Below are 56,679 nucleotides of genomic sequence, written 5' to 3' on the forward strand. Positions count from 1 at the left end.
CGCGTGGTCGACCCGGAAGGCGGTGAGACGAGCTTCGACCACGACCGGTTCGGCAACCGGACGTCCACGGTGGACGCCAACGGCAACCGCTACGACTACGCCTACACGGCCCGGAACAACGTCGCCGAGATCCGCCTCCGCGACTGGCGGGGCGACCCTCCGGGCAGCCCCGTGACCGGCGAGTACGTCGTGCTGCAGGCCTACACCTACGACCTGGCCGGGCGGATGGTGAGCGACACCAACGCGATGGGCCGCCGCCTGGAGTACGAGTACTACGACGACGACCTGCGCAAGTCCATCACCCTCAAGGGTTTCCGCGACCAGGACAGCACCGTCCGCGACTACGTGGTGGAGCGCAACACCTACGACAAGGCGGGCAACCTCACCGAGCAGGTGACCGGCAACGGCTCGACCGTTGTGCGGAACGTGATCGACGTGGCGGGCCGGGTCGAGCGCAGCACCAGCGACCCGGCGGGGGTGGCCCGCAGCACGGCCTACACCTACGACCCGGCCGGGAACGTGCTCAAGGTCGTGCGGTCGGGCCGACCGTCGAACGTGCCGTGGCTGCCGGCGACCACCGAGGAGACGGTCACCACCACCCACGACCCGCTCGGCAACCCGTTGACGGAGACCGTGTCCGGTGGCGGCACGAGCCTGACCACGTCGCACACCTACGACCGGCGCGGCGTGCGGACCTCCACCACCGACCCGCGCGGCACCGTGGCCGGGGCCGACAAGGCGGCGTTCACCACCACGTTCCTGGCCGACGAGTTGGGCCGCACCACCACGTCCACCGCGCCGGGCGTCGCCGTGGAGGGCGGCGGCACGGTGCGCCCGACGCGGTCGCAGGGCTACAACGCGTTCGACGAGCCGACCGAGGTCAAGGACGAGCGCGGGCACGTGTCCCGCGTCGGCTACGACAAGCTCGGGCGGGTGGTGCGCACCGAGGAGCCCGGTTACACGCCGCCGGGCGGCACGTCCCCGGTCACGCCGGTCACCACGACGGGCTACGACCGGTTGGGCAACGTGCTGGAGGTGGTGGACGAGCTGGGCAACGCCACCCGCCTCACGTACGACCGCCTCAACCGCGTGGTCACCCACGACGCCCCGGCCGCGACGAACGACCAGCGTGCCGTGTCGCGGTACACCTACACGCGGACCGGCCGGGTGCTGTCGGTGACCGACCCGGAGGGTGGCCGCACCGAGTTCACCTACGACGACCTGGAGCGTCGCGTCACCGCGTCGGCGGTCGAGCGCAGGCCCGTGCTGCGCAACCTCACCACCCGTTTCAGCTACGACGACGCGAACAACATCACCTCCGTCACCACGCCGAGCGGTGCGCAGACCGTGACCGTCCACAACGGACTCGGCGAGCCGACCCGGTCGACCGACCCGACGGGCGTGGTCGCCGAGCAGGGCTACGACTTCGCCGGACGCCTGGTGCGCGCGTCCGACGGCCTCGGCCGCACCACCCGCACGGACTTCGACGCGTTCGGCCGGGTCGCGACCGAGACGGACCTCGCGCCGAACGGCCAACCCCTCCGGGGCCTGCGGTACGGCTACGACGCGGCGGGCAACCTCACGTCGAGCACCGACGCACTCGACCGCGTCACCACCTACACCTACGACGCCCTCAACCGGCTGACCGGCCAGGTCGAGCCGGTGGCGGACGGCAAGACCATCACCACGGGCTTCGGCTACGACCTCGCGGGCAACCGCACCCGGTACACCGACGGCCGCGGCAACACCACCCTCTACGCGGTCAACAGCCTCGGCCTGCCGGAGTCCGTGGTCGAGCCGGCCACCACCGCGCACCCGGCGGCGGCCGACCGGACGTGGACCGTCGCCTACAACGCGCGCGGTGACGCGGAACGGATCACCGCGCCCGGTGGCGTGACCAGGCAGCGCGCGTACGACGCGGCCGGGCGGCTGGAGCGCGAGACCGGCGCGGGCGCGGAGTCGCCGACGGCCGAGCGGACGCTGGGCTACGACCTGCTCGGCCGAACCGTGCGGGTCGGCACGTCGAGCGGCGACAACACCTACACCTACAACGACCGCGGCTTCCTGCTGTCGACGTCCGGCCCGTCCGGGAACGCCGCGTTCGCGTACAACGACGACGGCCAACTGGTGGAACGCACCGACGCCGCAGGCACCTCGCGCTTCGGCTACGACCGGGGCCGGCTCGGGTCCGCGGTCGACGGCGTCACGGGGACGACCCAGATGTTCGGCTACGACGCGGCCGGGCAGGTCAAGACCATCGACCACGGCGCGGGGCGCGTGCGCTCCTTCGGCTTCGACGACCTCGGCCGCACCACCTCCGACGTGCTGCGCAACGCGGCCGGCCAGGTGGCCGCGTCCATCACCTACGGCTACGACCTCAACGACCACCTGACCGGCAAGACCACCGCCGGTCTCGCGGGCACGGCCGCGAACACCTACGGCTACGACCACAGCGGCCGCCTCACGTCCTGGACGTCCGGCTCGACCGTCACCGAGTACGGGTGGGACGACTCTGGCAACCGGGTCAGGGCGGGCGCGAAGACCGCCGCCTACGACCAGCGCAACCGGCTGCTGTCGGACGGCGACCACACCTACGCGTACTCCGCGCGCGGCGCGTTGGCGAGCCGGACGTCCTCCGGGCTGACCGAGCGGTACTCGTCCGACGCGTTCGACCGGCTCGTCACGTCCGGCTCGGTCGACTACACCTACGACGGTCTGGACCGCCTGATCTCCCGCGAGGGCACCGCGTTCGCCTATGCGGGCCTGGACGACGAGGTCGTGTCCGACGGCGGCGAGAAGTACGCGCGCGGACCGGCCGACGAACTGCTGGCCGTCGCCGAAGGGCAGCGCAAGCGGCTCACCGTGTCCGACGAGCACGACGACGTGGTGGCCGCCCTGGACCCGACGGACACGACGTTCGCCCGGCCCGCCGAATCGGTGGCGTTCGACCCGTTCGGCCAGGTGGCCGCGTCGACCGGGGACCGCGCGAACGTGGGCTACCAGGGCGACTGGACCGACCCGACGACCGGCGACGTCGACATGGGCGGGCGCTGGTACCGGCCCGGCACCGGCACGTTCACCTCCCGCGACACCGCCGAGTACGGTCGCGGCGACTCCGTGCTGGCCAACCGCTACACCTACGCCGCCGCCGCGCCGCTGGACAACACCGACCCGGACGGCGAGTGGCCCAAGTTCCGCTGCGGCTGGTGCAAGCGGGCGGTGAGCGCGGTGGTGTCGGTGACGGCACCGCTGTGGCGGCCCGTGGTCACGTTCGCGACGTGGACGTGGCGCGGCATCCAGACCGTGGCCAGTGCCGCGTGGACCGGGATCAAGCGGGTCGCGCGGGCGGCGGGCAACGTGGTGAAGGCCGTCGTGCGCGGTGTCACGAAGTTCGCGTCCTCGATGCGGGACCGGGCCGCGGAGATCCGGCAGGCGGCGATCCAGCGCGCCGAGCAGGTCACCCGGGACGCGCGGCGGGCGATCCAGGAGTCCGTCCGGCGGATACCGCTGAAGAGCCTCACCGCGGCGTTCAAACCGCTCATGGCCGGGGTGAAGCTCACCGTGTCCATGGGCGCGCACCTGGCGGCCGGTGACGTGTCCGCGCTGCGGGACGTGGTGGCGGACATGTCGAAGTCCGCGCGGGACCTGTACCACAAGGCGCTGGAAGTCCACGGCGCGGTCGTCGAGGGCGTGTCCGCGGCGGCCGGTGCCGTGGGCGATTGGGTCGTGGCGCACAAGGCCGACATCCTCGGCTACGCCGCCGGGATCGCGGTCGGTGTCGGCTGCGGCGCGTTGATCGGCTGGACGGGTGTCGGCGCGGTCGCGTGCGGCGCGCTGGCGGGCGCGGTCGGCTCGGTCGTGCACGACCTCGTGGAGGGCGGGCACGGCTGGAAGGAGATGACCGCGAACGCGCTCTTGGGCGCCACGCTCGGGGCCGTGACCGGTGGTGCGGGCGCGGTCGCCGGTCAGGCGTTGAAGGCGGGCGTCGGCGCGGCGCGCAGCGGTGCGACGTCCATCGGCCGTGCCGCCGTCAGCGCCGCCCGGTCCGAAGTGGACGACATCGCGTCCGGCCGGGTGACCGGCGGCCTGCTCCAGGGGTGCAACAGCTTCGGCGGCGCGACCTCGGTGACGTTGGCGGACGGCACGCGCCGCGAGATCGAGTCCGTGCGGGTCGGTGACGAGGTGCTCGCGACCGACCCGACCACCGGCGAGACGCGTTCCCGGCCCGTCACCGACGTGATCACCGGTTCGGGGGACAAGCGGATGGTCGAGGTGTCGGTGGACGGGGGCTCGGTGCTGGCCACCGACGGCCACCCGTTCTGGGTGGAGGGCGCCGGGTGGGTGGAGGCGCAGGAACTCAAGTCAGGGCAACGGCTGCGCACCGCCCAGGGCGGTGAGGTGGCCGTGACGGGGCTGCGGATGTGGACCGAGACCAGGACGGTCTACAACCTCACGGTCGACGGCACGCACACGTACTACGTCGATGCCGCGCCCGGTGTGGACGTACTGGTGCACAACTGCGCGGTCAAGATCCCCGGAGGCGGCTCCTCCGGCCGACCCAAGCACTACGAGGGCAAGCACCGGTACACGCCCAGGCACGACAAGGGCGCGTTCCCGACCGGGAGGCCGCGCGGTGCGGACGACGTCGCGGGCCACCGCAGGATGGGCGTGCTGCAGCGGTGGTCCTTGGAGATCCACGGCGCGGCCGACGGCCCGTGGGGCGAGGGTGCGGCAGCGCTCGCACGCGGTGCGGAGGTGCTGGGCCTCGGCGGTGGCGGCGGCTTCAGCGTCGAGGACTCCGTCGCCAAGGGAGTGGCGGGCAACGTGGTCGGAACACTCAACTTCCTCCGCAAGGAGATCCCAGGACGATTCAAGGGGAGAAGATGACGTACAGATCCAGGACGGCCGTGGTGGGGGCGGTGTTCGCGCTGGTCGGCTCGCTGCTCAGCGCACCCGCTCCGGCACTGGCGGACGCGACCGGGAAGGGCGGGGACTTCGTCCCCCTCTCCTCGCCGACGCGGGCCGTCGACACCCGCAACGGCACGGGCGGCGTGACCGGGGTGCGTGGTACCGGCACGACGACCGTCTTCACGCTTGCCGGGATCGCGGGCGTGCCCGCGACGGGCGCCACGGCCGTGCTGGTCGACGTCACGCCGATCGCACCGACCGCCGCGACCCAGCTCGCGCTGTGGGCGGACGGCGTGCCGCGGCCCAGCGCGTTCACCACGATCAGCGTCCGCGCCTCCTCGCCGCCGATCTCCACGACCGCGCTGGTCCCGCTCAGCGCCAACGGCAAGTTCCAGCTCTACAACAGCGCCGGCAGCGTGCACGTGGTCATCGACGTGCACGGCTACTTCACCTCCACCGCGGGCTCCGGCCGCGGCGGGTTCGTGCCCGTGCCGCAGTCCGTGCTGTTCGACACCACCACCGGGATCGGTGTGCCCGACGCGGCGATCCCGGCCCGGTCGAGCCTGACCGTGCAGGTCACCGGCGGGTCGGTGCCCGCGAACGCGAACGCCGTGTACCTGAACGTGGTGGTCAGCGGTGTGTCGTCGTCCAGTTGGCTGCGCGCCACGCCCGAAGGCGGGTCCGCGGCCCAAGGCACCAGCATCGACTTCGAGCGCGGCGTCGCCACGTCGTCCGGGCTGGTCGTCAAGCCGAGCACCGGCGGCCGGGTCACCTTCCACAACGCCAGTTCCGGCACCATCGAGCTGCGCGCCCACACCTACGGGTACTTCAACGCGACCTCCACCGAGGGCGCGGGCTACCGGCCGGCCACCGCCCGGGTGATCAACGGCTCCGAGCTGGCGCCGAACGCGTGGCTCGACGTCCAGGTCGCCGGTCTGCTCGGCACGCCCGCCAAGGGGGTCGCCGCGGTGGCGCTCAACCTCACCGCGGGCACGCCCACCGGCTGGGGCTACTTCCGCGCGTGGCCCCTCGGCGCGCCGGAGCCGTCGACCTCCTCGTTCGACCACTTCTCGCCCAACGTCACCCGTTCGGACATGGCGCTGGTGGAGCCGGGAGTCGAGGGGCGCATCCGGATCAAGAACGTGAGCACCGGCACGGTCCGCCTCTTCGTGGACGTGCAGGGCTGGTTCGCCAAGCCGGTGCCGCCGGTGGCGGTGCGGCCGTTCACCAGGGTCGTGGCCTTCCAGGGACCGCCCGCGGGCGCGGCGCTCGGCGCGATCCAGTACGCCTACGTGGACAACATCGGTCGGCTGGTGCACGGCCACCAGTCGTCGCCGGACAGCTTCTCCGCCGTGCGGTGGGAGACGATCTCGGGCGACGAGGCGTTCTCCGGGCCGCCCGCGCTGGTCGGGTCGGCCGACGGCCGTGCGCAGGTGATCGGCCAGAGCACGACCGCGGACCTGCTGTCGCGCACCCGGACCTCGGCCGGCTCGCCCGCCTGGGACCCGTGGGCCAACCTGGGCGGCGGCCTGCCGTTCCCGCCCGCCGTCGCGAAGCTGCCGGACGGCACGCCGGTCGCGTTCGCCGCGGACGCCGACGGCGTGGTGTGGCGGCGTTTCGTGACCGGCACCAACACCGAGTGGCGCGTGATGGGCGACCTGAACGTCGCCGGCGAACTGGCCGCGGTGACCGTGCGGGACGGCATCCAGGTGTTCGCCGTGGACACCGGGGGAGCGTTGCGCACCGGCCTCTACACCAGCGCGGGCGCGTTCACCGGCGTGAGGAGCCTGGGCGGCAGCGGGCTCGGCGGCGTGCCGGCGGTCGTGGTGTACCCGGGTTACCGCATACGGCTCGTGGTGCGCGGCGCGGGCGGCACGGTCGTCACCAAGGTGCAGGACACGGCGGGCACGTTCCCGGCGGCGTGGGACCCGGTGGGATCGTTGGCGATCAAGGGCTCCCCGGCGGCGTTGCTCAGCCCCGTCACGGGCACCGCCGAGCTCGTCGTGCGCGGCACCGACGACGAGCTGCACTCGACCGGTGAGACCGGGCAGGGCACCGGCACGTGGCGGTCGTGGACGCGGGCGCTGGTCGACCCGATCGGCGAGCCGATCAGCGACCCGGCGGCCACCGATCCCACGGTGTTCCCGATGACCAACGCGAACGGCGCGTCGTGGGCCGTGGTGTTCCGCAACGCCGCGAACGCGCCGCGGCTGTACTGGGTGCAACCGAACCCGGCGTTCACCGCGGCGAAGGCCGTTCCGGTCGCGTAGCGCGGCGACCGGGAACCCGCGGGCGGTTCGCGCCCGCGAAGCGCGGGTGCGAACCGCCTTGTCGGATGCCGGAGTCCGTGGGAGATTCCTCGTTCTGAGGCCCGGGTGGGGAGACCGGGCAGCGGAGGGGGAGCGCCGTGTACTTCGGCATCCTGGGACCGCTCCAGGTCGTCGGCGACGCGGGACCGGTGCGGCTGGACGCGCACCTCCAGCGGGTGCTGCTGGCCGTGCTGCTGTGCCGGTCCAACCGGCCCGTGCCCACGGCCGTCCTCCAGGACGCGCTGTGGGGCGACCGTCCACCGAAATCGGCGGGCAAGGTGCTCCAGGTGTACGTCCACCGGCTCCGGCGGGCGTTGGGCGACCCGGAACGCATCCGGCACGACCGGTCGGCGTACGCGCTGGTCGTGCACCCGGGCGAGCTGGACGCGGACCGGTTCGCCGCGCTGGTGGACCAGGCGCGGCAGGCGGACGACCCGGCGGTCGCGGCGGACCTGCTGCGGTCGGCGCTCGCGTTGTGGCGCGGCCGGCCGCTGGCCGACCTGGGCGATGTGCCCGTGCTGGGTGCCGACGTCGACCGGTTGGACGAGCAGCGCCTGGCCGTCTGGGAGGACCGGGCCGAGGCGGAGCTGGCGCTGGGTCGGCACGCGTCGATCGCCGCCGAACTGGCCGCGTTGGTCGAGGAGCACCCGCTGCGGGAACGGCTGCGGGCACGGCTGATGCTGGCCCTCTACCGGTCCGGCAGGCAGGCCGAGGCGCTGGCGGTCTACCGCGCCGGACGGCGCGTGCTGGCCGACGAGGTGGGCGTCGACCCCGGCCCCGAACTGCGGGAACTGCACGCGGCGGTGCTGCGGGCCGGTCCCGAGCTGGATGCGCGCCCGGCCGCGCCGAGCCTGCCCGTACCGCGTCAGCTGCCCTTGCCACCCGGGCCGTTCAGCGGCCGCACCGCCGAACTGGCCCGCTTGGACCAAGCTCTGACCGCCACGCGGAACAACACCGGGCCCGCCGCCGAAACGATCCCGATCTCGGTGATCGGCGGGGCAGGAGGGATCGGCAAGACCTGGTTGGCGCTGCACTGGGCGCACCGCCACGCCGAGCGGTTCCCCGACGGGCAGCTGTTCGTCGACCTGCACGGCTTCAGCCCCACCGAACACCCCGGCAAACCGGAGGCCGCGGTGTTCGGGTTCCTCACCGCACTCGGTGTCGCCCCCGATCGCGTCCCGAGCGACCTGGACGCCAAGGCGTCGCTGTTCCGCAGTCTGGTGTCGGGCAGGCGGATGCTGGTCGTGCTGGACAACGCCGCCACCGCCGACCAGGTCGTCCCGCTGCTGCCCGGCTCACCGACGTGCACGGTCCTGGTCACCGGTCGTGCCAAGCTCGCCTCGCTGATCGAGCGGTACGGGGCGCGCCACGTGCAACTGGACGTGCTGTCGCGGCCGGAAGCCGCGGCACTGCTGACCGAGCGCCTCGGTGCCGGGCGGGTGGCCGCCGAACCGGGTGCGACCGACGAACTGGTCGAGCTGTGCGGTCGTTACCCGCTGGCGTTGTCGGTCATGGCCCGCCACGCCTGCACCCGGCCGCAGGTGCCGCTGGCCGAGTTCGCCGCCGAACTGCGTGACCTCGGCCTGGACCTGCTAGACGACGACGATCCCGATGCCGGCCTGCCCGTGGTGCTGTCCTGGTCGTTGCGCCACCTCACCGCCGAGCAGCGCACGGTGTTCGCGCTGCTGGGCATCGCACCCGGTCCCGACATCGGCCTCCCGGCCGCGGTCGCCCTCACCGGGCTGACGACGGCTCGCACGCACAAGGTGTTGCGCGCCTTGGAGGACGCGTCCCTGCTCGACCGGCACCCGCAGGGCCGTTACGCCATGCACGACCTCGTCCGCGCCTACGCGGCCACCCTCGCCCAGGACCTGCCCGAAGAACCGCGGGACGCCGCGCTCGGGCGGGTGGTCGACTTCTACCTGCACACCGTGCACGCCGCCGACCGCCTCCTCAACGTCCACCGACGGCCGATCCGGCTCGACCCACCCGCTCCCGGTGTCGAGCCCCACCCGTTGCCCGACATGCCGGCCGCGTTGGCCTGGTTGGACGCCGAGCACGCCCACCTGCTGGCCGCCCAGCGCACCGCCGCCGCCCATCGGCGCCACCAGGCCGTGTGGCAACTGGCGTGGACCCTGACCAGCTTCCACTTCCGGCGCGCGCACCGCCGCGACAACCTGACCGTGTGGCGGGCAGCGCTCGATGCGGTGACCCACCTGGCCGACCCCATCACCCACATGCGCGTCCACCGGCGCCTCGGTGCCGCCTATGCCAACACCGGCCGCCACGAGGAGGCGGTCGGACACCTCGAACAGGCCCTCGCCCTGGCCGAACGCCACCACGACCGCACCGAGCAGGCCCACACCCGCAACGCGCTCGCGGCGGCGTGGGAGCGGCGCGGCGACCACCGCCAGGCGCTCGAACACGGCCTGCTCTCCCTGCGCCTCTACCGCGACCTCGGCCTGACGGTGCGGGAAGCCCGCGCGTTGAACTACGTGGGCTGGTACTTCGCCCACGTCGGCGAGCACGACACCGGCCGCCGCTACTGCCAGGCCGCCCTCGTCGTGTACCGGCGCCTCGACGACCCGGAGGGGGAAGGCGGCACGCTGGACAGCCTGGGCTACATCGACCACCACACCGGCCACCACGAGCGGGCCATCCAGCACTACCACGAAGCCCTGACCATCTTCCGCGCCCTCGGCCACACCTACGCCGTCGCCAACGCCCTCGACAACATGGGCCACCCCCACCTCGCCCTCGGCCGGCACCACCAAGCCCGCGCCGCGTGGCAGGAGGCGCTCCAGTGGTACCGCGCCCAGGGCCGCGACACCGACACCGAACGCGTCCAACGCCAACTCCACGACCTCGACCACGTCGTGACGACGGAACCGATGGGCCGCCGTGGGTCGACGGGGTCATCGACGTGAACGCCTTGATCGCGAACCGCTGAGGCGCGGGTGCCCTGCGGAGATCACTCCCATCGCGCTCGACCGTTGGGGTTCAGGAGCACGGTGAGGTCGTGTCCGCTCCTTCGGGCAGCACGTCCGACTCCTCGGGGCTGAAGTCGCGCGCGGCCACTCGGCACAGATGGGAGAACCAGGCAGCGGCGTCGAGGGGCACGGTGGTGGCGCCTACATCGTCGAGGATGATGAGGGATGAGTCGTCGAACAGGTGGACCTCCGGGCGGAACCCGTCCAAGTCCGCGATCTCGCGGCCTTCTCGCTGGTGCCAGACGTGAACGCGGCTGGTCGACCCCAGTTGGTTGCCGTCGCTGCCCACCAGCAGTCCTGTATTGGTGAAGCCGAGGACACCGTACACCTCGTTGGCCGGGATCTCGGCGGTGCGTTGGCCGGTCTCGGCGTCCCAGACGTCGATGCGCCCGGCTCTCGTCACGGCGGCCAAGTAGTTGCCGTCTCGTGAGAACACCGGTCGGAACGAGATGGCGCCGACGTCGTCGTGGCGGAGGTTGGTGGTGATCTCGATGCGGGGCTTCCGCGTGTCGCCGGCGATCAGCCAGCGGCCGTCCGGGCTCAGCGCGTGACGGGCCTTCGCCGGAGCGTCGGACGGCGCCCAGACCCTGGGTTCGCCGTGCGCCAGGTCCGTGACGACCGCCATGTGGTCTCCGTCGGTGATCAGCGCGGTGTCACCGTCCGCGCTGACCTCCACCCCTTGCAAGTTCTCGGCGGCCAGGTTGGCGAACACCCGGTCCGCCTGGGCCAGCCCGGGGTACTGCTTGAGCAGCGCGGCTCGGGCTTCTTCGCTCTCCGGGTCCGCGCGGTAGGCGGCCAGTGCGAGTTGGAGTGCGGCGGTGGGTGCGCTGTGCTGCCTGCTCACCGACTCGGCCGCGAGTACCCGCGCGGTGGCCTGCGCGGCTTGCCTGGCCAACTCGTCGCCGCGGCGCTGGGCCAGCACCGTCGACATGGCCGCGAGCAGCAGCAGCACGGCGACCGTGGACTGGAGCCGGCGCACCGAGCGTCGGCGGTGAGTGCGGCTCGCGGCCAGGTAGTCGCGCTGCCGCGGGGTCAGTTCGGCCGGGTCCCACTTCTCGGCCTGGGCGAGTTCGACGCCGCCGAGCAGGGAACCGCGGTCGTGTCCAGCCGCCTGCCACCGCTCGATCCGGATGTCCAGGTGGTCCTGCCACGTCCGCAGGTCACGCGCGTCGGCCAGCCACTCCCGCAGCCGGTCCCAGTGGTCGATCAGCGCCTGGTGGGCGAGGTCGACGACGGGTTCGCCGCCGAGCGTGTGGCCGGTCACGACCAAGCGCGTCCGCGCCAGGCGGTCGGCGACCGCGGCCGACGCGGGGTCGAGGTCGCGGACGCGCACCGGACGACGGACGAACCTGCCGTCCGCGTCGGGCCTGGCCAGCTGGACCAGCAGCCGCCGCACCGCGTCGTCGTCGGTGAACTCGTCGGACCTCACCCAGGTCCTCCTCCGGCCGCAGGATCGCCACGGGGCCGTTCATCCGCGCCAGTAGACCGGCGCGCACCAGCGACGACTTGCCGACACCCGACGGGCCGGTCACCGCCACCAGGGATGTGCGCGCCACCGCCTCGACCAGTCGTTCCGTCTCCTCTCCCCGCCCGTGGAACACCGCCGCGTCGCCCACGTCGAAGGGGCGCAGCCCCCGGTACGGCGACGGCACCAGCTCGGGCAGGCCGTCCAGGAATGCCGACGGCGGCAGGCAGTAGGCGGTGGTGGCGCGGGGCTGGGCCGCGACGGCCGCGCCGCGGCTTCAGGGTCTCCCAGCACGTGCGCGCAGGTGACCGCGAGGTCGGACGCCACCAGGAACCCGGCACCGACCACGTCGCCGTCCGCTCTCCGCACCCGGACGACGGCCTGGTTGAGCAGAACGGACATGGCACCGACGGTACTCAATCGATCACTCCGCGTGTGCCGCTTTCGAGTGATCCCTGCACCCCGGTGATCTCAGCCTGCCGTCGATGATGTGCTGGGCTCCTCGGCGTCGGCGTTCCGCCCTTGCGATTCAACGCCGTGAACTCGCGGTCGATGTGCTCGGTGCGGCGGGCACCGTCGTGCTGCGGGAGTTGTCGGTGGCGCTGGGCGCACCCACGCACCGCGGCGAGGCGGACGTCTACCGAGAGGTCGTGAACCGGGTGGCCGGCGCGCGGTGCGGCGGTCGAGCCCGGGCAGCGCGATGCCCGCGCTGGTGCTGGACGCCACTTGGGCCGCGGCGGGCGGCTCGGCGCTGTTGACGCTGGGTCGCGGACGATCCTAGCCTCGGTGTGAGAGCGTTCTCACGCTCTCTTCTCGACCACCCAATCCCTGCTGGGAGGTCTCATGCTGAACATCGTCGTCCAAGCATCCCTGGTGCTGTCGTTGATGGTCGTTCCCGGCACATCGGCCGCCGCACCACCACAACCGACCTCGCCGCCACAGGCTGTCACGTCCTGCGACAGCTACTGCGACGACCGGGATCCCTTCCTGCCGTCCAGCGCGCACCGGTCCCGCACCCGACCGACAGCGGCACCGCCCACCGTCCTCGCCGCGATCTGCAACACCCACTGCGACGGGCGCGATCCCGCGCTCTCGGCGGGGGAGCGGGTTGCCCAGGCCGTGCCCGCCGGGACCCGCCGGGTCGCGCTGCACTTCGACAGCACCGAGACCATGGGCTGGGCGGTGATCAGCGGCGGCGGTCAGGGTGACTCGGTCTGGTTGGACCGCTCCTACGACGCCGGCGTGACGTGGGAGCCGAAGCTCGGCTCGACCACGACACCGGCGGGCTACGGTGGTTGGCGAACGCTCATGCACAACGTGGACGACTGGGCCGGTCTGCGCGTCGGGCTGCTGCGGGCGTGCGGCCAGCCCGCCGGGTCGACGACCATCGCCTGCACGAGCTGGTACCGCACCACCTGGAACGCCTGGGACCGCCGCACCGCCGCGGCCACCGCCCTGATGCAGCGGTACAACCTGAGCACCGGCCTGTTCGACACCACCGGCTGGTGGAACGCCGCCAACGCGCTCAACGCGATCATCGACAACGCGCGGGTGAGCGGCATGGGGTCCTACCGCTACGCCATCGCCCGCACCTTCGACCTCAACCGCACCGCCTGGGACGGCAACTTCATCAACGAGTACAACGACGACGTCGCCTGGTGGGGCCTGACCTGGATCGCCGCCTACGACCTGACCGGCGACCGCCGCTACCTCGACACGGCCCGCATCGGCGCCGACCACGTCCACCGCTACTGGGACACCACCTGCGGCGGCGGGATCTGGTGGACTTCGAGCCGGACCTACAAGAACGCCATCGCCAACTCGCTGTACGTCCAGCTCAACGCCGCCCTGCACAACCGGCTGCCCGGTGACACGACCTACGTGCGACGCGCCCGGGACGGCTGGCGGTGGTTCGAGAACAGCGGGATGGTCAACAGCTCGAACCTGGTCAACGACGGCCTGGTCACGTCGACGTGCCGCAACAACGGTCAGACGCCGTGGAGCTACAACCAGGGCGTGCCGCTGGCCGCGCTGACCGAGCTGCACCGCGCCACCGGCGACCAGGCGTACCTCACGCGGGCGCGGACGCTGGCCGACGCCTCGACCACCAGTCCCGCGCTCAACCCGGGCGGGATCGTGTTCGACAACGGCGGCGGCGGTGACGTCCCGTCGTTCAAGGGCGCCTTCGTGCGGGGTCTCGGAAAGTTGAACCAGGTGCTGCCGGACCGCCCGTACTCCGCGTACCTCAAGCGGCAGGCGGACACGGCCCACGCGCGCGACCGCTCCAGCAGCGACTCCTACGACCAGCCGTGGGCGGGGCCGTTCCAGCGCAGCGACGCGGCCCGCCAGCACAGCGCGGTGGACCTGATGAACGCCGCGAGCTGACCGGTCCGCCCGATCACCGGCAGGCGCGGCTTCCCCCGCGCCTGCCGGTTCCGCGCCGGGGCAACTCCCGTGCGGCCAAGACGACGCGCGTCCTGCGGCCGAATGCCGCCGCTTTCGAAAGCAATCGACGTACTTTTGTCTATCTTAAACCGTCTTTCGTTGACCACGTACAAAAGTCGCCTTACCGTCGCCTGACCGGCGTGATCCCTGCCAACCGCGCCGGCGCGCCGGGACCTGCACCCCGGCGAACCCCTTGCCGAGTCGAGTTCCCCTGCTCACCGGCTTAGCCCAAGGGAGCGCCACCGATGTCCTTCCCTGCCCGCCACACCCGATGGCCGCGCGCCGCCGGATCACTGCTCTCGATCGCGCTGGTCACCGCCGCCTCCCTGGCCACCGCCTCGTCCGCGCAAGCGGCGCCGCCACCCCAGGAACCGGGGGTCACGCTGCGGGTCTTCGACCTGCAAACCGAGATCGCCAGGCTCTGCACGCTCAAGCCCGCCCAGACGCCCAACATCGACAAGCTCATGCCGTCGATCAACTGGACGACCACCGCGGACTTCGGCCTCGGCGACCGGTTCATCTCCGAGGTCACCGGCAACATCGACATCGCTACCGCCGGGGTGCACGACTTCCGCCTCACCAGCGACGACGGCGCACGGCTGCGGATCGACAACACGCTGGTCGTCGACCACGACGGCCTGCACGGGGCCACGCCGAAGGACGGCTCGATCCAACTCGGGACCGGCTACCACGCACTGCGCATCGACCACTTCGACAACGTGGGCGGGCAGCAGATCACCCTGGAGTGGCGGCCACCCGGCGCGTCCGGGTTCAGCGTCGTGCCGAACTCCGTGCTGAGCACCGACGCGGGCGTGGTCAGGGTGACCGCCCCGGGCCGCAAGGAGTGCGAGGGTGGCGCCGACTCGCCGGGCGACGGGCTGCCGCTGACCGGCGTGCACCCGGCCTACGCGCTGACCAACCTGCGCCCGTCCGGGTTCGAGCCGCAGGTCAGCGGCATGGACTGGTTACCGGACGGTCGTCTGGCGATCACCACCTGGGGTGGCTCGAACACCAAGGTGGGCGAGGTGCACCTGATCAGCGGCGTCACCGGCGCCACCGATCCCACGAAGGTCCGCGCGCAGCGGATCGCGTCCGGTCTCCAGGAGCCGATGGGGATCAAGTACGTCGACGGCAAGCTGTACGTGTCGGAGAAGACCGGGCTGACCGAGCTGAACGACACCAACGGCGACTGGGTCACCGACACCTACCGCCGCGTCGCGACCTGGCCGTACGGCGGGAACTTCCACGAGTTCGCGTTCGGGATGCTGTACCGGGACGGCGCGTTCTACCTGAACCTGTCGGTGTCGATCAACCTCGGTGGCGCCACGACCGATCCCCAGCCCGCGCCCGACCGCGGCACGACGATCAAGGTGGACAAGGCGACCGGGGCCGTCACCTACATCGCCGGTGGGCTGCGCACGCCCCACGGCATCGGCTGGGGACCCGAAGGCGGCATCTTCGCCACTGACAACCAGGGTGGCTGGCTGCCGTCGTCGAAGCTGGTGCACATCAAGCAGGACCGCTTCTTCAACCACTACACCAACCCCACCGGTCCGTTCGACAACCGCGCGATCACCGCGCCGGTGCTGTGGTTGCCGCAGAACGAGATCGCGAACTCGCCGAGCAACCCGGCGCAGCTGACCACCGGTCCGTTCGCCGGACAGATGATCTTCGGTGACGTCACGTACGGCGGCCTGCAACGCGGTTTCCTGGAGAAGGTCGACGGCGAGTACCAGGGCGCGGTGTTCCGCATGACCCAGGGCCTCGAATCGGGCGTGAGCCGCATCAGCCTCGGCCCGGACGGCGCGATCTACACCGGCGGCATCGGCGCGGGCGGCAACTGGGGGCAGAACGGCAAGCTGAACTTCGGCCTGCAGAAGCTGACGCCCAACGGTGCGGAGGCGTTCGACATCGTCGCCATGCGCGCGATCTCGGGCGGGTTCGAGCTGGAGTACACCCAGCCGCTGTCCGCCCAGACGCTGCAGGACTTGGCGTCCAAGTACCGGGCGACGCAGTGGCGCTACCAGGCGACCTCGGCCTACGGCGGCCCGAAGCTGGACCAGCGGACGCTGACCGTCCAGTCGGCGACGCCGTCCGCCGACCGCAAGAAGGTCACCGTCATGCTCTCCGGCCTGCGCATCGGCCACGTGGTGCACCTGCGCTCGCCCCGGCCGTTCACGTCCGAGTCCGGCAAGTCGCTGTGGAGCACCGAGGCCTGGTACACGCTCAACGTCGCGCCGGGCACCGTCGCCCGAACCGGGCGGATCACCGGTCTCGCCGGGAAGTGCGTCGACGTCGACAACGCGGGCACCGCGGACGGGACGAAGGTCCAGCTGTGGACGTGCAACGGCACGGCCGCGCAGCAGTGGACGGTGGCCACCGACGGGACGGTCCGTGCGTTCGGCAAGTGCCTGGACGTGAGCGGCGGCGCCACGGCCAACGGCACGGTGACCCAGCTGTGGACGTGCAACGGCACCGGTGCCCAGCAGTGGGTGGCGCAACCCGACAACTCGCTGAGGAACACGAAGTCGGGTCGCTGCCTGGACGTGGCAGGCAACAACTCCGCCGACGGCACCGTGCTGCACATCTGGGACTGCCTCAACGTCGGCAACCAGAAGTGGGTCCTGCCCTGATCGCGGTGATCCGCGGGTTCGCCGGTCGCCCCTGCCGGCCGGCGAACCACCCCCTCGATCCCGTTCGGACAACGACGTCTGGAAGGACGACACCAGGATGGCCAGATCCCCGCGAAACCGGACCAGCCTCGGCGCCGCCGCCTTGCTCCTGGTGGCCGCCGCGGTCCAGACCGCCGTTCCCACGACCGCCACCGCCCAGCCGCCCGCGTCGCCGATCCAGGCCGCGGCGCCTTCGTTCCAGCAGGTCACCCTCGCCAAGGGTGCGGCCGAGATGGGCGAGCCGATCTCGATGACCGTGCTGCCCGACCGGTCGGTCCTGCACACCTCCCGGGACGGCACGGTCCGGCTCACCGACGCCGCCGGAAACACCAAGGTCGCCGGCAAGCTCGCCGTCTACGCGCACGACGAGGAGGGCCTGCAGGGCATCGGCGCCGACCCGAACTTCGCCACCAACCGCCACGTCTACCTCTACTACGCGCCACCGCTGTCCACCCCGACCGGTGACGCGCCGTCCGACGGCACGGACTTCTCCGCGTGGAACGGCGTCAACCGGCTGTCCCGCTTCGTGCTCAAGGCCGATGGCACCCTCGACACCGCCAGTGAGAAGGTGGTCCTGGACGTGCCGGCCAGCCGCGGCACGTGCTGCCACGTCGGCGGCGACATCGACTTCGACGCGGCGGGCAACCTCTACCTGAGCACCGGCGACGACACCAACCCGTTCGCCTCCGACGGCTACAGCCCGCTCGACGAGCGCGCCAACCGCAACCCGGCCTTCGACGCCCAGCGCTCCTCGGCCAACACCAACGACCTGCGCGGCAAGCTGCTGCGGATCAAGGTCAACGCCGACGGCGGCTACTCCGTCCCGGCGGGGAACATGTTCACACCGGGCACGGCGGGCACGCGGCCGGAGATCTACGCCATGGGCTTCCGCAACCCGTTCCGCTTCAACGTGGACAAGGCGACCGGTGTCGTCTACCTCGGCGACTACGGCCCGGACGCGGGCTCCACGAACCCCGCCCGCGGTCCGGCGGGACAGGTGGAGTTCAACCGCATCACGGGCCCCGGCTTCTACGGCTGGCCGTACTGCACCGGGTCGAACACCACCAACGAGACCTACAACGACTACAACTTCGCCACCGGCACCTCCGGGGCGAAGTTCAACTGCGCCGGCGGGCCGACGAACGACTCACCGCGCAACACGGGCCTGCGGTCGCTGCCGGCGGCGAAGGCGGCGTGGATCAAGTACGACGGCTGCTCCGTGCCCGACCTCGGCTGCGGCAGCGAGTCGCCCATGGGCGGCCCGGTCTACCGCTACAACCCGAACCTCAACTCCCCGGTGAAGTTCCCGCAGTCCTACGACGGGCACTTCTTCGCCGCGGAGTTCGGTCGGCGGTGGATCAAGGACATCACGGTCAACGCCGACGGCACGCCGGGCGCGATCACCTCGTTCCCGTGGACCGGCACGCAGGTGATGGACTCCGCGTTCGGCCCGGACGGCGCCCTGTACGTGCTGGACTACGGCACGGGCTGGTTCGCCGGTGACGCCAACTCGGCGCTGTACCGGATCGAGCACGTGACCGGCGGCCTCGCCCCGATCGCGAAGGCCGCCGCGGACAAGACCTCCGGGCAAGCGCCGCTGGCGGTGGCCTTCTCGTCCGCGGGCTCGTCCGATCCCGACGGCGACGCCATCACCTACCGGTGGAGCTTCGGCGACGGCGGCACGTCGACGGCGGCCAACCCCCGGCACACCTACTCGGCCAACGGCGTCTACACCGCCACCCTCACCGTCACCGACAGCACCGGCCGGACCGCCACCGCGAGCGTGCAGATCACCGTCGGCAACACCGCGCCGACCGTCACCCTCCACCTGCCGCAGCACGGGCAGCTGTTCGACTTCGGTGGCGCGGTGCCGTTCCGGATCACCGTCATCGACCCCGAGGACGGCCCGGTCGACTGCGCCAAGGTCAAGATCAGCTACATCCTCGGCCACGACTCGCACGGCCACAAGCTGACCGAGGCGACCGGGTGCTCGGGCACCGTCCAGACACCCCAGGACGGCGAGCACGACCCCAACGCAAACATCTTCGGCGTCTGGGACGCGGAGTACACCGACAGCAGCGGCGCCACCACGCACACCCAGCACGTCACCCAGCCGAAGACCCGCCAAGCCGAGCACTACGGTTCGTCCAACGGCGTCACGGTCTACAACAAGACCGCGGCGCACGGCGGCAAGACGGTCGGCGACATCCACCACGGCGACTGGATCGCGTTCCAGCCCTACGTGCTGTCCGACGCGACGTCGATCAGCGCGAGGGTGTCCTCGGGCGGGGTGGGCGGCACCATCGAGGTGCGAGCGGGATCACCCACCGGCACGCTGCTCGGCACCGCGACCGTGCCGGTGACCGGGGGCTGGGAGACGTTCACCGACGTCACCGCGAGCCTGGCCAACCGTCCCGCCGGCACCACCACGCTGCACCTGGTGTTCAAGGGCGGCGCGGGCGCGTTGTTCGACGTGGACGACTTCACCTTCACCACCGGCCCCCGCACCGGTCCGATCACCGGCCTGGGCGGCAAGTGCGTGGACGTCAGCGGCGCGAACACCGCCGACGGCACGAAGGTCCAGCTGTGGACGTGCAACAACACCAGCGCGCAGCGGTGGACCGCGTCCGCCGACGGAACGCTGCGCGCGTTGGGCAAGTGCCTGGACGTGAAGTCCGGCGGCACGGTGAACGGCACGGTGACGCAGCTGTGGACGTGCAACGGCTCCGGCGCGCAGCAGTGGGTCGCCCACGCGGACGGCACCCTGCGCAACCCCCAGTCGGGCCGCTGCCTGGACGCGTCGAACAACAGCAGCGCCGACGGCACGGTCCTGCACATCTGGGACTGCCTCGGCGCCGCCAACCAGAAGTGGACCGGGCCCTGATCGCCGCCCACGACCCAACGAGGAGCTACTGATGTCTCGACTGCGAACAGCGCTGTCGGCGATCGCCGCCTCGGCAGTGATGATCTTCGCCGTGGCCCCGGTCCCGGCACCCGCGGCCGACCCCGCCTACAAGGTGCTGGTCTTCTCCAAGACCGCGGGGTTCCGGCACTCGTCCATCCCGAACGGCATCCAGGCCATCCGCGACCTGGGTGCGGCCAACAACTTCACGGTCGACGCCACCGAGAACAGCGCGGCCTTCACCAGCGCCAACCTGGCCCAGTACCGGGCGGTGGTCTTCCTGTCGACCACCGGTGACGTCCTCGACGCCACCCAGCAGGCGGCCTTCGAGTCCTACGTGCGGGCCGGCGGTGGTTACGTCGGCGTGCACGCCGCGTCCGACACCGAGTACCAGTGGCCGTTCTACGGCGGCCTGGTGGGCGGGTACTTCCACTCCCACCCGTCGATCCAGCAGGCGACGGTGCGGGTGGAGGACCGGGCGCACGCCTCGTCGGCCCACCTCGGCGGTGACTGGGTCCGCACCGACGAGTGGTACAACTTCCAGGCCAACCCCAGGTCGAACGTGCACGTGCTGGCCCGCCTGGACGAGGGCACGTACTCCGGCGGCAACATGGGCGACCACCCGATCGCCTGGTGCCAGACCTACCAGGGCGGCCGGTCCTGGTACACCGGTGGCGGGCACACCGAGCAGAGCTTCGCCGAACCCGCGTTCCGCGCGCACCTGCTGGGCGGCATCCGCTACGCGGCCGGAACGACCCGCGCCGACTGCCGACCCGAGAACGGCTACACGTCGCTGTTCAACGGCTCGAACACCAACGGCTGGAGCCAGGCGGGCCCCGGCGGCTTCACCCTCGCCGACGGCACCCTGACCTCGCACGGCGGCCTGGGGATGCTCTGGTACTCGGCCAAGGAGTTCCGGTCGTACTCGCTGAAGCTCGACTGGAAGCTGGCCGGTGACGACAACACCGGCGTGTTCATCGGGTTCCCGGCGAGCGGCGACCCGTGGTCGGCGGTCAACAACGGCTACGAGATCCAGATCGACGCCACCGACGCGGCCGACCGGACCACCGGCGCCGTGTACGGGTTCAAGTCGGCCGACCTCGCCGCCCGGGACGCGGCGCTCAACCCGGTCGGTGAGTGGAACACGTTCGAGCTGCTGGTCGAGGGCGAGCGGCTCCAGGTGTTCCTCAACGGCGTGAAGATCAACGACTTCACCAACACCGACCCGGTCCGCAGCCTCCAGCAGGGCCACATCGGTATCCAGAACCACGGTGACGGTGATGACGCGTCGTTCCGCAACATCCGGGTGAAGGAGCTCTCCGGCACCCGGACCGGGCGGATCACCGGCCTCGCCGGCAAGTGCGTGGACGTCAGCGGCGCGAACACCGCCGACGGCACGAAGGTCCAGCTGTGGACGTGCAACGGGACGGCCGCGCAGCAGTGGACCCTGCCGGGTGACGGCACGATCCGGGCGCTCGGCAAGTGCCTCGACGTGCGGTCCGGCGGCACGGCCAACGGCACGGTGACGCAGCTGTGGACGTGCAACGGCACCGGCGCGCAGCAGTGGGCCGCGCAGTCCGGCGGCGCACTGCGCAACCCCCAGTCCGGCCGGTGCCTCGACGCGTCGGGCAACAGCTCCGCCGACGGCACCGTGCTGCACATCTGGGACTGCCTCGACGTCGCCAACCAGAAGTGGACCCTGCCGTGATTGGGTGACACCCGGTAGTCCGCCGTGGGTCCCGCCGCGTGTTCGCGCGCGGCGGGACCCCGACACCCGAGAACGAGGGATGCCGCAGTGGGAACGAACCTGCTCGTCCAGCGCCTGCACGCGGCCGGCTTCACCCCTGATTCTGTGGTGGTGGCCGCCGGTGGTGTCGTGGCGATCGCCGCCCTGGTGACCCTGGACGACGGCCGCCGGATCTTCGCCAAGACCCTGGCCGAGCCGGGCTCCGACCTGTTCCCGGTCGAGGCGGAGGGGTTGCGCGCGCTCACCGAACTGGGTGGTGCCACCACGCCCGAGATCCTGGTGAGCACACCGGAACTGCTGGTGCTCGACGTGGTGTGCCCCCGCCGCGACGAAGAGCACTTCTGGGAGCAGGCGGGGCGCATGCTCGCCCGGGTGCACACCGCGTCGCGGCGGTCAGGGAGGTCATCGCGCCGTTCGCGCGCAGATAGCGCGCGAGGTTGTCCTCCTCGGATCGCCACGCTATGGTCGACCGTGTCAGGCACTGCCTGACACGGTCCGGGAGTGGGTTGCGAGTTGGCAGATGAGGTCTTTTCACCGCGTTGTTCGTTCTGCGGCAAGGCCACCGCCGAGGTTCGCAAGATCATCTCGGGTCCCGGCGTCTACATCTGCGACGCGTGCGTGGGCAAGTGCGGCGAGATCCTCGCCGCGGACGAGGGCGGTGGTGAGGCGACCGTGCCCGAGTGGTCGGTCATGTCCGACGAGGAGTTGCTGGCGCACCTGCCGCGCATCGCCGCGACGGCCGGCCAGGTGGAGGCGGGGCTGCGGGAGCGCGTGCTCGAACTGCGGTCCCGCGGCATCACGTGGGCACGGGTCGGTGAGGCGCTGGGCATGACCCGCCAGTCCGCGTGGGAGCGCTTCAAGTGACGACGTTCCGGGGCGGGTGATCGCGTGACGACTGCCGAGGCGACCTCGGTCTGGCGCAACCGGGACTTCCGGCTGGTCTGGACCGGCCAGGCGCTGTCCGAGTTCGGCAACGGCGTGTCACAGCTCGCGTATCCCCTCCTGGTGCTGGCCATCACAGGATCGCCGGCGGCGGCGGGCGCCCTGGCCGCGGTGCGCGCGCTGCCGTACCTGCTGCTGGGGCTGGTCGCCGGCGCGCTGGTGGACCGCTGGGACCGCAAGCGCACGATGATCACCTGCGACCTGCTCAGGGCGCTGAACGTGGTGACCATCCCGATCGCGCTGCTGCTCGGCGCGCTCACTCCCGCGCACGTGTTCGTGGTCGGCTTCCTCGGCGGTGTGCTGTACGTGTTCTTCAGTGCCGCCGAAGGGGCTGTCCTGCCCAACGTGGTGCGCGAGGAGCAGTTGACCACGGCGGTGTCGGCGCAGGAGACGGCGCAGTCGGCGTGCGGGGTGGTCGCCGGTCCGATCGGCGGTGCCCTGCTCCAGTTCTCGCGCGGGCTGCCGTTCCTGGTGGACGCGCTGTCCTTCCTCGCCTCGGCGCTGTGCCTGTCGTTCGTGCGCGGTCGGTTCCGCGACGAGGCCGTAGCCGAGCCGAAGCCCCGCCGCTCGTTGCGCGCGGACGTCGCCGAGGGTGTCCGGTGGCTGTGGGAGCACTCGGCGCTGCGGCTGATCGCGATCACCGCCGCCGGTCTTCAGGTGGCCATCTCCGGTGTCGCGCTCGTGGCGATCGTCGTGGCGCGGGACTCGGACGCGTCACCGGCGGTGATCGGCGTGCTGTTCTCCGCGCTCGGGATCGGCGGTGTCATCGGCGCGCTGCTGGCGCCGAGGCTCAAGCGGGCGCTCGGTCTGGGCGGGCTGCTGCTGTCGGTGCTGTGGTTGCAGGGCGCGTTGTGGGTGCTCCTGGCGTTCTCCACGTCGCTGGTCATGATCGGTGTCGTGCTGGGCTTGTTCACCGTCTCCATGCCGTGCTTCGGCATCGCCGCCCTGACGTTCCAGTTGGAGGTCACCCCGGACGCGTTGCGCGGGCGGGTCGGCACCGCGTTCAGCCTGCTGATCTGGACCGCCACCCCGGTGGGCGGCGCCGCGGTGGGCCTGCTGCTGGACGCGGTGTCGCCGCGCACCACGTCGCTGGTGTTCGCCGCCTGGGTCCTGTTGCTCTGCGTGGCGGCGACCTGGAGCGGTGCGCTGCGCGGTCTCGACAAGTCTTCTGAGGACGGTGAGCGGTCCGCGTGACCGCCCGACGGTCGGCTATGTCGTGGCACCAGGGCTCTCGGCGACGGCCAGCCGACGGGCCGAGGCCACGTCCGGGCAGCCCGCCAGGCGCAGCGCCGTTTCGAACTCGAGCCGGAGCACGTCCAGCACCGCGGTCACACCCCGCTCACCGCCCGCCGCGAGTCCCCACAGCACGGGCCTGCCGACCAGGACCGCATCGGCGCCGAGCGCCAACGCCCGCAGGACGTCCACCCCGCTGCGGACACCGCTGTCCAGCAGCACCGGGCACCGCCCGCCCACCGCGGCGACGACCTCCGGCAGCGCGACCGCACTCGGCACCGCGCCGTCCAACTGCCGTCCACCGTGGTTGGACACCACCACACCCCGCACCCCGAGGTCGACGGCCCGGGCCGCGTCCCTCGCGTCGAGCACACCCTTGACCACCAGCGGCAGGGTCGTGTGCGCCCGGATCCACTCCAGATCACGCCAGCTCAGCGACGGGTCGAACACCGCACTGGTGTGCCGGGCGATCACCGAGTCACCGGGCACCCGATCGCCGACCTCGCCGTCGGTGTTCACCGGCTTGACCCACGACGGCAGCGCGAACCCGTTGCGCAGGTCCCGCAGCCGCCTGCCGAGCACCGGCACGTCGACCGTCAGCACCACCGCACGGCACCCCGCTTCCTCGGCGCGGCGCAGCAGCTTCACCACCACCTCGCGGTCGCGCAGCCAGTACAGCTGGAACCACGTCGTGCCGCCCGCCGCGACCACGTCCTCGATCGGGTCGGAGCTGAGCGTGCTCACCACGTACGGCACACCGGCCGCCGCTGCGGCGGCAGCCGCCGCGCGCTCGCCACCGTCGTGGATCAGCCGCTGGTAGGCCATCGGAGCCACGGCCAGCGGCAGCGACGACGTGACACCGAACAGGTCGCAGCCCGTGTCACAGGCCGAGACGTCCACCAGCGCCCGCGGCACGACCGCGACCCGGTCCAGCGCGGCCCGGTTGGCGGCGAGCGTGACCTCCTCACCGCTGCCGCCCGCGATGTAGTCCCACACGTCCGGCGCCGACCGCTCGGCGGCCAACCGCTCGACGTCGGCCGTCGACCACACGTCCGGCAACGACCCGGCGCCGCTCACGAGTAGGCCGCCGCTTGCATCGTGTACAGCTCGGCGTACAGGCCGTTCGCGGCCATGAGCTCGTCGTGTGCACCCCGTTCCTTCACGCGTCCGTCCGCCACCACCACGATGAGGTCGGCCATGCGCACGGTGGAGAACCGGTGCGAGACGAGCAACGTGATGGCGCCGGTCCGCCGGCCGACCTCGCGCGCGCCGGCCGCGTACCGCTCGAACAACCGGTGCTCGGCCTGCGCGTCGAGCGCCGAGGTCGGTTCGTCGAGGACGAGCAGCAACGGCTCGCGGCGCATCATGGCCCGGCCGAGCGCGAGCTTCTGCCACTGCCCGCCGGACAGCTCCACGCCGTCGGCGTAGGTCTTGCCGAGCTGGGTTTCGACACCGTCTTGGAGGCGGTCCAGGACGTCTTCGGCGCGTGCGCGGCGCAGGGCGTCGTGCACGGCGTCGGCCGACCCGATCTCGGCCAGCTCGCCGACACCGACGTTCTCGCGGGCGAGCAGCTCGAACCGGGCGAAGTCCTGGAACCCGGTGGCGATGCGGGCGCGCCACCCGTCCACGGGAAAGCGGGTGAAGTCCGTGCCGTCCAACGAGACCGTGCCGGTGGTGACCGGGTAGAACCGGCACAGCAGCTTGATCAGGGTGGTCTTCCCGGCGCCGTTCTCACCGACGAACGCGACCGTGCCGCCGGCGGGCAGGGTGAGGTCGACGTCGGCGATGACCGGCCGGTCGGTGCCCGGGTAGGTGAACGACACACCGCGCAGCTCGATGCCGTCCCGGATGTGCCGGGGCACGTCCCGGTCGGGCGGGGGAGGCGCCTGGCTCGCCACCAGCGCGCGGACCCAGCGCACGTTGGCCATGACCCGCCCGGTGCGCTGCATCTCCTGCAACGTGGCCACCGACGAGGTCACCTGCTGGTTCACCTGGGACGCCAAGGTCAGCACGAGCAGGACGTCGCCCACGCCGCGGCGGCCGGCCACCGCGTCGCGCAGCACCAGCAACGTGCCCATCACGTAGGCCACCGCGAAGAACAGCTCGCCACCGGTGCGCAGCACGACGGCCCGGCGCTCACCGCGCCACAGCTCGGCCGACGCGTCGTCCCAGGCCCGGCGCTGGCGCGAGCGCAGCTCCGACTCCAGCCCGCCGACGCGCAGCTCCTTGGCCGACGCCGCGTTCGCCACGAGCCCGAAGAGGTGCTTGGCGTGCCGGGAGGGCGGTGCCGAACGCTCGCGCGCGCCGTTGACGATCGACTCGGCCCGCCGCCCGAGCAGCAGCGGCGGCACGGCCGCGAGGGGCAGCAGCAACAGCAGCGGGTTGAGCCGCGCCAGCAGGACCGCGGTGATCGAGATCGCCACCAGCAGGCCGAGGCTGTTCAGCAGGCCCTCCATCGAACCCCACCCGGCCCGGTGCAGTTCCTGGCGCAGCACTTGGAGCTTGTCGGCGTACTCGGGGCGCTCGTGGTGCTCCAGCCCGGCCGAGCCGTTGGTCATCTCGATCAGCTCGCGCTCCAGGCGCGGCACGGCGCGGTCGCCCAGTTCGAAGTAGAAGATGTGCGCGAAGTGCCCGGCGGTCAGCGCGGCGATCACCGCGACCACGACCAGCACCGCCGCCACGGTCGCACCCCGGACGTCACCGGCCAGCGCCGAGTCGGTGAGCGCGGCCAGGGCGGGCGCCGCCAGCGGCATCGCCGACGCCTGGGCGATCATGAGCACGACGGCGAGCACCAAGCGGTAACGGCTTTCCTGCCAGGCGATGAGGAACAACTCCCAGCCGCCGCGGACGACCTCGATCACCGGCTGACCCCTTCCACCACAGCACCCGCCGCAGCCGGGTCCGCCGCCGCGCCGTCCAGCACGTCGTCGTCCACAGCGTCGTCGTCGGCGTCCAGGCCGTGCGCGAATCGCTTCGCCTGCAAGGTGAACAGGCGTGCGTAGTGGCCGCCCGCCGCGATCAGCTCGTCGTGCGAGCCGCGCTCCACCACCTGCCCACCGTCCACCACCACGATGTGATCGGCCCGCCGGACGCTGGAGAACCGGTGCGAGATCAGCAGCGAGGTCACCCCGCGCGTCAACTCCACGAACCGGTCGAAGAACGCCACCTCGGCACGGACGTCCAGCGCCGCGGTGGGCTCGTCCAGCACCAGGACCGTGGCGCCCTCCTCCAACGCGTAGAGCGCACGGGCGATGGCGATCCGCTGCCACTGCCCGCCGGACAGGTCCGTCCCGCCCGGGTAGGCCCGCGAGAGCGGCGTGTCCAGGCCGTCGGGCAGGGCGAGCAGCGCTTCGGCGATCCCGGCGCGTTCGGCGGCGCGCAGCACCACCGCGCGGTCGACCGGCACGTGCGCCGCGCCCAGCGCGATGTTCTCCGCCGCGCTCAACTCGAAGCGCACGAAGTCCTGGAAGATCACGCCGACCTGACGCCGCCAGAGCACCGAGTCGAACTCCGCGATGTCCACGCCGTCCGCGCGCACCGCACCCGACGTCGGCTCGTACAGCCGCGCGAGCAGCTTCACCAGCGTGGTCTTGCCCGCGCCGTTGACGCCGACCACGGCCGTGCACCGCCCGGCGGGCAGGTCCAGCTCGATGCCGTCGAGCACGGTGCGGTCCGAACCGGGGTAGTGGAAGCCGACGCGGTCGAACGTGAGCGACGCGGCGGGCGTGCCCGGGGGAACCTCGGCCCGACCCGGCAGGGGCTGACCCTCGTCCAGCTCGTCCAGCCGGTCGCGCAACCGTTGCAGGGCCGTCAACGACAGCATCGCGTACTGGGTGCTGGTGTCCGCCTCGGCGTAGTAGCCACCCAGCGAGATCGCCAGCACGACCGCCTGCACCCCGAGCGCCAACGCGGTCAGGCTCACCCGTCCGGTCGAGGCGAGCTGGGCGGCGTACACCATCGCGCCACCCGCGGCCAGCAGGCCCAGCGCGGTCAGCAGCAGGTACGGGGTCAGGTAGACGCGGCGGCGCGCACGTTCGAAGGTGTTGCGCACGGTCTCCCACACGGCCGCGTAGCGATCCGCGAGCCAGCCGGTGAGGCCGAACACCCGGATCTCCTTCGCCGCCACGTCGGTCATCGTGAGCTCGTGCAGGTAGCCGATCTCGCGCATCCGGCCGACGAGGTCGCGCCCCACCCGCGAGTACTTGCGCAGCCCGCCGCGCTGGCCGTAGCGGAACGCCAGCACCGCCGCACCGACCGCGAGCCCCGCGGGCCAGCCGATCGTCAGCCCGATGGCCACTACGAGGGCCACCAGGCGGGTGTAGCGGGCGATCAGCGCCACCATGCCGAAGCACGCCTGCCCCGGTGTGCCCCAGTCGCGCTCGAAGGCGCGCACGGCCTCGTTCAGCTCGTCCAGCGTGCGCTGGTCCTCCAACGGCCCGATGCCGACCGGCCGCAGCATCAACGCCATCGCGTCGTCCCGCAGCGCGCTGTCCACCCGTCGTCGCAACTGCTGGCCCAGGGCGTTGCCCACGGGGGTGAGGATCTGGGTGAGCAGGAACGCGCCGGCGGCCAGCAGGAAGATCGAAGTCAATCGGTCCCAGGCCGCACTGCCGACCCCGCCGCCGACCGCGGCGGGCACCTCGCCGAGCAGCACGCTCGTCGCGACCACGAAAACCACCGGCAACAGGCCGAGCACGAAGTGGAGCACGGCCAGGAACACGACCAGGCCCACACCACCGGCCGGCAGCAACCGCGCGATCCGCAACCGCGGCCGCACCGCCTCGTCCACCCAGTTCGCCCACGTGGCGTGAAACCCGACCGCCGCGGGAGGTGTTCCGGTCGTCATGGCACTCCCGCGAGTCCTTGGGTGGTGCGGTTCGGCGACAATCCTCAACCGGCCGGCCAGGCGCCTCAGGGCATCCAAGCACGGGGGCGCGAACACCTTCAACAAGTTGATTTCGTGTATCCGCAAGGTTTTTCTTGCGCAACTCCTCGGATTCCGCTCCGCCCCGGGCGGCCGAAGCCGTAGTGCCGGCACGAAGTCTTCTCCCCGGCGCCGTCGCGGAAGGCTACGGTCGTCGCGCGACGTGCGGACGGACGGGATGAGGTCGAGGCGGATGGCCACCGGTGGTTTCTCGTCACAAGGGCTGGCTCGGGTGCGGGAGCTGCTGGAGCGCCAGGTCGAGTCCGGCTTCGTCCCCGGTGCGGTGGCCGTGCTCGGCCGGCGCGGCGAGGTGCACGTCGAAGCGACGGGCACCCTCGCCTTCGAGGGCACGGGATCGGGGACAGCGATGGCGGCCGACACGATCTGCCGCACGGCCTCGATGACCAAGCCGCTCGTCGCCGCGTGCGCGATGACCCTCGTGGACGACGGAACCCTGCGCCTGGACGACCCGGTCGACGACCTCCTCCCGGAGTTGACGGACATGACCGTGCTGGTCGATCTCCACGGGCCGCTGGACGACACCGTTGCGGCGCAACGCCCGATCACGCTGCGGGACCTGCTGGCGTACACCTGCGGCATCGGGATGTTCCCGACCAAGCCGGGCAGGGTCCCGATCGTGGACGCGGTGAACGCACTGGACTACTCGTCGCCGGACGCGTTCATGCGCGGGCTGGGCTCGCTTCCGCTCGCCTACCAGCCGGGTGAGCGCTGGATGTACGACACCGCCTCCAACGTGGTCGGCGTGCTCATCGCCAGGGCCACCGGCACGTCCTTCGGGGACGCCTTGCGCGAACGGCTCTGCGACCCGCTCGGGATGGAGGACACCGCCTTCAGCGTGCCCGGCGAGGACATCGGCCGGCTCGCGACGGCGTACCAACGCGACAACGCCACCACCGGCGAACCGGTCGTGGACGACGGCCCCGACGGGCGGTGGAGCCGACCGCCGAAGTTCGAATCAGGTGGTGGCGGACTGGTCTCGACCGCCCAGGACTACTTCGCCTTCGCTTCGGCCCTGCTGGCCGGCGGTTCCCACCGAGGCCGGCGGGTGTTCTCCCGATCGTCGGTCGCGCTGATGACCAGCGACCAGCTGACCTCGGAGCAGAGGGCGGTCTCCGGGTTCTGGCCGGGGTTCTTCAGCGGGATGGGTTGGGGTTTCGGGATGTCGGTCCTGACCGAGACCAGCGGGCTGGGCATGTCGGCCGGCAGCTACGGGTGGTCCGGCTTCTACGGCACCGCCTGGTACAACGATCCCGCCCAGGACTTGGCGGCCGTCTTCTTCATGCAGCGGGGGCACACGGGTGACCAGAGGTTGCCGATCTGGCACGACTTCTGGACCACCGTCTACGAGGCACTGGACGACTGACCGCGGGATCAACGCCCGGTGCCGGTGGTGAGGGGCGCCGGCCACGCGGCGGGGTCCGTCGGGTCGGCCGGGGCGGTGGCGCACAGGACGTAGTGGCGTGGGGCGAGTGCGTTGAGGTGGACGGGCAGCGCGGCCAGGCACCGGGCATGGGCGTGTTCGGGTGTCGGCACGGCGTCGGTCGCGGTCAGGTAGGCCACCAGGTCGCGGCCGTCGACCGAGCCGAAGACGCGGGCCGCCGAAGGCGCCAGGGCTTCGGCCAGCAGCTGTTGCACCTCGGCGAGGTCGACCCAGCACGAGTCGACCAGCACCCAGTCGGACGGACGCTCGATCGGGTCCAGGCCGGTGACCTCGCGGATGCGCGAGGCGTCGAGGTCACCCTCGGCCGCGGCGACCAGCAGGCGTTCGACGGCCAACAGCAACGACTCCATCTCGACCCGGGGCACCAGTCCGGTGTCCGCGCTCCACGCGTCGAGTCGGACCCGGCCGTCCACCTCCTCCAGGCCGAACCTCAGCGGCGTCCCGTTGCGGGGCACCGGACGCGCCCGCAGTTCCGTCTGCCGCAGCGCGGCGGTGATCTCCTCCGGCCGGTGCTTGACACCCGCGGTGACCCCGGACCACGACTCGGGCACGAGGCTGTTGAACAACGGGTCGTAGAGGAAGTGCATCCCGCGTTCGTGCTGGATCAGCTCGTCCGACGCGCCACGCTCGACGCCGTCGTACCTGGAGTGCCTGCTCGCCTCCAGCACCGCGGCCCACGTGTGCTTGACCAGCGCGTCGAAGCCCCGGTCGCCGACCTCGACGGCGACGAGGTTGCCCTGCGCGAGGGAGCCGACGAAACCGACGAGGTGGCGTTCGAAGCGGTTGCTCGACAGCGACGGGAACACCAGCTCGCGGTAGCCGGTGCGCCGCGCCAGCACCGCGCACGTCGCGGCGAGCACGACGGAGGACCGGCTGGACCGGGTGCGTGCCGCCACCTGCCGCACCGCCATCGCGGAGGCCGGGGACGACAGCTCCACCGCCAGCGACTCGCCGGACGGCGTGGCACCCGGCAGCGCGAGCAGGCACCGGGGCTGCCGCCACGCCAGCTCCCGGACGTAGTCGTTCGCCGCCCGGGTCCGACGTCGCTCGGCGGGTGTCGCCTCCAACTCGGCCTGGTCCAGCGGCTGGTGGCGGGGTTCACCCACCTGGCGGCGGTCCGGGTGCGCGAGCATCTCGGCGAACTCGCGCTTGAGCACCTCGATGGACCCGAAGTCGACGGCCATGTGCGAGAACCCCGCGACGCAGGCGATGACCGTGCCGTGCTCGTCGGTGGCCACCGCCATCCGCAGCGTGGTGGCCGCCGTGTCACCCCGTTCCCGCAACCACGCCAGCAGCCGCACGGCCACCGCCGGGCGGTCGCGAGGTCCCCACGGACCCTCGCCGAGGGCGCACACGTCGAGCGTGAACGTGCCGGTCGCCGCGACCACCTGACGCGGGTCCTCGCCCCGGACGTACGTGGTTCGCAGGGATTCGTGCCTGGCCACCAGCACGGAGGCCGCCTCGACCACGTCGTCCACGGACTTCCCGTCGGGCACGGGCAGTTCGACGCGCAGGACCGCGGCGAGGTGGTCGGCGTCGGGCTCCAACCACTGCATGGTGTTGAGCTGGCCGAGGGTGACGGGCCCCTCGGCCGCGCGCGATCCGGTGGCGGTGACCTGGATGGCGTCCACGGGCGTGAGCCGCACGCGCCGCCTGCGCCTGCCGGTGTCGGTCGGGGTGCTCATCCCGGTCAGCCGATCAACCCGTGCAGCGCACCGGCCACGTCCCGCGGGGTGTGCTCGCGCGTCACCGCCGACGGCCAGTCCGCGAACGCCGGCCGGTCACCCGAAGGGCCGAGGAAGACGTCGAGCGGACCCGAGTACGGCCGGGGTTCCCAGTCGCTGACGGCGTCCTCGTTCGCCTGCCACACGCGCGCCGAACGCCCGACGAACTCGGGGCTCGTGTCGGACGGCACGAGGTCGAGTTCCTTCCACCGGTCCAGGACCGTGGCCAGGTCACCCGGCGGCTGGTCGAACCGGGGTCCGACGTCGAGGAGCCCGACGTCGATCAGGGCCAGCAGCCGCACCTCGGCGCCGTCCTCGGTGAGCCGGGCGGCCATCTCGTGGGCGACCGCCGCGCCGGTCGAACAGCCGCCGAGCAGGTAAGGGCCGGTCGGCCGCACCGCGCGGACGGCTTCGACGTAGGTGTCCGCCATGGCCCGCACCGAGGCCACCGGGTCGACGTCCGAGTAGAGCCCGGCCGCCTGGAGCCCGAACACGGTGACGTCCTCGCCCAGCACCTGGGCCAGTCCGGCGTACGGGCCGACCTGCCCGTTGGCCGGGTGGACCAGGAACAACGGGGGAGCGGCCCCGTCGCCGCGCTGGATCAGCACCAGCGGGTCCACCAGCTGCCCGTTGTGGTCGCGCAGCCGGGCGGCGAGGCTCTCCACGGTGGGGTGCTCGGTCATCACGTTCAGCGGCAGCTGGACGCCCAGCTCTTCGAGGACGGCGTTGACGACCCTGGCCGCGTCCAGGGAGTTGCCGCCCAGCTCGAAGAAGTTCTCCCGGATGCCGACGGCGAACCCGATGACCTCCTGCCACTGCCGGGCCAGCCACAGCTCCACCGGGTCGCGGGGGTGCCGGTAGCCGGTGTCGAGCACGTCGTCCACGGTCGGGTTCATGGTGTGGGTGCACCGCCTTCGTGATCGGCGGCGAGCCGCCAGCGCTGGATCTTCCCGGCCGCGGAGCGGGGGAGTCGGTCGACGAACGTGAAGTGCTTCGGGATCTTGTACCCGGCCAGCCGCCGACCGCAGTGCGCGGCGAGCTCGGCCTTGCGGACGCTCACCTCGGGTCGCAGCACCACCTGCACGCCCACCACCGACCCGAGGGTCCCGTGCGGCACGGCCAGCGCGACGGCGTCGACCACCGCGGGGTGGGCCAGCAACGCGGCCTCGACCTCGTTCGGGTCGACCTTCTCGCCGCCGACGTTGATCGTGCCGTGGTCGCGGGGTTCGAGGTAGAGGTAGCCATCGCGGTCGAGCCTGCCGCGGTCGCCCACCGTGGCGAACCCGTCCGGGGTGGTGCGGACGACCTGGTCGTTGACGTAGTCCGACCGGCCCACCCGCTGCGGGGTGCGCATGAACACGGTGCCCACCTCGCCCGACGCGACCGGTGCGCCGCCGTCGTCCACGACGCGGAGCTGGGTCAGCACACCGCGCCCGACCGTGCCCGGCCGGGCCAGCCACTCGTCACCGCGGGCCAGCGTCACGCCGATGCCCTCGGTCGCGCCGTACAGCTCGAAGACCCGCTCGGGTCCGAGCAGGTCGATCCACCCGCGCTTGGTCTCCGCGTCGCAGGCGGCCGCGGTGTGCAGGAGCGCGCGCACGCTGTCGAAGGCCGCCGGGTCCGCGTCGGCGAGCATCAGGATCTCGCGCATGTGCGTCGGCGTCAGCTGCACCCACTCGACGCGGTGCCGCCGCACCAGGTCGACGGTCCACTGCGCGGCGAAGAACCGTTGCAGCACCACGGTGTTGAGGTCCAGCAGCGCGTCCACGAACGCGGTGAACGGTGCCGCGTGGTACAGCGGACCGACGATGAGCTGCCGCTGGCCGGTCCGCCACCCGGTCTGCCGGATCACCAGCGACGGCGTCCGCGCGGGGTCGTAGCGCAGCGGCCCCGGTCGCGCGGAGATCTTCGGCACGCCCGTGCTCGCGCCGGTGGCCAGCAGGTAGGCGGCGGCGCCGTCCCGGGTCGACGGCGGCGTGGCCGACACGATCGCGGGCCCCGGCCGGTTCGCGGCGTCCATCAGGTGCAGGTGCCCGTACCGGCGGCCGAGCAGCCCGAGCAGGACGTCCCGCTCGGCGGCGGGGGTGGCCGGGTTCAGCGGGAAGACGGGTACCTCGGCCGCGAGCGCCGCCGCGATGCCGGTCGCCGCGGCCAGGGTGTTGGCCGCCTCCACGACGACGCACGACGGCACGTCCGGGTCGAGCGCCGCTCGCAGCGCGGCCACCGCGTCACCCACCGACCCGGCGAGTTCCCCCCACGACAGGGTCTGCTCGGCCAGGTCGGCGTCGAACCCGATCAGGGCCGTCCGGCCGGGTTCGGCGTGGGCGATGTCGGCGATCCGCCGGTGCACGGGGAGGCTCATCGCTACCGCAGCATCTCGGCCAGCCGCCGGACGCTGGACGCGCTCATGAACTCGTACACGTCCAGCGGCCGGTCGAACTCCGCTTCGAGCGCGGCGATGATGCCGAGCGCGGACAGCGAATCGCCGCCCAGCTCCAGGAAGTCGTCGGTCGCGCCGACCGGCCGCACGTCCATCTCCGCCGACCAGATCGCCGCGACCCGCCGCTCGACGTCGTCGCGCGGGTCCTCGAACAGGGTGCACCGGCCGTCCGCGACGGCCGCCGCCAACTGCCCGGCGTCCACCGCGCCGTCCACCATCGGGACCTGGTCCACGACGAGCACACCGTTGAGCCCGCAGTCCTCGCCGAGCTGTTGGTGCACGTGGTTGCGCAGCACCGGCCCGCTCAGGTACTCGGTCAGCTCGACGGCGGCGACCGTGACGTCACGCCCGTCGTGGCGCACGACGGCGACCTCGGCCCGGCTCACGCCGGGGTGCGCGGACAGGACGTCGGCTATCTCGGCCACGTTCACCACGGGCGCTCTCCTATCAGCAGTTCGGCGACGAGGTCGTGCACCGCGGGCTCGCGCAGCAGGTCGGCGTGGTCGACGTCCAGCGCCAGGCGCCGGACGTCGTCCACGGGCGGCTCGTGGTCCTTCGAGGACACGAACAACGGCGTCCCGGAGCGCGTGTCGAACCGGCCCTGGGCGGCCAGCAGCATGTACTCCACGTAGGCGGCGAACCCGCCGGTGAGCTGCTGCCGGAAGAACTGGTTGAGCGACAGCCGCGCGGCGACCTCGCCCATCAACGCGTCGTACCGGTCGACCAGGGCCGCGGCGATGCGGGGCAGGTCGTCCGGGTGCGCCTCGACCAGCTCGTCCGCCAGGGCACGCGCGTCGTCCAGCTCCTCGGCGGTCAGGTGGTCCGCCGAGGTCTCGATGGTGGAGGTGAACTGGTGGCCCAGCGAACCGGAAGTGGTCGCCGCGGCGTCGAAGAGCAGGGTCACCGGCGCGGGTGCCGACTCGGCGACGGCGTCGGCGACGCAGGTGGCCAGCGATGCCCCGGCGCAGTACCCGAGCACCGCGCGCACCGGGCGGCCGGTCGCCGCCGCGTCCGCCACCCAGCGGTCGACGCACGCGTCGAGCGGCCCCGAGCCGGGCTGGGCGAGGTGCAGGAAGGAGGCGTCCACCGCGACACCGGACGCCAGGTCCGCGAACCCCGCCGCGGCCCGTCCACCGGGGAAGTCCAGGCACAGCACGAGGTCCGGTCCGCGATCGGCCAGCTGTCGCCAGTGCGTCAGTTCCACGGCCCGACCTCCTGGGTGTCCACGGCCGCCGTCAGCGCCCGGTAGTCGACCTTGCCGCCGGGCGTCTGGGGCAGGCGGTCGACGTGGCGTAGGGCCACGTGCCGGCTCGGCACCCCCAGCGCCTCGGCCAATCGCCGCCGCTGCCGCTCGTGCACGTCCGGGTCACCCGCGCCGAACAGGTACACCACGTCGTCGCGGCAGACCACGGCGGACGGGTGGCCGGACCGCTCGACCACGCGCTCCAGGTCGTCCAGGCTCGTGCGGACGCCGAGCACCTTGGCGATCCGCTTGGTGCGCCCGGTCAGGTAGAGGTAGCCGTCGCGCAGGTACCCGAGGTCGCCCGTGTCCAGCACGTCCACTTCGGGGCCCCGGCCGAGGTCGTCGCGACCGGTCGCGTAGCCGAGCATCACGCCCGGACCGCGGTAGTGCACGGCGCCCTCACCGGGTGCGGCCCGGTCGTGCGCTTCGGTGGGGGCGATGGTGAGGACGCCGCCGGGCACCGCCGTCCCGACCGAGCCGAGGTGGTCCGGGAGAGCGGCCGGGTCGAGGCACGTGATCCGCGAGGTGGCCTCGGTCTGGCCGTACATGGGGAAGAACCGGCCGTGGCGCCGCTGCATCATCCGCACCAGCCGCATCGTCAGCTCGTCGCCCAGACGCGCGCCTGACTGGGTCATCGTGCGGATCTCGGTGCGTTCCAACAGGTTCACGTGCGCGGGGCCGAGCGCCGCGTAGGTCGTCGGCACGGCGGCGAACGAGGTGGCGCCCGCCCTGGTCACGTGGTCCCACAGCGCCAACGACAACGGCGACCGGTCGGTCAGCACGATGCTCGCGCCCGCGATCAGGTGGCTGTTCACCACCGATAAGCCATAGGCATGGGTGATCGGCAACGTGGTCGGCGCCCGTTCGGCGGCCGTGACACCCAACGCCCGGACGATGGCGGCGGCGTTGTCGGCCACCCCGTCGTACGACAGCCGCACCGCTTTGGGGCTCCCCGTGGTTCCGGAAGTCGACAGCAGCAGCGCCGTGTCCGGGAAGATGTCGCCCGCCGGTCGCGCCGAACGCCTGCGGAAGACGTGCGAACCTCCCACCTCTTCGCCTGGCAGGTAACCGAGAGCGGCCAATTCCGATCCGCCACCCGGTCCCGGCATGACGAATTCCGGTTGGTACTTCGAAACTATTTCGGACGAGGCGGGCAGGAATGCGACCGTGTGGCCGAGCCGCAGCGCGGCCAGGTAGGTCAAGAGCGTGGGCAGGTCGCGGTCTCCCGCGCACAGCACCAACGCCTTGGCGTCGTGGCGCAGGGATCGCTCCGCTTGGGCGACAAGGGCGGCCAAGTCGCCGTACGACAGCGTCCTTCCGCCGACGAGGTGGACGGCAGGGGACCGCGGCGGCGCCTCTTCGTGCGTCACGAGATCCAGCATCGCCGAGGGCATGGCGCACATTCTGCGGTCTGTCCGGGAACCGGTCCATAGCCCGTATTCGGTGATGTGCTTGCGCTTGACGGCTTCGGCCCCCGTGGGGCAGATTCCGGTTGACCTCCCGGAGAGGGGAAGTGCCGCCATGGAATCCGAGATCCGCCAGTTCCTTTTCGACTCGCTGACGGTCATGAAGTACAGCACCGCCGACATGGACGACGACACGGTGCTCGGCCCGGCGGGCGCCGACCTCGAATCGCTCGCCCTGGCCGAGCTGTCGCTGCGGGTGGAGGACCACTTCGGCGTCCGGTTCGACGAGGACGAGGCCGAGCGGTTCGCCGCCATGACGGTGGGCGAGTTCTGCGCCGAGGTGGCCCGGCGCGCGCAGACCGCCACGGCCACGTGAGCGCAAGCGTTGCCGTGACGGGGATCGGGCTGGTCAGCCCGGTCGGCACCGCGGCGGAAGAGGTCTTCGGGGCGGTGTGCGCCGGTCGGTCCGCGGTCGTGCGCCCGCCGGAGGACCACCCGCTGCACGGTGTGCTCGACGCGGCCGCGATCGGACCGGTCATCGACCCGGAAAGCGTTCTGCCGCCGAAGGAATCACGGGTGGTCGACCGCTCGATCGTGATGGCCGTGCGGGCCGCGGACGACGCCCTGGCCGACGCCGGGATCGAGATCGGGCGCGACGTCGACCCGTACCGCGTCGCGGTCGTGCTCTCCGGGGTCGGTGGACTTGCGACGCTCGCCGAACAGGCGGTGGAGCGGTCCCGGCGCGGCCGTCTGGGCGTCAGCCCGTTGCTGCTTCCCGGTGTGCTGCCCAACATGGCGGCGGCGCGGGTCGCCATCAAGTTCGGCATCCGGGGGTACACGTCGTCGTCCGGTACGGCGTGCGCCGCCGGTGGGCAGTCCATCGGTGAGGCGATGCGCATCCTGCGGTCGGGTGAAGCCGACGTGGTGGTGTGCGGGTGCACCGAAGCGCCGCTGTTTCCGACCTTCGCCGACGCCTTCGGCAACGCGCTCGCACTCGCCCGCAACTGGCCCGACCCGACCACCGCGAGCCGCCCGTTCGACCGGCGCCGCAACGGTTTCGTGCTCGGCGAGGGTGCCGGTGTCCTCGTGCTGGAGCGGTCCGACTTCGCGCGGGCGCGCGGCGCGGCGGTGCACGCCGACGTGCTCGGCTGGGGTGCGACCAGCGACGCGCACCACCCCACCACGCCCCGGCCCGACGGCTCCAGCGCGGCGGAGAGCATGCGGATCGCACTTCGGGATGCCGGACTGTCCACAGACGACATCGACTACCTCAACGCGCACGGCACGGGCACGAAGGCGGGCGACTCGGCCGAGGCGGCGGCGATCCGGAGCGTGTACGGCGACGCCATGCCGCCGGTCAGCTCGACCAAGGGGGTCACCGGGCACATGCTCGGCGCGTCGGGTGTGGTCGAAGCGGCGATCGGCATCGTCTCCATGCGCAAGGGACTGATCCCACCGACCCACAACCTGGACGACCCCGACCCGGCCTGCGACCTCAACCACGTCCGCGGTGAGGCGCTGCCCGCCGCGGTGGGCGCGGTCATGTCCAACTCGTTCGGCTTCGGTGGCCACAACGTGAGCGTGATCCTCGGGAGTGCCGATGGGTGAACGGATCGTCCAGAGCCGCGTCACCGTCCCGTTCTCCGGGCCCGGCGCGGGAACCGCGCCGCTGAGCTGGGGCCAGAAGACCATCCTGCAGGACATGCGCAACAGCGACTGGACCTACAACATCAGCGGCGCGCACCACCTGCCGGAGGGCCTGACCGTCGCCGACGTCGCCGAACGCCTGAGCAGGCTGATGGGCAAGCACTCCGCGTTGCGGACGCGGTTCGGCACCGACGACGACGGCAAACCGTGCCAGGTGGTGCACGGGTCCGGCGAGATCGACCTGGAGGTCATGACCTTCGCCGACCACCTCGACCGCACCGACGCCGTCGACCACGGCAACAGGCTGTGGCTCAAGTGGATGGCGTCCCCGCTGGAGGAGCACACCCCGTGGCCGCTGCGCATGGGCGTGATGCAGTACCGGGGCGAAGCCGTGTACCTGGTGCTCACCCTCGGCCACCTGGTCGTGGACGGCGTGGGCGGGTTGCTGCTCATGACCGACCTCGGCCTCGGCGAGCTGGTCGGCCGCCCGGTGGACCCGGACGCGGTGCGGCTCGCGGACCTGGCCCGCCAGGAGGCGACGCCGGAGCTGCGGCGGGTCAGCGACCGGGCCATGCGCTACTGGGAAACCCACCTGCGTGCCCTGCCGCCGCTGACGTTCGGCGAGTCGGGTGCGCCGGACTACGAGGCGGGGCGGCGGTGCCGCAACGTGCGGTTCCAGTCGCGGGCCGCGTACCTGGCCGTGGTCGAGATCGCGCGGCGGACCCGCACGGACACCGGACGGGTGCTGCTCGCGGTGATCGCCACCGCGATCGCCCGGGCCACCGGCGTCAACCCGCTGACCCTGCACGTGGCCGCGGGCAACCGGTACCGGCCAGGGTTGGCCGACGTCATCGGCTCGGTGGTGCAGAACGCCGTGCTCACCCTCGACTTCGACGGCACGGTGGACGACGTGATCGCGCAGGCGCGCCAGGCCACGACCGCGGCCCTGATGAACTCCTACTACGACCCCGACCAGTTGGCGGAGCTGGCCGCGCGCCTGGACGCCGAACGCGGCTACCCGGCCCGGATCACGTGCCGGATCAACGACCGGCGGTTCAGCACCAGGGCCCGTGCCGACGCGGTGGCGGAGGCCGTGCCCCTCACCGAGGACGAGATCAGGGCCAGGCTGCCCGAGACGCACCTCAAGTGGCACAAGTTCGTCTACCGGTGGACCGACCAGCTGTTCGTCAACATCGAGGACCACCCGGACACCGTGTACCTCCAGGTGGTCAGCGACACCGAGGCCTTCCCGGCCGAGCAGGTGGAAGCGATGTTGTACGCGGTGGAGGAGGTGGCCGTCGAGGCCGCGTTCCGCTCGGACGTGCCGACCGGCGCACAACCCCGACCGGCAGTCACCGGTGCGTGACCGGTCAGTCCACTAGGGACCGATCGGGGTGACCACGGCGAAGCACAGGTAGCGCAGGTCCCGGTCGTAGTCGCCCACCAGCACCGTGCCGTCCCGCGCACCGGCCAACTGCCACCACACCCCCGTCGTGGGCTGCCCGGCCGGCGCGCGGGTGTGGTCGGGGTGGTCCGGCCACACCGAGGCGAGCGAGTCGCTCAGCACGACCCGTGCGCCGGGGTGGCCGGCCGACAGCTCGGCCACCCCTCGCCGGGCCAGTTCGGGCACGGCTTCCGGCCCTACACCGGGGTACTGGCGGACCTGGGTCGCCTGAGTGCCCGCCCTCTTCTCGTAGAGCATGGCCACGCCTTGGTGCGCCGACGGTGTCACCGCCGTCGACTCGTAGGGCAGCGCGGCCTGTTCGACCACGACCAGCAGCGCCCGCCGCACGCCGTAGTCGCCGATGACGCGCAACCCGGTGAACGGCGACGCGCTGCCCTGGTCGCAGACGGCGAACGACATGGGCGTGCCGGGGCAGACGTGGCTGAGGTAGGTCGCGGTCGCCCGGCCCGGCCACACGTCGTGGATCGAGAACGCCAGCACCAGCAGGTCGACCGACTCCGCCGCGGGCACGACCTGCGCCACCAACAAGTTCGCCATCTCGCCGTAGGACTGGCCGGACAGGTCGGTCACGGGTTCGGTGCCGAAGGGCCGGACGAGGTCGGCGAAGTAGTCGGTCACCTGCGCGCGGTGCTCGTGGTCGGCGAGGACGTCGGCATTGCCGGTGAAAGCCCTGCGCCCGGCGCGGACCAGGCGCATCACCAGGGCCGGCTGTGGCCGGCGATGAACGTGGCCAGCTCGCCGACGGTCAGCAGCTCGTCCGGGCGCATCCGCTCCACGTCGATCTGGATGCCGAGCTGCTCCTCCACCTCCAGCAGCAGCTCCAACCCCAGCGACGAGCTGACGCCCAGCTCGTCGGCCATGTGCATGTCCTCGGTGATCGGCTCCTCGCGCTCGACCAGCCGCTTGAGGACGGTGGTCATCGCCTGGACCACGCGGTCCCGTAATGCGCTGTCGACCTGGGCGTCGGGTGCGGTCATGGCGGCCTCCTGGGTGGGACGTGGGATCAGTGCTGGAACACCATCGCGGAGAACGTCGCCCCGGCTCCGGCGCCGACGGTCGCGACGAGGTAGTGGTCGCCTTCGCGGAGCAGGTCGCGCTCCCGGGCGGTGCGGTAGTTGGCGAACGCGTCGGTGCAGAACAGGTGGCCGTGGTCGGGTACGTTCGACAGCAGCACGCGCTGCACCGGGAAGCCCATGAGCGAGCAGAGGCGTTGCCAGGTCACGACGTTGACGTTGTGCGGCAGGACCAACCGGATGTCGTCCAGGGTGAGCCCCGCGTCGGCGACCGCCCGGTTGATCACCTCGGCCAGCGATGGGCGGTACTGGCGTTGGAACTCTTCCTCGCGATCGCCGAACTCACCGTCGAAATCGCCGCGTTGCGCGCACACGAAGGACAACATCCGGTCGCGCGGCCCGTTGGCGCTCACCAGGCACGCGGACGCGCCCTCGCCGAACAGTGACGTGCCCGGGATCAGCCGCGCGTGGCGGGTGAACGCCTTCTCACCCGTCAGCACCAACGCCAAGGCGTTCTCGTCCGGATCACCGGCGAGCAGCCTCCCGGCCAGCTCGACCGCCAGCAGCCCGCTCGCGCAACTCTGTTGCGTGACGGTGAAAGCGAGCGCGTGACCGAGCCCGAGCTGACGGCAGACGTCGTGCAGCGGGTTGTGCGGGTACGGCACGACGACCGGCATGGCGCGGCCGTGGATCACGTACCGGACCCGGTGCTCCTGACCGCGCAGCTCGGCGAGCCCTTCGACGGCGGCGCGCAACAGCTCGCCGGGCGACCGGTCCGGGGCGAACCGGACCTGGTCGAGCCCGTGGAACCGCCGGAAGAGCCTGACCTGGATGTCGGTCAAGCCGAGCGGGTCGGCCAAGTCCTCGATGGGAACGCGAAAAGCCGGTGTGTACACCGACACCGCGTCGAGAGCGGTCACACTTCGGGATCCCACCACGTCGTTCCGGGGAACGTCAATGTGTGCCACGATGTTGCGGTGTCGCGGTTTCTGCTGGTTGTGCTGCCGCTGCAAGGCCACCTCTACCCCATGCTCGCGATCGGGCAGGAACTCGCCCGCGCGGGTCACGAAGTCGTCTGGTGCGGTCCGGAGAACGTGCTGCGCCCACTGGTCGGTCCGAGTGCGACGGTGCACCCGACCGGCGCACGGGCCTACCGCCGCTACGACGAGAGGGGCATGGCCGGGGTGCGGGCGATGTGGGACGGGTACCTGATCCCGTTCACCCGCTTCACCCTCGGCCCCGTCGAAGCAGCCGTGCTGGAGCACAAGCCGGACGTCGTAGTCACCGAGCAGTACGCGCTGGCCGGCGCGTTGGTGGCGCACCGGCACGGCATTCCGTGGGCAACCCTGTGCACCGGCACGCTGGAGCTGACCCCGCCGGAAGACCTCGTCGGGTTCGAGGACTACCTGGCCGACAAGATGGCGCAGGCGGTGGCGATGGCGGGCCTGTCCGGCGAGCCGATCGACCCCAGGTTCTCGCCGCACCTGGTGGTCGCCCTGATGACGCCCGGACTCGTGGGCGACGCCGTGCTGCCGGACCGCTGCGTGCTCACCGGCGCGGCACTGGGCACCCGGCCGAACGCACCCGATTTCCCCTGGCACCTCTGGGATCCCGACCGCAGGCACGTGCTGGTCACGGTCGGCACGCTGGTCGGCCACATGATCGGCGACTTCTACGACCGGGCCGCCGCGGTGCTCGCACCCATGGTGGACGAGGTGCAGGCGGTCTTCGTGACCTCCGGCGTGGCCGCGGAGTCCTTCCCGGACAACGCCATCACCGCCGAGCTGGTGCCGATGCTCGACCTGATGCCGAAGCTGGACGCGGTGGTGTGCCACGCCGGCGGCGCCGTCAACGAAGCGCTCACCTTCGGGGTCCCGATGGTCGTCGCGCCGGTCCGGGCCGAGCAGGTGGCGTTGGCGCGGCAGGTCGCCCGGTCGGGCGCGGGCATCGAGGTGTCGATCCTCGACGTCACGGTGGCCGAACTGGACGCCGCCGTGCGGGCGGTGCTCGACCAGCCGGACTACCGGCACCACGCCCGTCGGATCGGGGCGGAGTTCGCCGCCGCCGGTGGCGCGGCGGCAGCCGCCGGCCACCTGGTCGAGTTGGCGTCCGGCACGTGACCACACGCGAGCGGGAGGACGGTCCGGTGGACGGGTCCAGGGTGAAGGCGCTGCCGGCGGCCGAGGAGTTCGCGTGGGCCAGACAGCGGCGGGCCGACATCCGCCGCGTGGGTGGCGTCCTGGACCTGGTGCTGCCGCTGCGGGAGGGCGGTGCCGGCCCCGCGCTGTTCTGCGCGCCGCCGTTGGTGGGTGCGAGCTGGTGCTACCTCGCGCTGCTGCCGCACCTCGCGCCCGAGCACCCGGTGTACGGCCTGCAACTGCGCGGGCTGCGCAGGCCCGAACCGCTGCCGGTGGACATGGCCGAGGTGGCGCGGGACTTCGCCGACCGGATCAGGCTCACCCAGCCCGCCGGCCCGTACCACCTGTTCGGGTGGTCGATCGGCGGAAACGTGGCGCACGCGATCGCTGAGGAACTGGAGCGGCGCGGCCACGAGGTCGGCCTGCTCGTCATCGGCGACACGGTGCCCGGCCTGCCGAACAGCCTCAGCGTGGCCGACGACAACCTGTGGCTGGTGTGCGACTTCGTGCTGCGAGAGTTCGGTTACCAGCCGGTGGTCGAGCCGGACGACCCCGACCCGGTGCGCCGGATGCTGGAAGTCGTCCGCGGTCGACCGGGGTTGGGGCTGCACGAGTGGCCGGACCGCCAACTGCTCGCCCTGCCGCACGTGATCAGGAACAACCTGGCGGTGGCACAACGCCATCGCCCCGGCCGGGTCCGCGGCCCGGTGCTGTTCCTCTCCGCCACCGAGGACGAGCGGACCACCGAGGCGAAGGTCGGCTCGTGGGACGACTGCGTGAGCGGACCGGTCGACGTGGTCGAAGTGGACTGCCTGCACGAGCACATGTTGCTGCCGGAGCCGGTCGCGCGGATCGGCGCCGCGATCACCGACCGCTTGGCCGGGAACCCGAAGTCGCCCGCACCGAATTCGGACACGGCCGAAAGCCCGATTGCCACAGGGGAATCGCGAACCTAGTCTCGGATCACACGTCCGCGCCCGCGGTCGCCAGGTTCACGAGACCGGCGATCGTCGCCGCCGCAGTCCGCGAAGCGCCACAGCCCCACCGCTGCCGATGCGGGAGCCCGACTTGGTGGCGTCCGTTCGGTGGTCCACTGTTCTCCGCAAACCGGGAGGTCTGATGAGTCGGGCGAACCTGCGCGCCGCGCTGGCGCAGGACCTGCGGGTCGGTGCGGGCAACGTGCTGCCCATGCTGCTGGAGCACGGCGCCGACCTGGACGCCCCGCGGCTGACCTTCGACGTCGACGTGGACGGCATACCCGCGTGGACGCCGCTGTCGCTGCGCGACCTGACCGAACGGGTCGCGGCGCGGGCGGACTGGTTCACCCGCAAGGGGATCGGCCGACGCGACCCCGTCGCCGTGTTCGTCACGTCGGCGGCCGACGTGTTCCTCAACTTCTTCGCACTCAACCACCTCGGCGCGATCCCGGCGCTGATGAACGGGAGCATGCCGATCCAGGTCGCCGCGGAGTTCGTCCGCCGGCTGCGCGGCGTCGGCGTGCTGGTCGACGCCGACCACGCGGCGCTGCGGGACCACGAACTGGGCGTGCCGATCCTGGGCGACGCCGCGGAGACCGGCACCGGCGATCCGGCCCAGGCGCCCCCGCCCTACCGCCACCACGGCGACGACCCGGTGGCGATCACGCACTCGTCGGGCACCACCCGGACGCCGACGCCGGTCGTGCACTCGCACCACTCCCTGTTCGCCGCGGTGCGCGCGGTGCGGCTCACCGAAGCCAGGCCGCACGGGCAGGTGCGCGAGCTGTCCGTGCTGCCCGCCGCGCACGCCGCCGGGATCATCGTGGTGAACCAGGCCCTGTGCAACGGGTACGAGTTGCTGTGCCTGTCCGGGCAGGGAGGACCGTTCGAGCACAGCGGCGAGGTGGTCCTGGACGCCATCGAGCGGTGGCGGCCGACGGGGGTGTTCGGTTTCGCCGTCACCTGGGCGGAGCTGGCGCGGTTCGACCTGACCCGACGCGACCTGAGCTCGGTGCGCAACTGGTCCAGCACCGGCGACTGCGCGCACGAGGCGCACATCCGCAAGCTCGTCGCGGTCGGCAGCCACCCCGTGTGGACGCCGGACGGCGTGGTCGACGTGCCGGGCTCGAAGTTCATCGACACGCTCGGCTCGACCGAGATGGGCCACGCCGCGTTCGCCATGAGCCACCGGCTCGGCAGCGACCGCTACGACCGCTGCGTCGGCAAGCCGTACCCGTTCGCGGAGGTGGCGTTGCTGGACGTGACGACGGGCGAGGAGGTGCCGGTCGGCCAGGTCGGTCAGTGCGGGCTCAAGTCACCGACGCTCGCCCCCGGCTACTGGAACGACTCCACCGCCACCTACCGCCACCGCCTCAACGGCTACTACCTGACCGGCGACCTGATGTACCGGGACGAGGAGGGCTACTACTACCACCTCGACCGGGCCAGTGACGCGGTCGACCTCGGCGGCGGGAACTGGCTCTACACCGCGTTGACCGAGGAGCGCGTCCTCGCCCGGTGCCCGGATGTCCGCGACTGCACGGTCCTGGCGACCAAGCGGGAGGACGGTCCGCCGATCACCGACGTGCTGCTGGTGCTGCACGAGGGCGCAGACCCCGCGCTGGACCGGGGTGAGGAGGTCCGCGCCGCGGTCGGCGAGGCGGTGGCGCGCACGCTGCGCCGGGTCGACGTCATCCCCGACGCGCAGCTGACGGTCGGGCCGACGGGGAAGGTGCGCAAGTTCCTCATGCGGCAACCGGCTCTGGCGGACGCGCCCCACGGGAGGTAGTTCGTGCGGTATCCGCTGTCGTTCGCGCAGGCGCACGCGCTGTCCCTGCCCGAGCCCCTGTCCCACGCGACCTGGCTGGACGGTCCGGTCGATCCCGTCGCGCTGCAACGGGCGATGGACGTCGTGGTCGCGCGGCACCCGACGCTCCGGACGAGCGTCACCGCCTCCGGCGAGCAGGTCGTCGCGGAGACGGGTCGCGTGGTGGTCGAGCACGTCGTCGTGCCCGATGACGTCGGGCGGGCCGAGTCGGTGGCCGCGGCGCTGGTCGAGCAGCCGTTCGACCTTTACCGCGAGCCTCTGCTGAGGGCGGCGGTGATCGAGGTCGGCGCGGACCGGTGCCTGTTCGTGGTGGTGGCGCACCGGGCCATCGCCGACCGCTCCGCACTGGCGATGCTGTTCGCCGATCTGTCCACTGTGTACAGCAAAGGTCTGGCCGCGCTGCCGCCGTCGTGGATGGACTACGGGGACTACGCCGTGTGGCAGCGTGAGCGGTTGGCCGGCGAGGAGCTGGTGCGTCAGCTGGAGCACTGGCGCGAGGCGTTGCGTGACGCGCCCGCGCGGGTGCGGCTCCCGGCCGGACACCGTGCCGCGCGGGTGACGGCGGCGGTCGACTCCGCCGCGGTCCGACGACTGGTCGACGTGGCGGAGGACGTCGGAGCCACCCTGTCCACGGTGTTCCTCGCCGCGTACGCCGTGGTGCTGTCCCGGTACGCCCGGGTGGACGACCTCGTGGTCGGGGTGCCGGTGAGCGGGCGCGTGCGGGTGGAGCTGGAGCCGATCGCGGGCCCGTTCGCCGACGCTGTCCCCGTCCGGGTGTCCCTGGCGGGCGAACCGGCGTTCGGCGACCTGCTCGACCGGGTGCGGAACGCCACGGAGCAGGCGGTGTCGCACGACGAGGTCCCGCTGACGAAGCTCGCCGAGGAACTGGGGGCCGACCTGTCCGCGCCGCGGTTCACCTTCGAGCCGCCTGCCGCGCCGGCGCTGGACCTGCCCGGCGTGACCGTGCGGAGCCACGTCGTCCTGACGGGCAGCGCCGAAGCCGACCTCGACCTGCGTGCGGACGAGAACGGCACGCTGACCTTGGAGCACCGCACCGACCCGGGGTTCGCCGCCTGGTTGCTGCGGACGGTGGTGGCCGTGTTGGAGCACGTGGCCGCGGACACCGCGGTCGCACAGGTGCCGGTGCCCGCTCCCGACGGGGAGTGGTCGGCGGTGACCGAGCCGTCGCCGAACGGCCAGGTCATCGCCGAGCCGCCGCCCGAGGTGGCCGAGAACCCGGTGCCGTCGCGTGACCGGATCGAGGAGACCATGGCCGGGATCTGGGCCGAGCTCCTGCGCACCACCGAACCGATCGGCCCGCACGACAACCTGTTCGCCCGCGGCAGCGGGTCGTTGACCGCGGTCCGGTTCGCCGCCCGCATCGCCGACCTCTACGGCGTCACCCTGCCGATGGACCGCATCGTCACCTCGCCCACGATCGCGGCCCTCGCCGAGGTCGTGTCGGCCGAACTCGCTCCCGACCCGCCCGACGACGCCGCCCGCGACGCCGCGCTGGCCGACCTCTCCGACGACGAGCTGGACGACCTGCTGCGCGCGGTCGTGGCCGCCCGCGAGCGCCGTCGGACCACGGAGGGGGATCTTCGGTGAGCACACCGCCGGTCACCGCGGAGATCGTCGCCGACCTGGCCACCGGGACGTTGTTCGGCGCGTTGAAGGATCCGGCGCTCAACTCGATGAATTTCCTCAACGAGGTCGCGATCCACTATCCGGACGCGATACCGCTGGCGGCCGGCAGGCCGAGCGAGGAGTTCTTCGACCTGGCGGACGTGCACCGATATCTGCGCGAGTTCTGCCGCTATCTCGCACAAGAGCTCGGGCGCACCGAAGAACAGGTGCGGCGCACCGTATTGCAGTACGGTCGGACCAAGGGGATCATCCACGAACTGGTCGCGGAAAACCTGCGGCTGGACGAGGGCATCGCGATCGACCCGGAATCGGTGGTGGTCACCGCGGGGTGCCAGGAGGCGATGTTCCTCGTGTTGCGCGCCCTGCGCGCCGACGAGCGCGACGTCCTGCTCGCGGTGTCGCCGACGTACGTCGGGCTGACCGGCGCGGCGCGGCTGGTCGACCTGCCCGTGCGCCCGGTGCGCACCGGCGAGCACGGGATCGACCTGGACGACCTGGTCACCGTGATCCGGCGGGAGCGTGCCGCCGGCCGCCGGCCGCGTGCGTGCTACGTGGTGCCCGACTTCGCCAACCCGTCGGGGCTGAGCCTGGACCTGGCGACCAGGCGGCGGCTGCTGGAGGTGGCCGCCGCCGAGGACGTCCTGCTGATCGAGGACAACCCCTACGGGCTGTTCCACGGCGAGTCGGACCGGATACCCACGCTCAAGGCCCTGGACGAGGGCCGGCGGGTCGTCTACCTGGGCTCTTTCGCCAAGTCCGTGCTGCCCGGCGCACGGGTGGGCTACGCGGTCGCCGACCAGCGGGTGGCCGGCGCCGACGGCGTGGTCGGCCTGTTCGCGGACCAGCTGTCCAAGATCAAGAGCATGCTGACGGTGAACACGTCGCCGATCGCGCAGGCCGTCGTCGGCGGCAAGTTGCTGGCGCACGGCTGCCACCTCACCGCGGCGACCGCGCCGGAGCGGCAGCTCTACGACCGGAACCTGCGGCACCTCGTAGCCGGGTTGGCCGAGCGCTTCCCGCCCGGAACGGACGTCACCTGGACCGTGCCGACCGGTGGGTTCTTCGTCGTGGTCACCGTCCCGTTCGTGGTGGACGACGCACTCCTGGAACGCTCCGCCCGCGACTACGGCGTGTTGTGGACACCAATGGGGCATTTCTACGACGACAGTTCGGAAGTCCGCGCCCTGCGCCTTTCCTGCAGTGTCGTTTCGGTCGACCTGATCGACCGCGGCCTCGATCGGCTGGCCGCATTGATCAATGACCGGACGGGCCGATCGGGGAACCCGATGATTCGTCGCGGCCGATTGGCCGATGGTGCGTCGGGCGAGCCCTGACGTACGATTCGGCTCACTCGGCCCGCGGCTGAGTCGAAAGTTCCGCGCAACATTTTCGAAATGGCCTCCGGAACCAGGCGGGAGAACTGATGACCAAAGGCCTGGCGTCGGCCGGATCAGCACTCGTGACAAGTCCGGAATGGGTCGACGAGATCCTGCTGCGCGGCGCGGACGACGATAGCTGCCTCTACTCGGGTGGACCGGTCGACCGCGCCGCGCTGCGTCGGCTGGTCGCGCAACGGCAAGCACGCCTGGCGGAGGCCGGACTGCGCGCGGGCGGGACACTCGCGCTGCGCCTGCCACCGTCGGTCGCGTACGTGGCCAACCTGCTCGCCGGTTGGCGCATCGGCGCTCAGGTGAGTTTGCTCGACCACCGGCTCACCGCGTTCGAGGTCGACGCCGCGCTCGGCAGGCTCGCACCGCAGGTGCTGGTCGAGCCGGGACGGGTCACGAGCAGCCCGCTGAGCCCGTTCGCGGACGTGGAGGAGACCGTCACGGCCCGCCCCGGCCGTCCCGCCGCGACACCGCACGCGGTGATCCAGCTCAGCTCCGGCTCCACCGGCCCGTCCAAGGTGATCGGCCGCACGGCCGCCGACCTGGTCGCCGAGATCGAGCGGTACACCCGGATCGACGGCGTGCCGCTGCCGGGCGAGCGGATCGTCGTGCTGGCCTCGATGGTGCACGTGCTCGGCCTGGTCGGCGCCCTGCTGTACGGCCTGCACGCCGGTGTCCAGGTCCGGCCGCCCGAACGGCTCACCGGTGACAGCGTGCTGGACGCGGTCGCGGCCGAACCGACCCCGGCGACGGTGCTGGGCGTGCCGTTCCACATCGGACTGCTCGCGTCCGTGGTGGACCCGCCGTCCCTGCCGCAGCTCAAGCGGATGACCACCGGCGGCGAAGCGGTGCCCGCCGCGACCGCCGCCGCCTTCACCGCGAAGTACGGCGTGCCGCTGGGCAACATGTGGGGGATGACGGAGGTCGGCGTGATCGCCACCGACCTGTTCGGCGAGCACCGGCCCGCCCTCACCCCGGCCCCTGACCTGTCGGTGGTGGAGCGCGACGGCGAGCTGTGGGTGAGCCGCCCCGAGTCCCCGTACGTGGGTCTGTCCGACCCGGACAGGTGGGCGGACGGCTGGCTGCACACCAGGGACGCGGGCGAGGTCGACCCGCGCACCGGGCTCGTCACCGTGAAGGGGCGCCTCGACTCCCAGGTGTCGGTCGGCGGCCTGAAGGTCGACCTGACCGAGGTGGAGGCGACGTTGGCCGAACTGCCGGGCGTGGTGGCGGCCGTGGTGCTGCACGACGACGTCATCACCGCCTACGCCCAGCTCGACGCGCCCGCCACGGCGGCATCCGTCCAAGCGGCCCTGACCGAACGGCTCGCCCCCTACAAGAGACCGCGACGGCTGCAAGTCCTCGACCCGATGCCGCGCACCACCACCGGAAAGCTGGTCCGCGACCGCTCGGTGCTCCGCCAGGCCGCGCAGGAGGTGGCGCGATGAGCGTGCCACCCGACCGCGAGGACATCCTGGCGATGCTCGCGACCCTGCACGGCAGGCCCGCGCAGGACGTCCCCGAGCTGATCGAATCGATGGAACTGGCCTGGCTGGTGCACCAGGTCGAACAGCGCTACGGCGTGCGCATGGAACTCGACAGCGGTCAGTACGGCCGCATGACCACCGTCTCGGGAGCCGCTGACGTGCTCCGGGAAGTGATCGGGATGCCTGATGAACATTTCCGGGATTGACCACATCGAGTTATACGTGGGTGACGCGAGGCAGGCGGCGTTCTACCTCTGCACCGCCTTCGGGTTCAAGATCTGCGGTCAGGGCGGACCCGAGACCGGGCTGGAGGGCGGGCGCTCGCTGCTGTTGCGGCAGGGCGACATCCAGGTCGTCCTGACCACCGGCCTGACGCCCGACCACCCCGCGACCGAGTACGTGCGCAAGCACGGCGACGGCGTGGCGGTCGTGGGGATCGGCGTGGACGACGTCGAAGCGGCCTACCGCGGACTCACCGAGCGCGGCGCCGAGCCGGTGTCGCCACCGCGCGAGTACGTGACCGGGGGACCGGGCGGGCGGGACGAGCGGGTCGTCGTGGCCGAGGTCTCCGGCTTCTCCGACGTGACGCACCGGCTGGTCGAGCGGCACGGCTCGCCGAAGGAGTTCCTGCCCGGCGCGATCGAGGTGACCGACCCCGAGCCGCACACCGACGACAAGCTGCTGCGCGCGATCGACCACCTGGCGATCTGCGTGCCCGCGGGCGGTCTCACCCCGACCGCCCAGTACTACGTGGACGTGTTCGGGTTCACCCAGATCTTCGAGGAGTACGTCGAGGTCGGCGGCCAGGGCATGGACTCCAAGGTGGTGCAGAGCCCGTCCGGGCACGTCACGTTCACGTTGATCGAGCCGGACCCGCAGCGCCAACCCGGGCAGATCGACAACTTCCTGACCTGGCACGCGGGCGCGGGCGTGCAGCACGTCGCGTTCGGCACCGACGACATCGTCAAGGCGGTGAGCACGCTCGGCGACAAGGGCGTGCGGTTCCTCGGCACCCCGAGCGCCTACTACGACGCGCTCGAAGAACGGGTCGGCCACCTGGACGCGCCGCTGGACGAGCTGCGCCGGCTCGGCGTCCTGGTCGACCGGGACCACTGGGGGCAGTTGCTGCAGATCTTCACCGAGTCGATGCACGTGCGCCGGACGCTCTTCCTGGAGATCATCGAGCGGCGGGGCGCGCTGACCTTCGGCAGCGGGAACATCAAGGCGCTGTACGAGGCGAAGCAGGGCGAACTGTCCGGCACGACGGCCGGCTGAAGGGGAGAGCACCGTGAACGAGTTCGCGCTGACCGAGCAGGAGCGCGCCCTGCTCCCGACCGACGACGAGGTCCGGTTCTACGCCGAGCACGGCTGGTACCTGTCGAAGAAGCTGTTCTCCGACGACGAGGTGGACGAGCTGGCCGCGGCGGTCGACCGGTACTACGCGGGGGAGCGCAGCCGCCTGCTGCCGACGCGCCCGCCCCGGCTGGCCTACTGGACGCCCGAGCACGGTGACGTCCAGCGCCACAACGACTACGTGCACTACGAGAGCGACGCGATCGCCAAGGCGCTGCTCAAGCCGCTGATCGGCGCGGTGGCCGCGCGGCTGGCGGAGGCCGACGAGATCCGGGTGTTCCAGTCGACCCTGATCTACAAGCCGCCGATCGCCGAGGAGCCGTCGAACGTCGTGCCGTGGCACTTCGACAAGCACTACTGGTCGTCGTCCTCGTCGGACCGGATGCTCACCGCGTTCATCCCGTTCCACGACTGCGACGAGGAACTGGGCACGATCACCATGGTCGACGGCAGCCACGTCTGGGAGGAGGTCGGCTCGGACGACAGTGCCACCAAGCACTTCGCCGAACGGGACCCGGACCACCTGGAGAAGCTGCTCACGGCCAACGCCGAGCACAACGGCACCACGGTCCGGAAGATCCCGATGATCATCCCCAAGGGGCACATGAGCTTCCACCACTGCCGCACCTACCACGGCAGCGGGCCCAACCGCTCCACCCGGCCGCGCCAGGCCATCTCGCTGCACTTGCAGGACGGCGACAACGCCTACCGCGAGTTCGCCCTGTCGGACGGCAACCTGGCCTTCTACAACCACGACTCCCTCGTGCGGCGCACCCCGGACGGCAAGCCGGACTACGCCGACCCCGAGTTCTGCCCGCCCGTGTGGCGCTCCTGACCGCCGTGGTGGCACACGCCCCGGACACCGACGTCGGCCTGTACCGCGCGGTGCGGTTGATCCGCCGGTTCGAGGAGCGGGCGGTCGACCTCGTCCGCTCCGGCGACATCATCGGCGGCATCCACCCGTACACGGGCCAGGAGGCCATCGCCGCCGGTGTGTGCGCTGCGCTGCGCGTGGACGACGTGATCACCAGCACCCACCGCGGGCACGGGCACGTGCTCGCCAAGGGCGCCGATCCCGCCCGGGTGCTCGCCGAGCTGGCCGGTCGCGCCACCGGGCTGAACAAGGGGCGCGGCGGGTCGATGCACGCCGCGGACTTCGCGTTGGGCATCCTCGGCGCGAACGCGATCGTCGGTGCCAACGGCGCGATCACGGCGGGCGCGGCCTGGGCCGCCCGGCAGGAGGGCAGCGACCGGGTCGCGGTGAGCTTCTTCGGTGACGGCGCGGTCAACCAGGGCGTGCTGCTGGAAGCCCTGAACCTGGCCGCGTTGTGGCGGCTGCCGGTGCTGTTCGTGTGCGAGAACAACGGCTATGCCACCACCCTGACCGTGTCGGACGCCGTCGCGGGCACGATCACCGGGCGTGGCGAGGCGTTCGGGATACCGTCGGTGACGGTGGACGGGATGGACCCGCGCACGGTGCTCGCCGCGGCGCGCGAGGCGGTGGACCGGGCCCGCGCGGGCGGTGGGCCGTCGCTGGTCGAGTGCCTGACCTACCGGTTCGACGCGCACCACACGTGGGAGCACAAAGCCCGGGTCCGCTACCGGGACGACGACGAGGTCCTCAGCGGACGCGAGAGAGATCCGGTGGAGATCCAGGGCGCGCGGCTGACCGACGGGGAGCGAGAACTCCTCGAAGCGGAAATCGAGTCCGTTGTGGACGCGGCGGTCGCGTTCGCGCTCGACAGCCCGCACCCAGACCCCGTCGGCGCGCTCGACCACCTGTACGCCACCGGGATGCGTGCACGTCCGGGTGGTGGTGAGTGATGCCGTGGCTGTCCTACCAGAAGGCGCTCAACCGCGCGCTGGGTGACGAACTGGCCCGCGACCCGGCGGTGTTCGTGCTGGGTGAGGACGTCCGGGTCGCGGTCTCCAACGTGACCGCGGGCCTGCTCAAGCGGTTCGGGCCGGACCGGGTGCTGGACACGCCGCTGTCGGAGCAGGCGTTCACGAGCTTCGCCACCGGTGCGGCGCTGGCCGGGCGGCGGCCGGTGATCGAGTTCCAGATCCCGGCGCTGCTGTACCTGGCGTTCGAGCAGATCGTCAACCAGGCGCACAAGTTCTCGTTGATGACCGGTGGTCAGACCCGCGTGCCGGTGACGTACTTGGTGCCCGGTTCCGGGTCGAAGACGGGCTGGGCCGGGCAGCACTCCGACCACCCGTACGCCTTGTTCGCCCACGCCGGGGTGAAGACGGTGGTGCCCGCCACGCCCGAGGACGCCTACGGCCTGCTGACCACGGCGATCCGTGACGACGACCCGGTGGTGGTGTTCGCACCGGCGGCGGCGCTCGGCGTCCGGGTGGACCTCGACTACGACGGCCTGGCCCCGGTGCCGCTCGGTGTCGGTCGGGTCCACCGCGAGGGCGGGGACGTCACGGTCGTGGCGGTCGGGCACCTCGTGCACGACGCGCTGGCGGTCGCCGAGGAGTTGGCCGATGACGTCTCGGTGGAGGTGTTCGACCCGCGCACCGTGTACCCGTTCGACTGGGACGGGCTGGCCGCCTCGGTGGCCAAGACCGGTCGGCTGGTCGTGGTCGACGACGCCAACCGCATGTGCGGCATCGCCGCCGAGGTCATCGCCACCGCGGCCGAGCGGTGCGACCTGACCGTGCCGCCGGTCAGGGTGACCAGGCCGGACGGCGCCGTGGTGCCGTTCGCCCTCGGGCTCGACCTCGCCGTGCAACCCGACCGCGGCCAGTTGACCGCCGCCATCCAGAAGGTGCTCAAGCAGTGACGACGGAGACCCGCATGCCACTGGACCCGCCGCTCGGGAGCCCGGCCTCCCCGCCGCTCTACACCCTCTCGATCGACCAGGCGCGGGCCGCCGACCTCGCCGCGATCCGGGCGGCGGCGGGCGCGGGGGAGCCGGTGCGCCACGTCACCGATCGGCACCTGCCCGGACCGGGCGGCGACCTGCCGATCCGGGTCTACCGCCCGGTGGACGCGGCCGGGCCCCTGCCCACTCTGGTCTACTTCTTCGGCGGCGGTTGGGCGCTGGGCAGCATCGAGACCTCCGACGAGATCTGCCGCGCCCTGGCCAACGCGGTGCCCTGCCAGGTGATCACCGTCGGCTACCGGCTGGCGCCCGAGCACAAGTTCCCCGCCGCCGTGGACGACTGCCGCACGGCCGTCGCCTGGATCGCCGCGCACGCGGCCGAGCTCGGCGTCGACCCCGACCGCCTCGCCGTGGCGGGCGACAGCGCCGGCGGCAACCTCGCGGCCGTGGTGACCCTCGACCCCGGCGGACCCGCGCTGGCCGCCCAGGTGCTGGTCTACCCCAACACCGACCACCGCGGCGACACCGAGTCCATGCGCGAGAACGACGACCCCGCCACGTTCAACCGCCGATCCGTCGCCTGGTACTGGGGCCACTACCTGGCCGACCCGGACGACGGCCGCGACCCGCGGGCCTCGCCTCTGCTCGCCGAGGACCTGACCGGCCTGCCGCCGGCTCTCGTCATCACCGCCGAGCACGACCCGTTGCGCGACGAGGGCGAGCAGTACGCCGAACGACTGCGCGAGGCCGGTGTGCCCGTGGTCGCGACGCGTTACGCCGGGGTGGCGCACGGCTTCTTCGCCATGTCGGGCGTGGTGGACGCGGCTCGTGAGGCACGGGCCGAGGTCGCGGCGTTCCTGCGCACCCACCTCGGTCGGTGAAGCCCGTGCGAATCCTGTTCTCCAGCCTCGGTCTGTACGGGCACACCTTCCCCCTGCTGCCGCTCGCCGTCGCCGCGCGGGAACTCGGCCACGACGTCTACTACTTCACCGGCAGGCTCTTCGCGGACGTCCTGGCCGCACACGGCATCGAGCACATCAAGGGCGGCATGTCGCCGCGCAAGGCGTTCGAGACCGCGATGGCGGACGCCAGGCCCGGGAACCCGGGCGACGTCGACCCCGAGCGGGTCGCGTTCACGTTCGCCTCGGTGCTGCCGCGCAGCTTCGCCACCGAACTCGCGCCGGTCCTCGCCGAGCGCAAGCCCGACCTGGTCGTGCACGAGTTCGGCAACCCCGGCGCGGGCCTCGCCGCGAAGGTCGCGGGCGTGCCCGCGCTGTGCCACTCGTACGGGCGGATGTGGCAGGAACCCGACTTCGCCGAGCCCGCGCGCGACTACCTCACCGCCCTCGGTGCCGAGCTGGGCGTCGAGGTGCCCCGCACCGACCCCATGGCACTGGGCCACCCGTACCTCGACATCTGCCCGCCGTCGGTGCAGAACCCGGCCTTCCTGGCCTCGTCGGCGCACCGGATCCCGTTGCGTCCGGTGGCGTTCGCCGCATCGGGCGAGTTGCCGTCGTGGGTCGTGGAGCACCGGGAGCCTCTGGTGTACTTGACGTTGGGCACGGCGTTCAGCGAGGCGGCACTGCTGCGCACCGCCATCGACGGCCTGGCGGTGGTGGGCGCGAAGGTGCTCGTGTCCGCCGGGCGGAAGGTCGATCCGGCGGCGCTGAGCGACCTGCCGGACAACGTCGTGCTGCTCCCGTGGGTAGCCCAAGCCGACCTGCTGCCCCACGCGGACCTCGTGGTCCACCACGGCGGCGCGGGCACCACTTTGGGCACGTTCGGCGCGGGCGTGCCACAGCTCGTCCTGCCGCAGGCGGCCGACCAGTTCAACAACGCCGAGGTCGTGACCGAGGCCGGCCTGGGCGACCACCTGCTGCCCGAAGACGTGACCGCCGACGCGATCGCGACCAAGGCCCGCCGGCTGCTCACCGACGACACCGTGCTCCACGCCGCCCGCGCCCTGTCCGCCGAGGTGGCCACGATGCCGTCACCACACGACGTGGCCCGCACCCTGCCCGACTACACCTGACCGGCCGTGCGCCTAGGGCGTGTCTCCAAATCTTCGGCCTGGTAGTAGGTCATGATTG

40 protein-coding genes and 1 pseudogene (1 of these 41 cut by a window edge) are annotated in these 56,679 nt (G+C 72.0%); 27 read left to right on the forward strand and 14 right to left on the reverse strand.

Annotation, left to right across the window (positions count from 1 at the left end):
* The 3 genes from A6A25_RS24560 to A6A25_RS24570 all read left to right on the forward strand — a co-directional run.
* Positions 1-4,887 carry the 3' portion of a polymorphic toxin-type HINT domain-containing protein gene (locus tag A6A25_RS24560; RefSeq protein WP_073893634.1) on the forward strand. It extends 3,957 nt beyond the left edge of the window, so 4,887 of the gene's 8,844 nt are visible here — the last part of the coding sequence; its start codon lies off the left edge, out of view; the stop codon is at positions 4,885-4,887.
* Positions 4,884-7,178 carry a hypothetical protein gene (locus A6A25_RS24565; RefSeq protein WP_143193367.1) on the forward strand — a complete coding sequence of 765 codons (2,295 nt, stop codon included), beginning with the start codon at positions 4,884-4,886 and terminating at the stop codon, positions 7,176-7,178. The genes A6A25_RS24560 and A6A25_RS24565 overlap by 4 nt, the downstream gene beginning before the upstream one ends.
* Before the next feature lie 137 nt (positions 7,179-7,315).
* Entirely contained in the window at positions 7,316-10,144 is a 2,829-nt protein-coding gene (locus A6A25_RS24570) for an AfsR/SARP family transcriptional regulator (RefSeq protein ID WP_073893638.1), read from the forward strand.
* Between the two features lie 73 nt (positions 10,145-10,217).
* Here the strand turns inward: A6A25_RS24570 and A6A25_RS24575 are convergent, their stop codons facing one another.
* Positions 10,218-11,636 (reverse strand): WD40 repeat domain-containing protein, encoded by a 1,419-nt coding sequence (locus A6A25_RS24575; RefSeq protein ID WP_073893640.1) that lies wholly within the window; start codon positions 11,634-11,636, stop codon positions 10,218-10,220.
* 34 nt (positions 11,637-11,670) lie between these two features.
* Positions 11,671-11,859 (reverse strand): annotated as a pseudogene (locus A6A25_RS46910) (ATP-binding protein); the annotation flags it as partial.
* 656 nt (positions 11,860-12,515) lie between these two features.
* On the opposite strand from A6A25_RS46910, the gene A6A25_RS24580 reads away from it, so the two are divergent.
* From A6A25_RS24580 to A6A25_RS24610, 7 genes are all read left to right on the forward strand, one after another.
* Complete coding sequence (locus tag A6A25_RS24580) at positions 12,516-14,057, forward strand: glycoside hydrolase family 76 protein (RefSeq protein WP_241828891.1); 1,542 nt, start codon at positions 12,516-12,518, stop codon at positions 14,055-14,057.
* Positions 14,058-14,362: 305 nt separating this feature from the next.
* Positions 14,363-16,750 (forward strand): RICIN domain-containing protein, encoded by a 2,388-nt coding sequence (locus A6A25_RS24585; protein WP_083668631.1) that lies wholly within the window; start codon positions 14,363-14,365, stop codon positions 16,748-16,750.
* A gap of 97 nt (positions 16,751-16,847) precedes the next feature.
* Positions 16,848-19,673 carry a carbohydrate-binding protein gene (locus A6A25_RS24590; RefSeq protein WP_073893642.1) on the forward strand — a complete coding sequence of 942 codons (2,826 nt, stop codon included), beginning with the start codon at positions 16,848-16,850 and terminating at the stop codon, positions 19,671-19,673.
* A gap of 31 nt (positions 19,674-19,704) precedes the next feature.
* Complete coding sequence (locus tag A6A25_RS45730; protein WP_073893644.1) at positions 19,705-21,399, forward strand: ThuA domain-containing protein; 1,695 nt, start codon at positions 19,705-19,707, stop codon at positions 21,397-21,399.
* 87 nt (positions 21,400-21,486) lie between these two features.
* Positions 21,487-21,927 (forward strand): fructosamine kinase family protein, encoded by a 441-nt coding sequence (locus A6A25_RS24600; RefSeq protein WP_073893646.1) that lies wholly within the window; start codon positions 21,487-21,489, stop codon positions 21,925-21,927.
* A gap of 24 nt (positions 21,928-21,951) precedes the next feature.
* Complete coding sequence (locus A6A25_RS46435) at positions 21,952-22,302, forward strand: ClpX C4-type zinc finger protein (RefSeq protein WP_083668636.1); 351 nt, start codon at positions 21,952-21,954, stop codon at positions 22,300-22,302.
* 24 nt (positions 22,303-22,326) lie between these two features.
* The gene (locus A6A25_RS24610; protein ID WP_073893650.1) at positions 22,327-23,574 is read left to right on the forward strand and encodes an MFS transporter; all 1,248 of its coding nucleotides are present in this window, start codon (positions 22,327-22,329) and stop codon (positions 23,572-23,574) included.
* Positions 23,575-23,589: 15 nt separating this feature from the next.
* On the opposite strand, the gene A6A25_RS24615 is transcribed toward A6A25_RS24610, so the two are convergent.
* The 3 genes from A6A25_RS24615 to A6A25_RS24625 are packed head-to-tail and all read right to left on the reverse strand — an operon-like array spanning position 23,590 to position 28,459.
* Positions 23,590-24,690, reverse strand: a complete 1,101-nt coding sequence (locus tag A6A25_RS24615; protein ID WP_073893653.1) for an alpha-hydroxy acid oxidase — start codon at positions 24,688-24,690, stop codon at positions 23,590-23,592.
* Positions 24,687-26,474, reverse strand: a complete 1,788-nt coding sequence (locus A6A25_RS24620) for an ABC transporter ATP-binding protein (protein ID WP_073893655.1) — start codon at positions 26,472-26,474, stop codon at positions 24,687-24,689. Before A6A25_RS24620 ends, A6A25_RS24615 begins: the two co-directional genes overlap by 4 nt.
* On the reverse strand, positions 26,471-28,459 hold the full coding sequence (locus tag A6A25_RS24625) for an ABC transporter ATP-binding protein (RefSeq protein ID WP_073893657.1): 1,989 nt from the start codon (positions 28,457-28,459) through the stop codon (positions 26,471-26,473). Before A6A25_RS24625 ends, A6A25_RS24620 begins: the two co-directional genes overlap by 4 nt.
* Before the next feature lie 271 nt (positions 28,460-28,730).
* Between A6A25_RS24625 and A6A25_RS24630 the strand changes: the two genes are divergently transcribed.
* The gene (locus A6A25_RS24630; protein ID WP_073893659.1) at positions 28,731-29,921 is read left to right on the forward strand and encodes a serine hydrolase domain-containing protein; all 1,191 of its coding nucleotides are present in this window, start codon (positions 28,731-28,733) and stop codon (positions 29,919-29,921) included.
* 8 nt (positions 29,922-29,929) lie between these two features.
* Here A6A25_RS24630 and A6A25_RS24635 read toward each other — a convergent pair whose 3' ends face one another.
* From A6A25_RS24635 to A6A25_RS24660, 6 genes are read right to left on the reverse strand one after another with little or no spacing between them, the layout of a single operon-like run.
* Positions 29,930-31,684: a condensation domain-containing protein gene (locus tag A6A25_RS24635; RefSeq protein WP_073893662.1), complete on the reverse strand. Its 1,755-nt coding sequence runs from the start codon at positions 31,682-31,684 to the stop codon at positions 29,930-29,932.
* A 5-nt stretch (positions 31,685-31,689) separates the two neighbouring features.
* Positions 31,690-32,619 carry a thioesterase domain-containing protein gene (locus A6A25_RS24640; protein WP_073893664.1) on the reverse strand — a complete coding sequence of 310 codons (930 nt, stop codon included), beginning with the start codon at positions 32,617-32,619 and terminating at the stop codon, positions 31,690-31,692.
* Complete coding sequence (locus A6A25_RS24645; protein WP_073893666.1) at positions 32,616-34,085, reverse strand: AMP-binding protein; 1,470 nt, start codon at positions 34,083-34,085, stop codon at positions 32,616-32,618. Before A6A25_RS24645 ends, A6A25_RS24640 begins: the two co-directional genes overlap by 4 nt.
* A gap of 2 nt (positions 34,086-34,087) precedes the next feature.
* Positions 34,088-34,597 (reverse strand): phosphopantetheine-binding protein, encoded by a 510-nt coding sequence (locus A6A25_RS24650; protein WP_073893668.1) that lies wholly within the window; start codon positions 34,595-34,597, stop codon positions 34,088-34,090.
* A complete protein-coding gene (locus tag A6A25_RS24655; RefSeq protein WP_073893670.1) occupies positions 34,591-35,367 on the reverse strand; it encodes a hypothetical protein in 777 nt (258 codons plus the stop codon). Before A6A25_RS24655 ends, A6A25_RS24650 begins: the two co-directional genes overlap by 7 nt.
* On the reverse strand, positions 35,358-36,776 hold the full coding sequence (locus tag A6A25_RS24660; RefSeq protein ID WP_158073807.1) for an AMP-binding protein: 1,419 nt from the start codon (positions 36,774-36,776) through the stop codon (positions 35,358-35,360). Before A6A25_RS24660 ends, A6A25_RS24655 begins: the two co-directional genes overlap by 10 nt.
* A 151-nt stretch (positions 36,777-36,927) precedes the next feature.
* Between A6A25_RS24660 and A6A25_RS24665 the strand changes: the two genes are divergently transcribed.
* Genes A6A25_RS24665 through A6A25_RS24675 form a run of 3 tightly spaced genes read left to right on the forward strand, consistent with a single transcriptional unit; the run spans position 36,928 to position 39,825 of the window.
* Positions 36,928-37,188, forward strand: coding sequence for an acyl carrier protein (locus A6A25_RS24665; RefSeq protein ID WP_073893672.1), 261 nt, complete (start codon positions 36,928-36,930; stop codon positions 37,186-37,188).
* Positions 37,185-38,420, forward strand: coding sequence for a beta-ketoacyl-[acyl-carrier-protein] synthase family protein (locus A6A25_RS24670; RefSeq protein ID WP_073893674.1), 1,236 nt, complete (start codon positions 37,185-37,187; stop codon positions 38,418-38,420). Before A6A25_RS24665 ends, A6A25_RS24670 begins: the two co-directional genes overlap by 4 nt.
* On the forward strand, positions 38,413-39,825 hold the full coding sequence (locus A6A25_RS24675; protein WP_073893731.1) for a condensation domain-containing protein: 1,413 nt from the start codon (positions 38,413-38,415) through the stop codon (positions 39,823-39,825). Before A6A25_RS24670 ends, A6A25_RS24675 begins: the two co-directional genes overlap by 8 nt.
* A 12-nt stretch (positions 39,826-39,837) precedes the next feature.
* Here the strand turns inward: A6A25_RS24675 and A6A25_RS24680 are convergent, their stop codons facing one another.
* The 3 genes from A6A25_RS24680 to A6A25_RS24690 are packed head-to-tail and all read right to left on the reverse strand — an operon-like array spanning position 39,838 to position 41,857.
* A complete protein-coding gene (locus A6A25_RS24680; RefSeq protein ID WP_143193370.1) occupies positions 39,838-40,623 on the reverse strand; it encodes a 2-hydroxy-acid oxidase in 786 nt (261 codons plus the stop codon).
* On the reverse strand, positions 40,620-40,901 hold the full coding sequence (locus A6A25_RS24685; RefSeq protein ID WP_073893678.1) for a phosphopantetheine-binding protein: 282 nt from the start codon (positions 40,899-40,901) through the stop codon (positions 40,620-40,622). Before A6A25_RS24685 ends, A6A25_RS24680 begins: the two co-directional genes overlap by 4 nt.
* A gap of 26 nt (positions 40,902-40,927) precedes the next feature.
* A complete protein-coding gene (locus A6A25_RS24690) occupies positions 40,928-41,857 on the reverse strand; it encodes a 3-oxoacyl-[acyl-carrier-protein] synthase III C-terminal domain-containing protein (protein ID WP_073893680.1) in 930 nt (309 codons plus the stop codon).
* A 57-nt stretch (positions 41,858-41,914) separates the two neighbouring features.
* Here A6A25_RS24690 and A6A25_RS24695 point away from each other — a divergent pair, with 57 nt between their 5' ends.
* From A6A25_RS24695 to A6A25_RS24755, 13 genes are all read left to right on the forward strand, one after another.
* Positions 41,915-43,057, forward strand: a complete 1,143-nt coding sequence (locus A6A25_RS24695; RefSeq protein WP_073893682.1) for a glycosyltransferase — start codon at positions 41,915-41,917, stop codon at positions 43,055-43,057.
* Positions 43,054-44,031, forward strand: coding sequence for an alpha/beta fold hydrolase (locus tag A6A25_RS24700; protein WP_073893684.1), 978 nt, complete (start codon positions 43,054-43,056; stop codon positions 44,029-44,031). The genes A6A25_RS24695 and A6A25_RS24700 overlap by 4 nt, the downstream gene beginning before the upstream one ends.
* 163 nt (positions 44,032-44,194) lie before the next feature.
* Complete coding sequence (locus A6A25_RS24705) at positions 44,195-45,841, forward strand: class I adenylate-forming enzyme family protein (protein ID WP_073893686.1); 1,647 nt, start codon at positions 44,195-44,197, stop codon at positions 45,839-45,841.
* A 3-nt stretch (positions 45,842-45,844) separates the two neighbouring features.
* Positions 45,845-47,488 (forward strand): condensation domain-containing protein, encoded by a 1,644-nt coding sequence (locus A6A25_RS24710; RefSeq protein WP_073893688.1) that lies wholly within the window; start codon positions 45,845-45,847, stop codon positions 47,486-47,488.
* Positions 47,485-48,861 (forward strand): aminotransferase-like domain-containing protein, encoded by a 1,377-nt coding sequence (locus A6A25_RS24715; protein ID WP_073893690.1) that lies wholly within the window; start codon positions 47,485-47,487, stop codon positions 48,859-48,861. Before A6A25_RS24710 ends, A6A25_RS24715 begins: the two co-directional genes overlap by 4 nt.
* Before the next feature lie 89 nt (positions 48,862-48,950).
* Positions 48,951-50,363: a class I adenylate-forming enzyme family protein gene (locus tag A6A25_RS24720; RefSeq protein ID WP_073893692.1), complete on the forward strand. Its 1,413-nt coding sequence runs from the start codon at positions 48,951-48,953 to the stop codon at positions 50,361-50,363.
* A complete protein-coding gene (locus A6A25_RS24725; RefSeq protein WP_073893694.1) occupies positions 50,360-50,608 on the forward strand; it encodes a hypothetical protein in 249 nt (82 codons plus the stop codon). Before A6A25_RS24720 ends, A6A25_RS24725 begins: the two co-directional genes overlap by 4 nt.
* Positions 50,589-51,677: a 4-hydroxyphenylpyruvate dioxygenase gene (gene hppD, locus A6A25_RS24730; protein ID WP_073893696.1), complete on the forward strand. Its 1,089-nt coding sequence runs from the start codon at positions 50,589-50,591 to the stop codon at positions 51,675-51,677. Before A6A25_RS24725 ends, hppD begins: the two co-directional genes overlap by 20 nt.
* Positions 51,678-51,690: 13 nt before the next feature.
* Positions 51,691-52,590, forward strand: coding sequence for a phytanoyl-CoA dioxygenase family protein (locus A6A25_RS24735; RefSeq protein WP_073893698.1), 900 nt, complete (start codon positions 51,691-51,693; stop codon positions 52,588-52,590).
* On the forward strand, positions 52,578-53,579 hold the full coding sequence (locus tag A6A25_RS24740; RefSeq protein ID WP_241828893.1) for a thiamine pyrophosphate-dependent dehydrogenase E1 component subunit alpha: 1,002 nt from the start codon (positions 52,578-52,580) through the stop codon (positions 53,577-53,579). The genes A6A25_RS24735 and A6A25_RS24740 overlap by 13 nt, the downstream gene beginning before the upstream one ends.
* Positions 53,579-54,547: an alpha-ketoacid dehydrogenase subunit beta gene (locus A6A25_RS24745; RefSeq protein ID WP_073893700.1), complete on the forward strand. Its 969-nt coding sequence runs from the start codon at positions 53,579-53,581 to the stop codon at positions 54,545-54,547. The genes A6A25_RS24740 and A6A25_RS24745 overlap by 1 nt, the downstream gene beginning before the upstream one ends.
* On the forward strand, positions 54,544-55,470 hold the full coding sequence (locus A6A25_RS24750; protein ID WP_241828894.1) for an alpha/beta hydrolase: 927 nt from the start codon (positions 54,544-54,546) through the stop codon (positions 55,468-55,470). The genes A6A25_RS24745 and A6A25_RS24750 overlap by 4 nt, the downstream gene beginning before the upstream one ends.
* A gap of 5 nt (positions 55,471-55,475) precedes the next feature.
* Positions 55,476-56,621: a glycosyltransferase gene (locus tag A6A25_RS24755; protein WP_073893737.1), complete on the forward strand. Its 1,146-nt coding sequence runs from the start codon at positions 55,476-55,478 to the stop codon at positions 56,619-56,621.
* The last annotated feature ends 58 nt before the right edge of the window (positions 56,622-56,679 follow it).

This window comes from Saccharothrix sp. CB00851 (genome assembly GCF_001905065.1).
In the GTDB taxonomy this organism is placed as follows: Bacteria; Actinomycetota; Actinomycetes; order Mycobacteriales; family Pseudonocardiaceae; genus Actinosynnema.

What these genes read in the sequence shown, in the direction of transcription:
- A6A25_RS24585 (WP_083668631.1), top strand. Translation starts at nt 14,363, where the DNA reads ATGTCCTTCCCTGCCCGCCACACCCGATGGCCGCGCGCCGCCGGATCA.
- A6A25_RS24725 (WP_073893694.1), top strand. Translation starts at nt 50,360, where the DNA reads ATGAGCGTGCCACCCGACCGCGAGGACATCCTGGCGATGCTCGCGACC.
- A6A25_RS24745 (WP_073893700.1), top strand. Translation starts at nt 53,579, where the DNA reads ATGCCGTGGCTGTCCTACCAGAAGGCGCTCAACCGCGCGCTGGGTGAC.
- A6A25_RS24675 (WP_073893731.1), top strand. Translation starts at nt 38,413, where the DNA reads ATGGGTGAACGGATCGTCCAGAGCCGCGTCACCGTCCCGTTCTCCGGG.
- A6A25_RS24630 (WP_073893659.1), top strand. Translation starts at nt 28,731, where the DNA reads ATGGCCACCGGTGGTTTCTCGTCACAAGGGCTGGCTCGGGTGCGGGAG.
- A6A25_RS24720 (WP_073893692.1), top strand. Translation starts at nt 48,951, where the DNA reads ATGACCAAAGGCCTGGCGTCGGCCGGATCAGCACTCGTGACAAGTCCG.
- A6A25_RS24590 (WP_073893642.1), top strand. Translation starts at nt 16,848, where the DNA reads ATGGCCAGATCCCCGCGAAACCGGACCAGCCTCGGCGCCGCCGCCTTG.
- A6A25_RS24580 (WP_241828891.1), top strand. Translation starts at nt 12,516, where the DNA reads ATGCTGAACATCGTCGTCCAAGCATCCCTGGTGCTGTCGTTGATGGTC.
- A6A25_RS24705 (WP_073893686.1), top strand. Translation starts at nt 44,195, where the DNA reads ATGAGTCGGGCGAACCTGCGCGCCGCGCTGGCGCAGGACCTGCGGGTC.
- A6A25_RS24665 (WP_073893672.1), top strand. Translation starts at nt 36,928, where the DNA reads ATGGAATCCGAGATCCGCCAGTTCCTTTTCGACTCGCTGACGGTCATG.
- A6A25_RS24640 (WP_073893664.1), bottom strand. Translation starts at nt 32,619, where the DNA reads ATGAACCCGACCGTGGACGACGTGCTCGACACCGGCTACCGGCACCCC.
- A6A25_RS24635 (WP_073893662.1), bottom strand. Translation starts at nt 31,684, where the DNA reads ATGAGCACCCCGACCGACACCGGCAGGCGCAGGCGGCGCGTGCGGCTC.
- A6A25_RS24685 (WP_073893678.1), bottom strand. Translation starts at nt 40,901, where the DNA reads ATGACCGCACCCGACGCCCAGGTCGACAGCGCATTACGGGACCGCGTG.
- A6A25_RS24625 (WP_073893657.1), bottom strand. Translation starts at nt 28,459, where the DNA reads ATGACGACCGGAACACCTCCCGCGGCGGTCGGGTTTCACGCCACGTGG.
- hppD (WP_073893696.1), top strand. Translation starts at nt 50,589, where the DNA reads ATGAACATTTCCGGGATTGACCACATCGAGTTATACGTGGGTGACGCG.
- A6A25_RS45730 (WP_073893644.1), top strand. Translation starts at nt 19,705, where the DNA reads ATGTCTCGACTGCGAACAGCGCTGTCGGCGATCGCCGCCTCGGCAGTG.
- A6A25_RS24565 (WP_143193367.1), top strand. Translation starts at nt 4,884, where the DNA reads ATGACGTACAGATCCAGGACGGCCGTGGTGGGGGCGGTGTTCGCGCTG.
- A6A25_RS24645 (WP_073893666.1), bottom strand. Translation starts at nt 34,085, where the DNA reads ATGAGCCTCCCCGTGCACCGGCGGATCGCCGACATCGCCCACGCCGAA.